The organism is Pedobacter terrae, assembly GCF_900100705.1.
In the GTDB taxonomy this organism is placed as follows: domain Bacteria; phylum Bacteroidota; class Bacteroidia; order Sphingobacteriales; family Sphingobacteriaceae; genus Pedobacter; species Pedobacter terrae.
Window position 1 is genome coordinate 1 of sequence record NZ_FNCH01000010.1, and the last position, 57,671, is coordinate 57,671.

At 40.1% G+C, this 57,671-nt stretch carries 46 protein-coding genes and 1 tRNA gene (1 of these 47 running past the window's edge); 20 read left to right on the forward strand and 27 right to left on the reverse strand.

All coding sequences use genetic code 11. The features are described from left to right. Positions 1-218: 218 nt before the first annotated feature. From BLR60_RS13575 to BLR60_RS13600, 6 genes are all read right to left on the reverse strand, one after another. On the reverse strand, positions 219-1,307 hold the full coding sequence (locus BLR60_RS13575; protein WP_090500721.1) for a PepSY-associated TM helix domain-containing protein: 1,089 nt from the start codon (positions 1,305-1,307) through the stop codon (positions 219-221). Positions 1,308-1,310: 3 nt separating this feature from the next. Next, entirely contained in the window at positions 1,311-3,662 is a 2,352-nt protein-coding gene (locus BLR60_RS13580) for a TonB-dependent receptor (RefSeq protein WP_090500723.1), read from the reverse strand. A 548-nt stretch (positions 3,663-4,210) separates the two neighbouring features. Then, a complete protein-coding gene (locus BLR60_RS13585; protein ID WP_090500725.1) occupies positions 4,211-5,314 on the reverse strand; it encodes a phosphotransferase enzyme family protein in 1,104 nt (367 codons plus the stop codon). A 78-nt stretch (positions 5,315-5,392) separates the two neighbouring features. Next, positions 5,393-6,745, reverse strand: coding sequence for a Gfo/Idh/MocA family protein (locus tag BLR60_RS13590; protein WP_090500727.1), 1,353 nt, complete (start codon positions 6,743-6,745; stop codon positions 5,393-5,395). Between the two features lie 432 nt (positions 6,746-7,177). Then, complete coding sequence (locus tag BLR60_RS13595; RefSeq protein ID WP_090500729.1) at positions 7,178-7,624, reverse strand: JAB domain-containing protein; 447 nt, start codon at positions 7,622-7,624, stop codon at positions 7,178-7,180. A 210-nt stretch (positions 7,625-7,834) separates the two neighbouring features. After that, complete coding sequence (locus tag BLR60_RS13600) at positions 7,835-8,419, reverse strand: hypothetical protein (RefSeq protein WP_090500731.1); 585 nt, start codon at positions 8,417-8,419, stop codon at positions 7,835-7,837. 625 nt (positions 8,420-9,044) lie between these two features. On the opposite strand from BLR60_RS13600, the gene BLR60_RS13605 reads away from it, so the two are divergent. Next, positions 9,045-10,979: an LTA synthase family protein gene (locus tag BLR60_RS13605; RefSeq protein ID WP_090500733.1), complete on the forward strand. Its 1,935-nt coding sequence runs from the start codon at positions 9,045-9,047 to the stop codon at positions 10,977-10,979. A 268-nt stretch (positions 10,980-11,247) separates the two neighbouring features. Further along, the gene (locus BLR60_RS13610; protein WP_090500735.1) at positions 11,248-12,519 is read left to right on the forward strand and encodes a glycoside hydrolase; all 1,272 of its coding nucleotides are present in this window, start codon (positions 11,248-11,250) and stop codon (positions 12,517-12,519) included. A gap of 274 nt (positions 12,520-12,793) precedes the next feature. On the opposite strand, the gene BLR60_RS13615 is transcribed toward BLR60_RS13610, so the two are convergent. The 7 genes from BLR60_RS13615 to BLR60_RS13645 form a co-directional block, all read right to left on the reverse strand. Continuing rightward, on the reverse strand, positions 12,794-13,288 hold the full coding sequence (locus tag BLR60_RS13615) for a DUF6691 family protein (RefSeq protein WP_090500738.1): 495 nt from the start codon (positions 13,286-13,288) through the stop codon (positions 12,794-12,796). A 9-nt stretch (positions 13,289-13,297) separates the two neighbouring features. Continuing rightward, positions 13,298-13,861, reverse strand: a complete 564-nt coding sequence (locus tag BLR60_RS13620; protein WP_090500740.1) for a YeeE/YedE family protein — start codon at positions 13,859-13,861, stop codon at positions 13,298-13,300. A gap of 79 nt (positions 13,862-13,940) precedes the next feature. Next, positions 13,941-15,326, reverse strand: coding sequence for an MBL fold metallo-hydrolase (locus BLR60_RS13625; protein ID WP_090500744.1), 1,386 nt, complete (start codon positions 15,324-15,326; stop codon positions 13,941-13,943). A 70-nt stretch (positions 15,327-15,396) separates the two neighbouring features. Further along, positions 15,397-16,194 (reverse strand): sulfite exporter TauE/SafE family protein, encoded by a 798-nt coding sequence (locus BLR60_RS13630; RefSeq protein ID WP_090500746.1) that lies wholly within the window; start codon positions 16,192-16,194, stop codon positions 15,397-15,399. Between the two features lie 60 nt (positions 16,195-16,254). Continuing rightward, positions 16,255-16,878, reverse strand: a complete 624-nt coding sequence (locus BLR60_RS13635; protein ID WP_090500748.1) for a Crp/Fnr family transcriptional regulator — start codon at positions 16,876-16,878, stop codon at positions 16,255-16,257. Positions 16,879-17,222: 344 nt separating this feature from the next. After that, positions 17,223-18,773, reverse strand: coding sequence for a SusD/RagB family nutrient-binding outer membrane lipoprotein (locus BLR60_RS13640; protein WP_090500750.1), 1,551 nt, complete (start codon positions 18,771-18,773; stop codon positions 17,223-17,225). Between the two features lie 13 nt (positions 18,774-18,786). Then, positions 18,787-21,957, reverse strand: a complete 3,171-nt coding sequence (locus BLR60_RS13645; protein WP_090500753.1) for a SusC/RagA family TonB-linked outer membrane protein — start codon at positions 21,955-21,957, stop codon at positions 18,787-18,789. Positions 21,958-22,516: 559 nt separating this feature from the next. Here BLR60_RS13645 and BLR60_RS13650 point away from each other — a divergent pair. The 6 genes from BLR60_RS13650 (at position 22,517) to BLR60_RS13675 (ending at position 29,711) form a co-directional block, all read left to right on the forward strand. Continuing rightward, positions 22,517-23,407 (forward strand): AraC family transcriptional regulator, encoded by an 891-nt coding sequence (locus BLR60_RS13650; RefSeq protein ID WP_090500755.1) that lies wholly within the window; start codon positions 22,517-22,519, stop codon positions 23,405-23,407. A gap of 1,091 nt (positions 23,408-24,498) precedes the next feature. After that, positions 24,499-25,335, forward strand: coding sequence for a fumarylacetoacetate hydrolase family protein (locus tag BLR60_RS13655; protein WP_090500759.1), 837 nt, complete (start codon positions 24,499-24,501; stop codon positions 25,333-25,335). A 127-nt stretch (positions 25,336-25,462) separates the two neighbouring features. Continuing rightward, positions 25,463-27,178, forward strand: a complete 1,716-nt coding sequence (locus BLR60_RS13660) for an IlvD/Edd family dehydratase (RefSeq protein WP_090500761.1) — start codon at positions 25,463-25,465, stop codon at positions 27,176-27,178. A 7-nt stretch (positions 27,179-27,185) separates the two neighbouring features. Then, positions 27,186-28,499 carry a gluconate:H+ symporter gene (locus tag BLR60_RS13665; RefSeq protein WP_090500763.1) on the forward strand — a complete coding sequence of 438 codons (1,314 nt, stop codon included), beginning with the start codon at positions 27,186-27,188 and terminating at the stop codon, positions 28,497-28,499. A 136-nt stretch (positions 28,500-28,635) separates the two neighbouring features. Continuing rightward, on the forward strand, positions 28,636-29,202 hold the full coding sequence (locus BLR60_RS13670; protein WP_090500765.1) for a Crp/Fnr family transcriptional regulator: 567 nt from the start codon (positions 28,636-28,638) through the stop codon (positions 29,200-29,202). 56 nt (positions 29,203-29,258) lie between these two features. Beyond that, entirely contained in the window at positions 29,259-29,711 is a 453-nt protein-coding gene (locus tag BLR60_RS13675) for a DoxX family protein (RefSeq protein ID WP_090500767.1), read from the forward strand. 173 nt (positions 29,712-29,884) lie between these two features. On the opposite strand, the gene BLR60_RS13680 is transcribed toward BLR60_RS13675, so the two are convergent. Both BLR60_RS13680 and BLR60_RS13685 read right to left on the reverse strand, forming a co-directional pair. Continuing rightward, positions 29,885-30,472: a hypothetical protein gene (locus BLR60_RS13680; RefSeq protein WP_090500768.1), complete on the reverse strand. Its 588-nt coding sequence runs from the start codon at positions 30,470-30,472 to the stop codon at positions 29,885-29,887. Positions 30,473-30,477: 5 nt separating this feature from the next. Further along, positions 30,478-31,389, reverse strand: coding sequence for a HEPN domain-containing protein (locus BLR60_RS13685; RefSeq protein ID WP_090500770.1), 912 nt, complete (start codon positions 31,387-31,389; stop codon positions 30,478-30,480). Positions 31,390-31,718: 329 nt separating this feature from the next. Between BLR60_RS13685 and BLR60_RS13690 the strand changes: the two genes are divergently transcribed. Next, positions 31,719-31,943, forward strand: a complete 225-nt coding sequence (locus BLR60_RS13690; protein ID WP_090500771.1) for a helix-turn-helix domain-containing protein — start codon at positions 31,719-31,721, stop codon at positions 31,941-31,943. A 149-nt stretch (positions 31,944-32,092) separates the two neighbouring features. Here the strand turns inward: BLR60_RS13690 and BLR60_RS13695 are convergent, their stop codons facing one another. The 3 genes from BLR60_RS13695 to arr all read right to left on the reverse strand — a co-directional run bounded on the left by BLR60_RS13695 (position 32,093) and on the right by arr (position 33,943). Beyond that, complete coding sequence (locus tag BLR60_RS13695) at positions 32,093-32,458, reverse strand: hypothetical protein (RefSeq protein ID WP_090500773.1); 366 nt, start codon at positions 32,456-32,458, stop codon at positions 32,093-32,095. Positions 32,459-32,819: 361 nt separating this feature from the next. Then, complete coding sequence (locus tag BLR60_RS13700) at positions 32,820-33,365, reverse strand: ORF6N domain-containing protein (protein WP_090500775.1); 546 nt, start codon at positions 33,363-33,365, stop codon at positions 32,820-32,822. 179 nt (positions 33,366-33,544) lie between these two features. Further along, positions 33,545-33,943, reverse strand: coding sequence for an NAD(+)--rifampin ADP-ribosyltransferase (arr, locus tag BLR60_RS25450; protein WP_394333571.1), 399 nt, complete (start codon positions 33,941-33,943; stop codon positions 33,545-33,547). Between the two features lie 530 nt (positions 33,944-34,473). On the opposite strand from arr, the gene BLR60_RS13710 reads away from it, so the two are divergent. From BLR60_RS13710 to BLR60_RS24680, 10 genes are all read left to right on the forward strand, one after another. Then, positions 34,474-34,881 (forward strand): nuclear transport factor 2 family protein, encoded by a 408-nt coding sequence (locus tag BLR60_RS13710; RefSeq protein WP_090500777.1) that lies wholly within the window; start codon positions 34,474-34,476, stop codon positions 34,879-34,881. Between the two features lie 71 nt (positions 34,882-34,952). Further along, positions 34,953-35,516 (forward strand): TetR/AcrR family transcriptional regulator, encoded by a 564-nt coding sequence (locus BLR60_RS13715; RefSeq protein WP_090500779.1) that lies wholly within the window; start codon positions 34,953-34,955, stop codon positions 35,514-35,516. Between the two features lie 17 nt (positions 35,517-35,533). Next, the gene (locus BLR60_RS13720; protein WP_090500781.1) at positions 35,534-36,196 is read left to right on the forward strand and encodes an NAD-dependent epimerase/dehydratase family protein; all 663 of its coding nucleotides are present in this window, start codon (positions 35,534-35,536) and stop codon (positions 36,194-36,196) included. A 409-nt stretch (positions 36,197-36,605) separates the two neighbouring features. Next, positions 36,606-37,706 (forward strand): serine hydrolase domain-containing protein, encoded by a 1,101-nt coding sequence (locus BLR60_RS13730; protein ID WP_090500989.1) that lies wholly within the window; start codon positions 36,606-36,608, stop codon positions 37,704-37,706. A 1,123-nt stretch (positions 37,707-38,829) separates the two neighbouring features. Next, complete coding sequence (locus tag BLR60_RS13745) at positions 38,830-40,221, forward strand: TolC family protein (protein ID WP_090500789.1); 1,392 nt, start codon at positions 38,830-38,832, stop codon at positions 40,219-40,221. A 7-nt stretch (positions 40,222-40,228) separates the two neighbouring features. Then, a complete protein-coding gene (locus tag BLR60_RS13750; RefSeq protein ID WP_090500792.1) occupies positions 40,229-43,450 on the forward strand; it encodes an efflux RND transporter permease subunit in 3,222 nt (1,073 codons plus the stop codon). A 14-nt stretch (positions 43,451-43,464) separates the two neighbouring features. Continuing rightward, complete coding sequence (locus tag BLR60_RS13755) at positions 43,465-44,544, forward strand: efflux RND transporter periplasmic adaptor subunit (protein WP_090500794.1); 1,080 nt, start codon at positions 43,465-43,467, stop codon at positions 44,542-44,544. Between the two features lie 69 nt (positions 44,545-44,613). Next, positions 44,614-44,844, forward strand: coding sequence for a hypothetical protein (locus tag BLR60_RS13760; protein ID WP_090500796.1), 231 nt, complete (start codon positions 44,614-44,616; stop codon positions 44,842-44,844). Further along, positions 44,841-45,404, forward strand: a complete 564-nt coding sequence (locus tag BLR60_RS13765) for a hypothetical protein (RefSeq protein ID WP_143009085.1) — start codon at positions 44,841-44,843, stop codon at positions 45,402-45,404. Before BLR60_RS13760 ends, BLR60_RS13765 begins: the two co-directional genes overlap by 4 nt. A 222-nt stretch (positions 45,405-45,626) precedes the next feature. Then, positions 45,627-45,824: a response regulator transcription factor gene (locus BLR60_RS24680; RefSeq protein WP_143009086.1), complete on the forward strand. Its 198-nt coding sequence runs from the start codon at positions 45,627-45,629 to the stop codon at positions 45,822-45,824. 182 nt (positions 45,825-46,006) lie between these two features. Here the strand turns inward: BLR60_RS24680 and BLR60_RS13775 are convergent, their stop codons facing one another. The 4 genes from BLR60_RS13775 to BLR60_RS13790 form a co-directional block, all read right to left on the reverse strand. Continuing rightward, positions 46,007-46,390 carry a YidH family protein gene (locus BLR60_RS13775; RefSeq protein ID WP_090500802.1) on the reverse strand — a complete coding sequence of 128 codons (384 nt, stop codon included), beginning with the start codon at positions 46,388-46,390 and terminating at the stop codon, positions 46,007-46,009. Between the two features lie 145 nt (positions 46,391-46,535). Next, positions 46,536-46,688, reverse strand: a complete 153-nt coding sequence (locus BLR60_RS24860) for a site-specific integrase (RefSeq protein ID WP_167354738.1) — start codon at positions 46,686-46,688, stop codon at positions 46,536-46,538. A 67-nt stretch (positions 46,689-46,755) separates the two neighbouring features. Then, the gene (locus tag BLR60_RS13780) at positions 46,756-47,028 is read right to left on the reverse strand and encodes a site-specific integrase (protein ID WP_090500805.1); all 273 of its coding nucleotides are present in this window, start codon (positions 47,026-47,028) and stop codon (positions 46,756-46,758) included. A gap of 374 nt (positions 47,029-47,402) precedes the next feature. Continuing rightward, a tRNA-Lys gene (locus tag BLR60_RS13790) sits at positions 47,403-47,475 on the reverse strand. A 402-nt stretch (positions 47,476-47,877) separates the two neighbouring features. On the opposite strand from BLR60_RS13790, the gene BLR60_RS13795 reads away from it, so the two are divergent. Next, entirely contained in the window at positions 47,878-48,492 is a 615-nt protein-coding gene (locus tag BLR60_RS13795; protein ID WP_090500809.1) for a Crp/Fnr family transcriptional regulator, read from the forward strand. A gap of 254 nt (positions 48,493-48,746) precedes the next feature. On the opposite strand, the gene BLR60_RS13800 is transcribed toward BLR60_RS13795, so the two are convergent. From BLR60_RS13800 to BLR60_RS13820, 5 genes are all read right to left on the reverse strand, one after another. Further along, positions 48,747-50,588: a glycoside hydrolase family 35 protein gene (locus tag BLR60_RS13800; protein ID WP_090500810.1), complete on the reverse strand. Its 1,842-nt coding sequence runs from the start codon at positions 50,586-50,588 to the stop codon at positions 48,747-48,749. Between the two features lie 129 nt (positions 50,589-50,717). Further along, positions 50,718-52,241: a glycoside hydrolase gene (locus BLR60_RS13805; RefSeq protein ID WP_090500812.1), complete on the reverse strand. Its 1,524-nt coding sequence runs from the start codon at positions 52,239-52,241 to the stop codon at positions 50,718-50,720. A 21-nt stretch (positions 52,242-52,262) separates the two neighbouring features. Further along, positions 52,263-53,963 (reverse strand): RagB/SusD family nutrient uptake outer membrane protein, encoded by a 1,701-nt coding sequence (locus BLR60_RS13810; RefSeq protein WP_090500814.1) that lies wholly within the window; start codon positions 53,961-53,963, stop codon positions 52,263-52,265. 5 nt (positions 53,964-53,968) lie between these two features. Further along, positions 53,969-57,151, reverse strand: a complete 3,183-nt coding sequence (locus BLR60_RS13815; protein ID WP_208600636.1) for a SusC/RagA family TonB-linked outer membrane protein — start codon at positions 57,149-57,151, stop codon at positions 53,969-53,971. Positions 57,152-57,377: 226 nt separating this feature from the next. Continuing rightward, positions 57,378-57,671, reverse strand: the 3' end of a protein-coding gene (locus BLR60_RS13820) for a two-component regulator propeller domain-containing protein (protein WP_090500816.1). The gene runs 3,834 nt beyond the window's last position; only the last 294 of its 4,128 coding nucleotides appear in the window; its start codon lies off the right edge, out of view; it ends in the stop codon at positions 57,378-57,380.

Consider the following 57,671-nt stretch of genomic DNA (forward strand, 5'->3'; position numbering starts at 1 on the left):
AACTTACAAAATATAATCCTTCTTTATTATAAAGTTTATATTTACGGCTAATTTCTTTAGGTTTTTCGCATTTAACATACCTGTTCTAGTAACTTTTTTGGTTTGTTTTTAGAAAATACGGAATGACTACATTGCACACGCGGCACGCGTGCGCTAGCAAGGAGTCAGATATCAGAAGTTTAAGATAAATTGATACTGAATCAGCAACGCAGATGTTGTTACTTCCTTCTGCTCTTTTTCCTTTTTTGCCACCAGATGATAAAACCTGTTATTGGCAAACTGGCTGCAACCAATGCCGCCAAAAGCGAAAGAATCTTATTCGGAAGACCAAAAAGCCTGCCCGTGTGCAGATCGTAATTGGTGGCCTCAATTAAATCTGCCCCATTATAATCTTTGTATAATTTGGCCCTGATCATTCTACCGGTAGCTTGCTCATAAAAAAAGGTATTTTGCTTGCGCGCCCAACGATAGGGATAAATCATCCTTAACCTTAATTCTCCTTTACCCCGAAGCGAAAAACTAGTGGAAATAGCGCCAGGATATTTGATTTTGGCTTCGGCATATATTTTATTGTATCGCACAGGTATAGGATCTATAGTTGTGGGGTTGGCCGAAATGATGGCTTTCCCCTGCCCCAGTTTAGTCCCGGTAAACAAGCTGGTTGCATTTTTTACTTCTTTAAAAGCAAAGTACAAACCACTTAAAGCGGTTATCAAGAGTATAAACGATGCATAAAACCCCAATACATTATGTAAATCATAATTCAGCCGTTTAAAAGATGCTTTTCTTTTAATGGTGAACGATTGTTTTAACAACCGCATTTGACCAGGAAACCAAAGGATCAGTCCGGTAATCAACATCAGCACAAAAATAACTACCGACCATTCTATAATGAACTTACCGGTGTTACCCAACAATAGCGAGGTGTGGATATGTTCTACAACCTGCAACCAGTCTTCGCCTCCTTTTTTTACCAGAGTAGCATCATAAGGATTGAAATAGTAAACCATCCCCTTTTTACTGGTCATTTCTACTGTTGCATTTGGCAAGGCATCTTCAATTCTGATCAACCTTAATTCATCTTTAGGTGAAAGTTTTTCGAATCCTGAAATCACTTTATCTAAACCTATAAAAGGCTTCTCTTGAAGCCTTACGTACCGAAAATCCTTTTGCGTAAAATCCCTGATCTCTTCTTCAAAGATATACAGCGCACCGGTAACACTGATAATAAATACCACCAGGCCAGTTGCCAGGCCGAGCCAGAGGTGAATGTTCCTGATGGTATTTTTAAATTTCTTGTTTTTCATTGCTTAAAAAGCATAACCCAGCGATAAATTAAATCTACGCCCGTTACCACGCACATAATTTACATTACTGCCATAAAACTGAGAAATAGCAGGATAATAAACTTTATTCAACAGGTTTTCTATACCTAACGATAGTTTTAACGGTTGCATAACCTGGTATACTGCTGCAACATTAAATAAGTTGAAAGCTTTTACCGGTCCCTCTCCAATTAAATACTTGCCGGCAGCGTTTGTTTTAAAACGGTCGCGGTTTCCTACCCGCATCCAGTTTACGTCCAAACTTAATTTTTTAATACCTGAATACTTTAAATAAACTGTAGTTTTTGATGGCGGGATACGCGTTGTATTTAAATACACATCTTTCTCCCCGTTAAAATTACCGTCGTTATCTACATCGCCTTTTCCTTCTACCTGTGCGTAGTTACCACCGATACTCAACTCCTTTAGTAACTGATAATCAGCCTGGATTTCAAATCCATATACGCGCTCAGGGATCCGTTGAGAAATATAGGTACCGTTTACCTCTAAAAGATTGGCGCCCAGTTTAGAAGTGCTGTAATAGTAAGCAGCGCTGAAATTAAGTTTATCTACACTGCTGCTAAAACCTGCTTCGTAATTGTTTACAATGATGGGTTTAGTTTCTAACTGAGATAAAGTATTACTTTTTGCGGCCCTTAATACCCTACCCAACTCAAATACCGAAAACGATTGTGCATAACTGATAAAAGGGTTAAAAAACCTGAATTTCGAGTAACGTGCACCGGCATTAAATACCAAAGCATTGTAATTTAACTTACCGCCCTGTACCGCTATACTTCCAGCACCGTTTGCACCGGTAGCCAGGGTATTAAAATCGTCTACATCAATGTTGATATTTTCTACCCTTAAACCTCCTTTTATGGTTAAGTCATTAATTAAAGTTGCTGAAGCCTGTAAATAAGGTGCAAAATTGACCATATTCATATCAGGCACCCATAACCGACCATCAGTTAAGCTTTGCGCAGTTTTATCGTTCATTAAATCCAAACCATAGTTTAATTGCATGGGTACCTGAGTCGTTAAATTAAATGGTGTATTCAGGTTTACCCTTGCCCCTTTTTTGGTTGAGGTAATAGCCGATTGGCCGCCGCCGAAAAATGATGCTGAGTTAGAATAAATGGTGTAAAAATCCTGGTAGTATACGTTGGCTGTTAAATCAGTTTTACCAAATATCTGTTGATTGGTGTACTGTAAATTGGCATTATGATTAAATCTTGTGCCTTCCTCTTCACCTAATCTTGTACCATAGATACCAATAGCAGGCGACTGACCGTAAACACCTTCTTTAGTAATATATTTTGACTGTTGTCTGGAGCTGAAATAATTATACATAAGCTGCAAACGTTGTTTAGGCGTAAAGTTATAGCCTAACTTCACAAAACCGTTATAAGATCTGGTTTCACCCAAACCATATTCTGGTGATAGAACCAAACCATCAGCATCGCGGAAAACACCGGTTTTTTCGAACATTCCACTCACCAGGTAATCAAATTTATTTGTTTTACCATAAAGCTGTTGCGAAAAACGGTAGCCAATGGTGCTATCGCCTTTCAAGTTTCCTGTAATACCAGCTTGAGAATAACCTCCAAATGATTTTTCCTGGTCGCCTTTTTTAGTAATATAGTTGATTAAACCACCTTCTGCACCATTACCATAAATGGCAGTGGCACCTTTAATCACTTCAACACGCTCAATAACGGAAGGATCTATACTGCGGATATCCCTTCCTCCTGCCCTTAACGGCGTAGATTGTGGAATACCATCAATTAAAACCAAAACGTTTCTACCACGCAAAGTCTGACCGGAGTTACCCGTTTGATTGGTTGAAAAACCTAATCCAGGCACGCTGTAAGAAAGGATATTAGCTAAATTCGGGCTAATGGTTGATTGTGTATTTAATTCTTTCGCGGTAAGCACCGTTACTGATGATGGCGTTTGCGATAATGATTCAGGTCTTCTGCTTGCCGAAACAATTACATCATTTAGTCCTTCGGCCTGTTCTTTTAAAACAAAAGTTACCGAAATGGTATCATTTGCTGTAACCGACACCATCTGTTCAAGCAGATCGTAACCCGTAATTGAAATTTTAATCTGCTGATTGCCGACAGGTACAGCATTTAATTTAAATGCCCCGGTTTTATCAGAAGTGGTTTTAAGGTTCTGTTTTTTAACCTGTATATTGGCGAAAGGTATACTGTTACCTAAGGAGTCTACAATTTTACCGTTAATGGTCCCTTTCTCTGCTTGTGCAAACAAGGTAATTGAAAGTAGCGTAATAATTGCTGTGGCAAAAAATCTTTGGTATAAATGTCTCATGCGAATCTGGAAATTTCGGCAAATCTAACATTATTTAGACTCGTTAAAAATAATAAATCAAAAAAGTTTTTGACTTGGAGTTTAGTGATGCACCTTTTTGAAGTAAATAAGGCGTAATGTTAACTTCATTGATGAACGATTGATTAAGCTTTAGTCCACGAATGAAATGTAATTACAATTTAAAGATTCTTCGTCGCAGTACCATTGAATGATCCACCAGTTCGGTCGTCATTCCCAACTTGATTGGGAATCTTAATGCACATTTTAAGATTCCCATCCGATAGCCATCGGATCAAGTTGGGAATGACGATTTCTTGATGGATATTACCTAATTAAATTTTATCTGTCAATCATATTGATTTTTATATCATAAATTATCCCTCAGGATGACAGCCTAGAAAGGCTATTTCATGAACATTTCAGTTTCACCAGTCAAACGTTTGCGTATGGTTAGAATAAAGAAAGATAAAAGCAGAAATAAAGTCGAAAGTCCGAAAGTCAGGAGTCCGAGGATTAGATGTCCAAACGCCAAGTCTTTTTAAAAAACTTCATTTTGAATATAGCGATCCAGGGATTTGATGCGCCTCTTTTTTATTTCGATCAATTTTCCTGATCATGCCTTCAAATTCAGATTGTTTGGCGATATACTTATTCAGCAAATCGATCTGATTTAATCCCCTCAACAGGTTGTGTTTAGGATAACTCGTTTTATAGTAAATGTCGCCATTTAAGAAATCGGTGATAAATCTTAAGGCCTGCATGTAAATCATAAATTTGCCTGAGTAGATAAAGAACTGCTTTTCGGCCGAAGTCAAAACCTGATCCATTTCTTCCATGTAGCCTGTATATATTTCAGCAAAAACGTCTGCTCTGATGGCAATTTTATTAAAATCCCTTTCTTCTTCATTGGCTTCGGAGAGATAGGTGCGCATCATATCACCCACATCGCTGATCAAGTATCCGGGCATTACCGTATCCAAATCGATTACGCATAAACCTATGCCAGTTTCTGCCTGCAACAAAACATTGCTTATTTTAGTATCATGATGCACCACCCGTAAATGAAGTGCACCATTACTTACCATTTGTGTATACTGCGCTTCTATATTATCATGCCTGATGATCTCCCCTATTGCAGATTTGGCTTCGTTAACCCTATCATTACTGGCTTGTGCTAATGCTTTTTTAAACTGCGCCATGCGTAAGGGCAGGTCATGAAAATCTTCGATGGTGGGTTTTAATTTTTGTACATCGAAGGCATAGAGCATCCTCGTAAACTGACCAAACTGTTTGGCAGCCTGGTAAGCCTGTTCTGGTTGTTGTACAAAATCGATGGAACAAGAATTTTCTACAAAGGGAAAAATCCTGTAAAAATGATCGTCGATAATGACAAAATCATCTCCACCCAAAGTGGTTATTGGTGCTACAAACAGATATTCAGGCGCGGTTTGATTTAGATATTCTTTTATTTCTCTGATATTTTGAGCAATATGCTGGGGCTGACGAAAAACTGCTGTATTTACCTCTTGCAAAATATAGATTGAACCTTCATGCCAAACTTTCCAGGTATGGTTAATTAAACCCGAACCGAAAGGTTCAATTTTAAATTTTTCTGCATGAAGCCCATAAGCGCCTAAAATTGCCTGAAACATAAAACGGTAATATAATGGATGAAAATTATTTTAGAATGAAAGTATGGGCTAAACTACAGGCCACAACCGCAACCAATATTAAAAACCGCTATCATCCAAAGCGAAAGTATTTTTACGTTCTTTCCATTTTCCTTTGGTAAAATCAGGAAATTTCTGTGGCATATTCCCCTCTTTTAACGATTTTGTAGAAAGTGGACTAATTACACTAATGGTTACCGAATCGTATACATCAATCGGTGTTTGTTTTTTCTGTTTTACGGCCTGGATAAATGCATTAAATACAAACCAGTCCATACCTCCATGACCTGCACCTACGGCCTCTGCTTCATATTTTTTCCAAAGCGGGTGATCATATTTGGCAAACCATTCCTGAGCAGGATCCCATACATCATCTTTTTTTGACTTGTGATCGATATAAACTGATTTATTTACATCCATCCAAATTCCTTTTGTGCCCTGCACCCTGAAACCGAGTGAATACGGACGTGGCAAATGCGTATCATGACTTAACAAAACGGTTTCACCATTTGCACAGTTGATCATAGTAGTGGTCACATCGCCATTTTTATAATTGATTTTGGCATTGGGGTGGCCAGGCGACATTTCTTTTACATAAGCAGCTAAACCTTTGGCTTTAGAACTGAACGATACCAGACTGGTAAAACGATTACCCCTATTGATATTGGCATATTGCATGATCGGACCTGCTCCATGCGTTGGATATAAATCGCCATCCTGATCGATGTTGAACTGTGTGCGCCATTGCGCCTCGCTCAAGGCTTTAGGGCCAAACTCTACGCCACCGCCATAATAATCTTTACCATTGTTAAACAGTACGTCTCTCAAGTTGTGCTGGTAACCACCCTCCAGGTGTAACAATTCGCCAAAAAGACCCTGCCTAACCATATTTAAAGCCGCCATTACATCTCTACGGTAACAAACATTCTCTAAAGTCATGTAAGGCATCCCTGTTTTTTCAGAGGTATTTACAATATCCCAATGATCTTTTACCGTTAAACCCGCAATTACTTCGCAGCCCACATATTTACCCGCTTTCATGGCGTCGATCGCCTGGTCGCGGTGAAACTGCCATGGGGTCGCAATAATTACGGCATCAATATCTTTACGGTCTAAAAGTTTTTGATAAGCGTCTAAGCCTCCGGTATATTCTGTTGCCGCAGGTCTGCCTTTTTTGGCTATAAAATTACGACAGATTTTAAGCGAGCTTTCCTGGGTATCGCAAATGGCAACAATTTCTATATCATCTCTTAAAGTACCTTCAGAAATATGGCTCATTCCGCGTGCGCCTACCCCGATATAACCTAATCTTACTTTTCCACTGTCTGATGATGCAAATAAACTTCCGGTTGGCAAAATGGTTAAGCCAGCAGCCGTAAATGCGCCATTTTTAATAAATTCTCTACGTTCCATTTGGTGTTTTTATTGATGGTTTAGGTGATTTGTACTTAAAAGTAAAACAAGCGATTGAGCATTACAAGATAAATAACAGCGCAAACGTTTGACTAATTTTTAATTACTACAATTGATTAGCAAAACCATCTGTTAAGGATTCATGTACAAAGTAAATGGCTATTATCTAAATAAACCTGTCTGTTTAGAAACCGCTTCTTGATCTGATAAAATAAAAAATAATTTATACTGTTAAGAAGCTAAAAATAAATTCAACGGTCTTTCTGGGAATGAATATTATTGTATGCTTAATTATTATTGTACCAATCATTAAATTAATTATTGATTACATAAAAATCGAAAATCATGATACATTTTTTTTTTAAGATCATTCTTAGAATATGATCGATAAGAATAAACAGGTTACTTTAAATGAAGCAACCTGTTTATATTTTAATCCTTATAACTTTCGCGTAAACTCAAATAAGATTGCGGGCTACAAATCATATAATCAATAATTTCGATCTTAAGTTCTTCGCAGGTATTGAAACAACTTTTTAAAAAACGCTCATCAAGCTCGTTCGCGTCAACACGGATAATATCGCAATAATTTAAAATCAGTATCCCATAAGCATTGCAGGCTATAGCTAAACCTCCAATTTGCTTTACATAACTAGGGTTTTGCTTTTGCTTGGTGAGTTCGTACCACGAAAAAACCTGATGATTTTCGTTTACAAACATAATATACCATTCTACCTTATCTTTAGACAATGGCCTGCTCCGCAATTGCTTTAAAAGGTTAAAAGAGGTTTCGGCCTTACTCACATCTAAGGGCCGGTTAAGTGCTTCGTAACTGAACTTCAATTCAGCTAAAGCAATTTGATTTTTCGTTGGTTGCATTTTGAAAAAAAATTAAATAAACGCCCAGGTCACTGCAACCAACGTCGGAAAACCGAAGTGATGCTAGACTTTCACCAGTATGCCTGGGCTTATAATAAATAATTAAAATTGCTGGATTTCTCCAACGTTGGTTGCACTATAAAGATAAGAAAATATTTGAAGAAACTAATAATACACAACAAATACTAGGCTAAGCTGAACTAAAAATATTTAATCAAGTTTCTTAAGCAACCTTCTTTTTGTTCTTTTAAATGCAGTGCCATCCCAGCTAGCGTCGAAGCCTTCCCAGAAAATTCTGATTTCGGTGTATGCATTAATCGTTATCACAAAAGTTAAATCATCGTATGAGAAATATATATTGTTTGAATTCGCATTGTTCTCTAAATACTTAGATTTATCTTTGATCACACTTTCTATTTTATTCATCAATTCAATAGCTTTTGATGCCGGCAAATCCTTAAAGGCATAAGCTTGATAAATTACTCCGGCATCATTCCATCTGCTTCCAAAAAAACCAAGAATCAGCCCTTCCTTTTTCAATTCCTTGCAGTTGTATACAAGGGATGTGACCTCTCCTGAACTTGTTGCCGCTAATGGGTCCATTTCAAATTCGATTACAGAGTTTGTTTTTCCAAATACATTTTTAACAGCGTAGTCCTTTGCCCTATACAGGGCAATATCTTTACTGAACTCCTTTGCTAAAAAATAAGATGCTACAGTTGGCCCACTAGCGACTTGCGAGTGAGTTTTTGTAAAAAAAAGGACGAAAGCAATAACTAAGAGATTTCTTTTCATGATGAGAGCTGTTTTGATAAATATTTTTTCCAAATATACTTCTTGGATCACAATTATATTAAACTAATAACCTGAGTTCGATTATTAATATTGCCTCTCGGTAGCTTATACCATCATTTTTGATTAATCGGCCGTCACCCTGAATTCATTTCAGGGTCTTTCCTGCTAAAAAGATGCTGAAACAAGTTCAGCATGACGAATCGGTCAGGGATGGGGGCGTTGACAAGACAGTATTTTAATTAAATAATTATCGAGTTCAGGTTAATAATTAAAGTTCTCATGTAATTGTATTTTGTAACCAGAAAAGCAAACCAATCAACAGAAGAGCAGAAATCAATTCCTATAATAATCAATGACTTTATTTACTAAACCCTTCCATCCTATCTTTTAGCGACTGCAATTGTTCATAAGTAGCATTTTGCAAGAATAATATAGATTCTTACTTTTTGAGGGCGAGATATCATTACAAGCCTCGTAAAGTCTAAATCGGTAGTAATTAAGTACAATATTTATCATACCTTTAAATCCTAACCAAACTTCAGGATTTCTTCAGAATTGAAACCTACCTTCGCCAACTACTTAACACCCGGCCAGTAAAATTCAAATTTTGGATCCATCATCAACTATGAGCATTAAAGAAAAAACCAATCAATTACTACATCACAGGTTCGGACCAGTTTTTTTAGTTACTGTGCTATTGTGCAGTATTTCACTGCTCACCAGAGTGGCGCTACTACTTTATAGTGCATCTGCGGTTGATTGGTCGGTTTTGAATCTCCTCAAAATTCTGTTTATTGGCTTATTTTATGACCTTGCAGCGGCATCTTTTGCTGTAATCCCGATTGTTATTTACTTATGGCTGCTTCCTTCTAAATGGTATGCCAGCAAATTTAACAGGGTATTGTTACTCATTTATTTTTTCTTCGTCGTTTTTACGCTTATTTTCAATGCTGTTTCAGAATGGTTCTTTTGGGAAGAATTTTCGGTCCGTTACAACTTTATAGCGGTCGATTACCTGGTTTACACCACAGAAGTTATCGGAAATATCCGCCAATCTTACCCGATAAACAGCATTATGGTAGGCTTGGTTATGGTAACATCATTAGTTGTTTATGGGTTAAGAAAACCGATTACCCTTTCTACCAACAATGCAACAGGTTTTGGTAAACGGACAAAAACTGCAGTGATTCTGTTGTGCCTGCCCGTACTTACCTATTTCGGTGTAAGCCATAAATTAAAATATCTAAGCAAAAACCAATATGTAAACGAGCTTTCGGGCAATGGCATGTACGATTTTGGATTTGCTTTTTGGAATAACCAACTAGACTATAATACTTTCTACAAAACATTGCCGATTAAAAAAGCAGAGGCCATTCTCAGCAATTTGCTTCAACAAGATACAACCGTTAAAGGAGCATTTACAAATACGTCCAGAAACATGAGTAGCACAGGCATCGAAAACAAAATGAATGTGGTACTGATTAGTGTAGAAAGTTTAAGCGCTGAATTTTTAGGCTCATTTGGCAATACCCAGCATATTACGCCACAACTCGATTCCCTGACCAAAGAAGGTTTGCTCTTTAATAATCTATATGCATCCGGAACGCGTACCGTTCGTGGTTTAGAGGCCCTTTCGCTGTGTATTCCACCTACCCCAGGCCAATCCATTGTAAAACGGCCTGATAATAAAAACCTGTTTACTTTAGGCAGCATCTTTCGTTCTAAAGGCTACAACAGCAGGTTTATTTATGGTGGTTATGGCTATTTTGATAACATGAACGAATTCTTTTCTAATAACGGCTATCAGGTAACGGATAGAAGTGCGCTTCAGGATGCTGAAATCCACTACTCGAATATCTGGGGTGTTGCTGATGAAGACTTATTTACACTTTCACTGCGCGAACTGGATAAGGATTATCAAAATAAAAAACCTTTTTTCGCACAGATTATGACGGTTTCGAACCACCGCCCTTACACTTATCCTGAAGGCAGAATTGATATTCCCTCGCATACCGGTAGAGAGGGTGCGGTAAAATATACCGATTATGCTATTGGTAAGTTTATAAGGGAAGCAAAACAAAAACCCTGGTTTTCAAATACCTTATTTGTTATCGTTGCCGATCATTGTGCATCAAGCGCGGGTAAAGTAGAATTACCGGTTGATAAATACCATATTCCAATGATTTTTTATAGCCCGGGGCACATTACGCCAGGCAAATTCGAAAAACTCACTGCGCAGATTGATATTGGTCCGACCATTTTGGGTTACCTGAATTTCAGTTATAACAGTAAGTTTTTTGGTCAGGATGTATTTAAAATGAAGGATAGTGATGAGAGGGCTTTCATTAGCACTTACCAAAGTTTGGGCTATATTAAAAATAAAACCCTGGTTATCCTAAATCCGCATAAAAAAGTAGCTACATACAAGCCCGATTTCACCAACGGTGGTGCTGTAGCCGTACCGGCAAACCAGAAATTAATTGATGAAGCGATATCCAACTATCAAATGGCATCGTACCTCTACCAAAATGGTTTGTATGGCTTTAAGTCTAAAAAGTAACCCTAATAATTTTAACCAATAGCATAATATTAGCTGCAGCCTGTTTAATAAAACCAACTAACTGCAGCTTTTATCAGGCCTCTGCTCTTCATTTTTTTGCCAATCCGGCGATATAGCGATACATGCCACGATAGTTTTCTACAAAACAGCAATGGCGTGTCTGGCACTGCTTTCTTCAACATCTCTTCCTGAAAAAAAACTATTTGACGCATTTAAAACTTGTCAGATTAGTTAAAATTGATCATTAAACATCTAACCGAATTTAATTATGAAAAAAACATTATTATGCGCGCTCGCATCAGCGCTATTGTTTGCGGGCTGTTCTAAAAACGAGATCATCAGCCCGGATCCAACATTAACTCAGCAAGCATTGGCCGTTATGAAAACTGACTCATTGGGCGGGGCCGCAGCTGCTTTGGCCGTTCAGGGCATCGCACAAATTGATGCTTCAACTGTTCAACAAACGATCAAGGGTTTTGGCGGCGCCAATATCGTTGCCTGGACCGGCGACCTGACAAGCACCCAAAGAAATACCGCGTTCTCACCCACAAATGGCATCGGCCTTAGTATCGTCCGGGTTAGAGTTCCTAATTCCAGTTCAGAATTTGCCGCTGAGAAAGCGACCATAGATGCCTGCAAGTCGTTCGGTGGCTCAGCAATTGCCTCCGCCTGGTCTGCACCGGCATCAATGAAGACTAACGGAAGTATTGTAGGCGGCAAAATAAAAACAGCATCTTACGCAAATTATGCGGCACATTTAAGTGCATTTAACACCGCAGTCGGCGGACTTGCTGCAATTAGTCCGACAAATGAACCAGATTATAAAGTTAATTATGAATCTATGGAACTCACCGCTCCGGAAGTAGCAGACTTTGTTGCTGCCCAGGGCAGCAATTGTGGTGCCCCGATTATGGCACCTGAACCTTTCCAGATGAATCAAACCTACATCAACACTTACCTAAGCAATGCGACAGCAAAATCTAAAACCAGCTTCGTTTGCGGACATATATATGGTAAGACCCCTTACAATTTGGGTAACATTGGTAAACCCGTATGGATGACAGAGCATTACACAAATTCAAATATCAGTGGAGACGACTGGTCAAATGCCATGACTGCTGCCAAAGAAATACACGACTGTATGAATTCCGGATGGAGTGCCTATGTATGGTGGTACATCAGAAGAAGTTACGGCCCAATCAGTGAAAGCGGCAATATTCAAAAAATTGGCTACATCATGGCGCACTACGCCAGGTATGTCCGTCCAGGATACACTAAAATCAGCTGTACATCAAACCCAAGTACAGGTGTTTATGTTACTGCTTATAAAAGTGGTACAAAACTAGTACTGGTTATTGTAAACCAAAATCCATCAACCACCTTTCAAAATTTCAGTTATTCAGGAATAACAGTGAGCGGGTTTAACCGCTATTTCACAACCAGCGCGACCAATCTGAGCTCAAATAACTTCGCTGTATCAGGCGGTAGTTTTGGCATAAACCTGGCCGCATCCAGCGTTACCACGCTCGTCTCTTATTAAAGTATACCGGTATTGTTGTGATAGCCTTGATGGATGCAGACAGCAGAATTTCATCCCCAAACAAGTGAATTAAAAATGGCCTGTTCGATTTTTTCGGACAGGCTTCTTTCCGTTCATATCCATAACTATTCAAAAATAATAGCAGAGCAGCCATATAACACGTTGTAATTGCGAGGGCTTGGGATTTATCCTAAAAGAGATCTACATCAATAAGAATTGAAAGATTCGGCAATGACGTGAATCAATAACAACTATTTCTTATCACACCGGTAAATCAATGCGGCAACCTGTCTCTGATCAGTCCATAAACCCAGGTACCTGCAATAGCGCTTAAAAGCGTAACAGCAATAACCGTTGCACCGGTACCAATCTGTGCAAAAAGTGGCCCCGGACAGGCTCCGGTAATTGCCCAACCCAGTCCGAATAGCAAGCCGCCATAGATCTGGCCTTGATTGAAAGTCTTCGGATGAAATTCGATACGCTCGCCATAAATGGTCTTAATATTGAATTTTTTGATCAACCAAACAGAGATCATTCCTACCAATACCGCACTTCCAATAATGCCATACATGTGAAACGACTGCAGGCGAAACATCTCCTGGATCCGGAACCAGCTTACCACTTCTGATTTAACGAAGACAATACCAAATAATATACCCACAACCATGTATTTGATGTTATGATACCATTTGTGCGTTAATTCACTGTTATTTACGCACACCGCATCCAAAGTACGGGTTTCAAAATCGGTGTTTTTATGTTGTAACATGATAATTTTTTAGAGGGATAAAATGTGAGGCAAAATTAAATTAGCCATAATGAAACCGCCAATCATAAAACAAATAGTGGATATTAATGATGGCCATTGCAAATTAGACAGGCCCATAATAGCATGCCCACTGGTACAGCCACCAGCATACCGGGTGCCAAAACCCACTAAAAATCCACCAACTACCATAAGCAGAAAACCTTTCAACGTAAGTAATGCTGGCCAATTCATAATTTCCTGTGGTATTAAGTTATCGTAATTGGTAATGCCATAACCTGCTAATTCGGTTGCTAACTTTGGATTAACTTCAATAGGATTTGGATTGGAGAGCAGGGCAATTGCGATGGCGCCACCAACCAAAATTCCGAATACAAAAAACAAATTCCAGGCTTCTTTCTTCCAGTCGTATTTAAAAAAAGGGATGTTTGCAGGTAGGCAGGCCGCACAGATATGTCTTAAGGAAGAGCTGATGCCAAACGACTTGTTTCCAAGTATCAGCAATGCTGGTACGGTTAACCCGATTAGCGGACCGGCTATGTACCAGGGCCAGGGCTGTTTTATAAATTCTATCATTTTTTGCAATTGTTAATTATTAACCTGAATTCGATAATTATTTGTTAAAAATAGTGCTTTAAAAGCGATTGATTTCGATCTATTCTTCACCCTCAGCAGCCAGCCATTCTTTCATACCTCCAGAAAAATTCTTCACGTTTTTGAAACCGTTTTTTGCAAGTATAGAATAAGCTATTGCTGAACGGTCTCCCGCCTGGCAGTGAATAATTACCTGTTTATCTTTACTGATTTTATCCAGATGATCGGGAAGGGTTCCCACAAAAACATGGTCTGCCCCTTCTATGTGTCCTGCTTCATATTCGGTTACCCCACGTACATCTATAAGCTGAACATTTTCATTATTGAGGTGTGTTTTAAACTCATCAACTACAATAACATCAGCCTTTTGCAGTTCTATACCCAAATCATTCACATCCGAAATATACCCATAAATATTATCCAGACCAATACGCATTAATTTTCGGGTTAGGTCTTCTATTTGGTGATCATCACAAACCAACATAAACTGTTCCTGATAATTGAGTAACCACCCTGTCCAGGTTGAAAAAGAATTATTGCCTTGGATGTTCAGACTACCGGGAATAAATCCTCTGGCAAAATCTACTTTATCTCTCGTATCTATGATTTTTAAGCCATTGGTATAGGCATTTAAAAACTGTGCTCCTGATAGTTTTTGATGTTTGGGTACCGCTACCAATAAGGGACGATTGACCCTATTTAGATGTTTCATCATCGCAAAATATTTAGGTGGTTCAGGCTGATCCGCTAAAAGGAGGTCGGTAAATTCTTGTTCATTATCATCATGCTGAAATGCCCAGTTGCGGATTTTTTCATAACCTACGGTTGAACTATGTACTGCTCCCAAAGCTTTTCCACAGGCTGAACCTGCGCCATGACCCGACCAAACCTGAAGATATTCGGGCAAAGCGGCAAACTTTTTCAACGATTGGTACATTTGCTTAGCGCCTGTTTCTTTTGTACCGATTAGCCCTGCTGCTTTTTCCAGTAAATCAGGGCGACCAACATCACCTACAAATACAAAATCACCTGTTAATACCATCGCGGGTTTGCCTGTTGCCGGATGATCTGTGAGCAAAAAACTGATGCTTTCTGGCGTATGGCCGGGTGTATGCATAACCTCTAGAGTCAGGTTCCCTACCCTGATCAAATCGCCATCGCTCAGCCCATTATGCGGAAACTGATATTGCCAGTCTTCGCCTCCCTCATCAGAAAGATAAATTGTTGCCCCTGTAGCGGCACTCAACTCTCTTGAGCCACAAAGAAAATCTGCATGTATATGGGTTTCGGCAATATGTGTGATACGCAGATTATTTTGCGTTGCAATTTCCAGATACACATCAATATCTCTTTTAGCATCTATCACAATGGCTTCGCCGGTAGCCTGGCAACCTATTACGTAACTGCCCTGTGCTAAACTTTTATCATATACGTGTTGAAAAAACATAGTGCTTATTTTTTAATGATTAATATTCTGTTACTTAATTTATCTTATTGATTTTTTATCCGGATACCAATTATTTCAATACTGTTTCTTTAATTATGATGTAAATCCCCATTACCAGCACAAACCAACCGAAAGCGGGTTTGAGTTTTTTACCATCAATTTTTGCAGATAAAAAACTGCCGATCAGAATTCCTATAATGGCAATAAAAGTTACCGTTAACAAGAAATGCCAATGAATAGCCGTATGATCAATTGAAAATAAAAAACCGAGTAAAGAATTTGTGGAAATGATCAATAGTGAAGTTCCAATAGCTACTTTCATGGGAAGTTTCAATAAATTGGCCAGTACAGGAATGATCAAAAAGCCACCGCCTGCCCCGATAAATCCTGTAATTGTTCCTATAAAAACGCCTATCGCAAAAACTAAAGGATAATTAAATTTTTGTTTTTGTAGTGTGTCATTGCTGGCTTGTTTATCTTTCTTGATCATGCTGTATGAAGCAAAAACCATCAGCACGGCAAAAATCAACATCAAAAAAACACTTTTGGTAAGGGTAAAATTTCCGGCACTGAAAATTTCGCCAGGCATAACTGGCATGATATAGGCCCTTGTAAGAAAAACAGAAATGATAGATGGAACACCAAACACCGCCGCCATCTTGATGTTGACTAACCCCTGTTTAAAATAGGAAAAGGAGCCAATTACGCTTGTTGCGCCTACAATAAAAAGGGAATAAGTGGTGGCTAATGTAGTATCAATGCTAAACAAATAAACTAGAACAGGAACGGTAAGAATACTCCCGCCACCACCGATCAGGCCTAAAGAGATACCGATAAAAATTGAAGCGATGTAACCTGCTATGTCCATTGTTTTTAAAATTGATACAACAAAGGTGCATCAACTTAAAAACAAGTACAGCTACTTTAGTTACACAAGGAATATTTTATTTCTGCCAAGTTGAACCATGCCTTCTTCTTCCAATTGTTTCAATAGTCTGGAAACCACTACCCGAGCCGTTCCAAGTTCATTGGCCAGTTGCTCGTGGGTGATTTGAATGGTTTTTGATAGGGTTAACTCAGATTTCTTTTTGAGCAAATTCAATAAGCGCTCGTCTACTTTTTTAAAGGAAATGGCATTCACAATTTCCAACAATTCTTCAAAACGTTTGTGATATAAACGAAAAATATAATCCAGCCACTGCGGATACTCTTTAATGAACAGGGAGACTTTGTCAATCGGCAAAAAAAGAATTTCAGCGTATTCTTCTACCTCTGCCTTTACTTTGCTTGTTTCATTGTGCAGTCCACCCAAAAACGACATGATGCAGCTTTCGCCTGCTTTGATGTAATACAACAAAATTTCCCTGCCATCTTCTTCTGTCCTCATTACTTTCATGGTTCCTTTGGTCACAATTGGAATAGAACGGATATGGGCATTATCATTTACAATAATGCTTCCTGCCTGGTAGGTTTTGAGTATGCTATATTGATATAGTTTTTCAACCAATTCTGGCGAAGACTTAAATTCTGTTATTTGTTGTAAACCATCCATTTTTCAAAAATACGCTTTTGCTTCGTAGCCTCATTGTCATATTGTAAACAGCAAATTATTGCCATCGCTGTAAGCTTAGCTATTTTTCATACTATTTAAAAGTATTTCTTAATTTCCTGTTGTAAAATTGGCCATATACGCATATAGCCTATATAGAAACCATTTATCATTTAAAGAAATGTAACTTAAGCCACAAGCTAAAATTAAATAGGCAACCGACAACCTCAGTTATGCCTTCATTATTTGATCAGGTATCACCACCTCCAACAAAAAAATCGATCCTGTAAAACTTATTTACAGGATCGATTTTGAATTTAGCTTAAAAAGGTAACCCGTTAAGCAGTCTATTTATCCCAAAAAACACGAGTATCCATATTATCTGGCCCGCCATTGTCTGCAACGGCAGCCTGGTAATTGGTTAAATTTGCAGAAAGCTCAAGCGTTGGGTAAACAAACCGCCGGACAAAACCGCCGGTTATGCTTTGTCCCGGGATGGTATTGGGCGATAAGGCCGGAAAACCGCTTCTCCTGAAGTTGGCAAATGCCTCGGTACCATTGCCCCAGGAAGCCACCCAATATTGTGTATTAATAAGATTGAGTGCATTTGCCGAATTATAAGCGTTAACCGGATTATTAATAAATGCATTTTGCGTAGCCAAAGGAATGATGGCTGCCGGGTTATAGGTTGTCCATTGGTCCATTGCCGCACGTATACCATTGGCATAATACACATCTGCTGTACTGCCGCCGGTTATCCAGCCTCTAAAAGCGGCCTCTGCCAAAAGGAATTGCGTTTGAGCGTGAGTGATAAAAAATTGCGGAGCGGTTAAACTACCGAAAATACTATAATTAACCTGCGAATAATTAAAGCCTGAGCCGTTAGCACCTCTAAATCCCGGAGCAGTTGGTAAAGTAGCACTGCTATAGCCTACAGGAAGTCCGAACTGGTTTGCAGATATGGTATCTGGTACGGATGTAGGCGCAGCTAAGGGGTTTGCATATTTACCGGATATAAACTTCAATCGTGGATCACCACTATTTTTGAGCTGATCTACAAAGGGAGCGGCTAAATAATAAGTATTCGCTATTGCTGTAATCGTCTGGCTCACGGGATTCACGTAAGTGGTATTGTATTTCAGGAAACAGTTGTCGGCATTTGAAGTCATAACGCCTCCAGCAACGGCCGCTTGCACAATAGTTTGCGCTTTTGCCGGATCTATTTTACTATACCTCATGCCCAAACGAAGTAACAAAGAGTAACCCAGTTTTTTCCATTGGGCAATATTCCCGCCGTAAAATACATCAGCTTTTACGATATCTTTTGCTGGATCGAGCGCTGCTGTAGCCTCCGTAACTTCTTTAATCAGGTCGGTGTAAATCACTGCCTGGTTATCGTATTTAGGCGTAAGTATATTTGATAAATAGGCTTGTCCGGCTTCAGTATAAGGCACGTTTCCGTAAGAGTCTACCAACATCATAAATTGATAAGCTTTCCAGATTCTGGCTTCGTTATATAAATTTGTTCTTGCCGGATTGCCTTTGATTTGGCTTAATATCTGCACCAATAATTGAACAGGGCCTGAAGAACTTGTTGCGCCAGTATTTGTTCCCGTATACTCAGCATTCCATTTTGACGAAGTATAAGTTTGATTCAGCTGATTAAAATTAAATGCCGAGGTAACTCCCGAAAACGGATTTACAAATTGCTGTACAATGGTTGGCTCAGTTTCCATCGTAGCGCCGTGTGTTCCAAATTGTGCACTCGTAAATAAGAATGCTGCGTCGAGCTCTGTTGGATTATTTGGATTAATATTCAGTTTATCAAAGCCTTTATTGCAACTGGAAATGATTAAAGCACAGGTGACGATGGCTATAATTCTAATTAAATTTTTCATATTGTATATAGCGTTAGAATTTGATGTTTAAGTTAAATCCGTATGTACGTGTTGTGGGTAGCGATGCCTGCTCGTAGCCGGTTAGGTTATCGCCGCTTGAGGCTATTGCTTCGGGATCAATATTTGGCGTATATTTCTTGATGATTAATACATTACGACATACGGCAGATAGTACTAAGCTTTTCACATATTTTTTATTGATAAATTTAGACAAGTCGTATCCCAACGAAAGGTTTCTTAACTTCACAAAGCTCGAGCTGTAAATAAAGGGATCCAGGATATTTGTTGAACGATAATTTGCGTAAAAATCTTCTGCGTTTACAGCGGTGGTGTTTGGTAATCCGTCAGTAGCATTTACGCCAGGAAAAATAACGCCACCTTCACGTCCAGGTAATGATTCTTTTGATAAACCTTCTCTTAACAAGTTTAAACTTGTGCTCGAGAGCACTTTACCACCTGCTTTATAATCAATATGGGCAATAAAGGTAAAGCCTTTGTAATTCAATGTATTCAACCACCCTCCTGTTGCTGTAGGAAGGCCACTACCAAAATTAACTGGTTTATCACTTGCTACGGGTTTGCCTCCCGATAATACAATGTTTCCGGAAGCATCACGCTTGTAAGTTGAACCTACAATTTGGTTAAGGGGTAAGCCTACCATGTGAACAATAGACCCAAAAAACTCAGGACTTCCTACTACCAATTGCGATTGGTTGTTCGCTAATGATAATACTTTTGAAGAGTTGAAAGCAGAGTTAAAAGCCGTTTTCCAGGTAAAGTTTTTGTTTTGGATAGGTATTAATTCCAGGTTAAATTCTAATCCTTTATTGGCCAAACCACCTAAATTAACAAGCGTTGTGGCATATCCGGTTGCTGCAGACAGGCTTATCGGAACGGCTTGATTAGTCGTTTTTTTATCGTAAGCAGCTACGTCCAGGTTTACCCTGTTGTTGAACATGCGTAACTCGATACCAATTTCTTTTTCATTTACACCAAAAGGCTTAATTTGGGTATTTGGCGAAGCTGTTCCGTTTATACTGCCTAAGGGAAGCCCGTTGAATGAATTCTGAGCAAGCAAAAATGTTAATGCATTGTAGGCACCAACGCCCTGGGCGCTTCCCGTTTCTGCAATAGCAACTCTCAACTTTCCAAAATTTAACCATGTTGTTTTTGGAAGTAACTCTGAAAAAACGAAACTTCCGCTAATGGAAGGGTAAAAATAATGATCTATATCTCTGGCGAGTACAGAATACCAGTCTGTACGGCCGGTAACATTCAGGTATAATAAATCTTTGTAGGAAAATTCTGCAGTACCATACAATGAATTTACGGTTTGTTTAGTGAGGTTATAACTCGAATTTGCCGTCACACCATTTCCAATTGTATATAGATCTCTGATGTAAAAGTTGGTTACTGCCTCGTTAAATGTCGACGTAATTAAAGGAAAGTTATTACCACCTACCGTTGCATTAAATGAAAAATCTTTCCACTTATGCCCTCCACCCAGCAGGAAGTCAAAATTATTTTGGCGTGTGTTTGATGTACTTATCCCGTAACTACCGTTGTATAGCCCTGTTGGTGCTGCAGATACAGCCAGCGTACCCGTTGGCGTGTTAGATTCATAGGTTGTTTGCAAAAGATCCATATTGGCCCTGCCCTGCAAATACAACCAATCGAAAAACTGGTAACGCACCACAGCAGTACCCAACAAATGATCTTTGGTTTGTCTTTGAAATTGGTTGGCCAGGATCCAGTATGGGTTGGTAATGGTAGCAAACCTCGACGTAGGGGTTTCATTTCCATTGGCATCTATGGCGCCGGCCTTCAGTACATCGAAAGAGATGGAGTTGGCCAACCTGTAAATTGATGTTGGAATTGAATTGCCCTGTACACCTACAAGTGGCGGATTGTTATTAAACTGGTGATCGTAGTTCACATAAAACTGTGCAGATAATTTTTCAGTAAGTTTATAATTAATACCCACGTTAAAAATCTTCTTGTGAAAATCGTTGTTTGGCACGATACCCTGAGCATCCTGATTAGCAAGCGATACGCGGAAACTTCCTTTATCATTACCACCAGAAATGGCCACGGTATTACTCCATGATGGTGCAAGTCTAAAAAAAGTTTTTATCCGGTCTTTAACAGGCGCATACGGACGCTGAACGCCGTCGAACTGATAGGTTGGTACATTATCAAATGGCACACCAAAACTCCAGGCACCAGAACTTTGCGCCGTGCCTTGTGATGAAGGACGAATGTTATTCTCCCCTTGCCCGTATTCGTATTGAAAATCTGTAAAATCCAGTGCCTGGTTTATGGTAAAGTTAGAATTAAACTCAATCCCTATTCCGGTATTTGTGGATCCCGATTTTGTGGTGATAATAATCGCGCCGTTAACCGCACGCGAACCATACAAGGCTGCAGCAGTAGATCCTTTGAGCACAGTCATCGATTCGATATCATCCTGATTGATCCCTTGTAAATTATCGCCCTGATCTACATTTTGTGTGTAACCATTACTGCTGCTTGCACCCTGCGACATGGGCAAACCATTGATTACAATGAGCGGCGAATTATCTGCAGTGAAAGACGATTGGCCACGCAAACGGATCTTGGTGCTTCCGCCTGGCCCGGCAGCGGGTGGCGATACGTCCAATCCGGCCACCTGGCCTTCAAGCGCATTGGCCAGGTTAGTGGTGCGGTTGGTTTGTAAGGCCTGTACATCGGCTTTCTGAGCGGCATAACCTAAGCTTTTCGCTTCCCGCTTGATACCGAGGGCAGTTACAATCACCTCATTTAAAGCATTGGTAACCGCCACCATTGAAACATTAACAACGGTTTTTGCATTTACCGTTATTTCTACTGGCTTATAACCCACAGATGTGAACACCAATACGGCATTGTTATTGACCACATTTATAGTATAACCGCCCGATGAATTGGTCACAACAGCATTCCGCGTTCCCTTTTCAGCAACGCTAACACCGGGTAAACCAACGCCATTTTCATCGGTAACTTTACCTGTAATTCCGATATAAGCAACGTTTAACGTTTTGTCTGTTACCGTTTTACTAAAAACCGCGGTGCTTAACCCACCAGCTGATGCCATTATGGGCTCGAAAAGCAGGAATAACGTTAACACGGTATAGACAAATACCAGTGGAAGTAATTTTTTTTTCATAATTTATAGTTTGGTTAGAATTGGTTTTTTAATAAGCAGCTTATCTATCGCCGAAAACATTATATCATCAGTGCAGAACACAAGCAGTATGAGCAAGGGGCCGAGGTTGGGACTTTAAGTAAATCTATCTCATATAAAATATTGGTTAGTTAATAATCGCTGTTTAGATAATTTGAGGCTAATATGATTAGGAAAATATCTTGTTTGAAGAAATAGTAGTAAGCGTATAAGCATTACATTCTTTTATATTTGGTTGTGAAACAGTTCTGTTACTGAAGCAAATAAAGAGAACTTTAATGAAAAGCAATTTCAGTATTACCGCAAAAAATTGTAACATATTAACATAGATACTTCTTTTCGGTATTGGTTGCCGCCTGATAAAACATCATAAATCTATCTGTTTATCAATTGCTTACGAGATTATTTTGATATAAAACCAATCTGATGCCCAAATAATAGGACCTGGCGTTGTTAATATAACCAACTAATAATAGCTTTTAGATGTGCTTTATATTGCACATAATTTTTAATTTCATGTTATAGATAACCAATTATAAACATGAAGGCTACATTAAAAAAGACTACTCCAAACCCGGAGCATTCTTTTAATATCCATAAAGATATCGGACATGCGATATTAAGCGCCTGGCATTATCATCCCGAGTGCGAACTGTTAGTGGTTAAAAGAACCTACGGCACCTGCCTCATCGGCGATTACGTTGGTCCTTTTAAAAATGGTGATGTATTTTTATTTGGATCAAACCTGCCGCATACTTTCCGGTGCGAACAGGAATATCTGGAAAAGGATACCGATAAAATTGGAGAAACCATCGTGGTTCTTTTTCAAAACAATATCTGGGGCGATACATTTTTGAGTCTTCCTGAAATTAGTCCGATTGTTAAACTGCTAAACACCAGCAAACTGGGTTTGCGTTTAAGCGGCGTAACCAAACGAAAAGTTGGCAAAATAGCAGAGGAAATGCTTAACGAATCGCCTGCCCGTAAATTGATCAGTTTATTGTCTGCTTTAGAAATCATAGCGGCTACGAAAGAATATGAAATCATATCATCCAATGGTTTTAACCTGGAAGTAAACAGCATCGACCAAAGCCGCATTAATACCATTTTTGAATATACTTTTAATAATTACCACCAAAAGGTAGCATTAGAAGATGTAGCGGCACTAATTAACATGGGAAAACACTCTTTTTGCCGATACTTTAAATCCAAAACCAAAAAAACATATATCCAGTTTTTAATGGAAGTAAGAATTGGAAATGCCTGCAGATTATTGGTGGAAGAAGAATTTAACATGACTGAGGTGGGTTATGCCTGTGGTTACAACAATATCTCTCACTTTTACCATCAGTTTAAAGCACTTACCAAAAAAAATCCAATGGATTACCGGTCAAATTATATTAAAACGGAAGAGAAGAAATTTGCTGAGTAGCCTCAGTTAGATTTTAATATTCATTTAAGCGATTTAATATTGCCGTCTGCGCTCATTGTGTTACACATCTAAATTAATTAGTATTTGTTTTAGCAAACATACCTGGGCAATCGTCATGCTGAATTTATTTCAGCATCTTTCCTGCAATAACAAACTTTGATCTTGAAACTATAGTTTGGAGATAAATGTTTATTTTTTTCCGCTCTATGCCGCGGCGGCATGGTAGTTTTTCGCAGAGGCAGTTGTTTTTCATTTGTGCTCAAGAATGCTACGCATTTTGGAGCGCCAAAGTACCCAAAGCGCTCTATCATCCGATAGCTATCGGATCCATCAATGGGCCATTTACACCATCCTATACACATCAAAAAAACAGCGGCACTCGTTTTGTGTTCAATACTTCTTTAAAACTTTAGATGATCATTGATGAACACAAAACCACTGCGTTTTAGGTTTGGCAATGCCATTTGCCTCATTCTGCACCTGTTTTTTTGATTTTTCCGGCCCTTGGGATTGACGGTGTTCTTCGGTTAAAACAATGTGTTATTTGAGGAAGCTGGCAAAACGCCTAAAAACTTAACCTCGAAAGATGTGCCAACAAGATAAGCCTAAGCGGGAAAGACGACAGCTTAAGCTCACGCTCGTTTCCAAACGAGCGTTGAATAATAATGTGTTTTAAACACAAAATGATAAAATCGTTAACTACTTCCGCACTCGTTAAAAACGAGCGCATGCCTAAACATTATGTTTGCCACGGAAGCACGGAAAATTTTAATTTCCTCCGTGACTTATGTGTTTCCGTGGCTAATTAATTTTTTCACCAATTTTAAAAGCAATTTAACTGTTAACGTAACTGCAAATCGTTTAGTTTAAGGCGAATTAACGGCCAAAAATTAGTTTTAATTATGGCTAATCTCTAACCAATTAAACCATACAAACCCCTAATTTCACTATCGCCGCATTTTATTGTATTATATTAACATTATGCCGTAAATATGCTTTAAAAGCACTTATTTGCTTTAGCGTTTACCGCCTGGATACGTAAATCAAGTTTAATCTAATTTTCTATCCAAAAACTTAACCAAATCATTATTATGAGAATCTATAATACCTTAAGCGGGATTATTATCAACCACAATAATCAATATTTTTTAAGCGAAGAAAAAAACTGGGATACATTTGTTAACAGGAGTAACCTATTTAATGTAGTGAATAACGAGTTGCAAAATCTCCAACCTAACGAAGATTTACAAGCGCTTACCCATTCTGCTATTTTAACCCCCATCGGTAGCCAGGAAGTATGGGCATCGGGTGTAACTTATTTCCGGAGCCGGGAAGCCAGGATAGAAGAATCGAAAGATGCGAAAGGTGGCGATTTTTATGCCCGGGTATATGATGCAGACCGGCCCGAACTTTTTTTTAAATCACCAGCTTACCGCACAGTCGGCCCCGGAGAAAAGATCCGCATCAGGGCGGATTCTAAATGGAATGTACCTGAACCCGAACTGACCTTGTTTATTTGCTCAGCAGGCAGTATAGAAGGATATACGATAGGTAATGATGTATCATCAAGAGCTATTGAGGGCGAAAACCCGCTTTACCTACCACAGGCAAAATCATACAATGGCGCTACCGCTTTAGGTCCTTGCCTCTTGGTGGCAGAAAAACCGATAGATCCGGACGCCCATATCGGTATCGAAATATCCAGAGATGATACTGTTATCTTTAAAGAGGAAATATCCATTAATCAGATGAAACGCAAGCACACCGAATTGGTAGATTACCTGTTTCGTGAACTGGATTTCCCGCATGGAACTTATTTAATGACCGGTACCGGAATCATCCCTGCAGATGATTTTACGCTACAAAGCGGAGATACGGTAAAAATCACCATTTCGGAGATTGGCTCCCTGATCAATGTAGTTGCCTGATAATATGGACAAACAAATGTTAGGCTCCTCACCCCTCCCAGCGCGAGCGAGACCATTGGATTAATCCGTCCGCTAGCCAAAAAACTAAATAAAGAATTAAAAATAATACCACTAGTATATTCTGGATATGACACCATATAGAAGTTCAACCTGGTTTGGAAAAAAAGATAAAATGGGCCTCATCTACCGCAGCTGGATGAAAAACCAGGGCATGCCCGAAGATATGTTCGACGGCAGGCCGGTTATAGGCATCTGTAACACCTGGTCTGAACTGACGCCCTGTAATGCCCACCTGCGCGATATTGCCGAAAGTGTTCGTCGCGGGGTATTGGAGGCTGGTGGCTTTCCGTTGGAATTCCCCATCATGTCGTTAGGTGAAACGCTCTTAAAACCCACCGCGATGTTGTTCCGCAACCTGGCCAGTATGGATGCTGAGGAATCAATAAGAGGCAACCCTATTGATGGTGTAGTATTGCTTACGGGCTGCGATAAAACCACCCCTTCTACCCTAATGGGCGCAGCCAGTGTAGATCTGCCAACCATTGTAGTGCCTGGCGGCCCCATGTTAAACGGAAAATACCATGGCCAGGACATTGGCTCCGGAACCAGTGTATGGAAACTGACAGAAGACTTAAAAAGAGGCGAAATTACTTATGATGAATATGCAGAAGTAGAAAGTTGCATGTCGCGTAGTCCGGGCCATTGCATGACGATGGGGACGGCCTCGACTATGGCCTGCATGGTAGAAGCGCTGGGCATGAGCCTTACCGGTGGTGCATCAATCCCTGCAGTTGATTCCCGGCGCAAGCGGCTTGCCCAGCTATCGGGAAGGAGAATAGTTGAAATGGTTAAAGAGGATTTGAAAATGTCTAAAATACTCACCCGCGATGCTTTTGAAAATGCCATTAAGGTAAATGCAGCCGTGGGCGGTTCCTCCAACTTTATTATCCACCTCACCGCTATTGCCGGGCGTATGGGGGTAGCACTCAATTTAGACGATTTTGATGATATTGGCAGCAAAATGCCGCTTCTCGTGAATCTGATGCCATCAGGAAAATTTTTGATGGAGGATTTTTACTATGCCGGGGGTATACCTGCTGTTTTAAAACAAATGCAATCGGTGTTAAAAATGGATACCCTAACCGTAAGTGGTAAAACGCACGCAGAAAATATTGGTAATGGAGGCATCAACTACAATAAAGAAGTGATTTATGAATTTGAGCAGCCTATTATTCCCGAAGCCGGAATCACCGTATTGAAAGGTAACCTTGCCATCAACGGAGCCGTAATCAAGCCATCTGCAGCAACGCCAGCATTAATGCAACACCGGGGCCGGGCCGTCGTGTTTAAAGATATTGAAGATTACCATGCAAGAGTAGACGACCCTGATCTGGATATCGACGAAACCTGTGTAATGGTTTTGCAAACCGTTGGTCCGGTTGGCTATCCTGGTATGCCCGAGGTAGGCAACATGACCCTACCCAAAAAGCTGCTCGACAAGGGCATCACCGATATGGTCAGGATCTCAGACGGTAGGATGAGTGGTACCGCTTATGGCACAGTTGTACTGCACGTATCGCCAGAGTCGGCCATTGGTGGCAATTTAGCCTTGGTAGAAAATGGTGATATCATAGAACTGGATGTAGCCAACAAACGGATCCACCTGGAAGTAAGTGATGACGAATTGGCCATCAGGCGGAGCAATTGGGTACAGCCTCCTCTCCTTGCCACACGTGGCTATGCAAACTTATACATCAAGCATGTGCAGCAGGCAGATAAAGGTGCTGATTTAGACTTTTTAGTAGGCGGATCAGGTTCTACCGTAACCAGAGATTCCCATTAACAGCAACATGGACGTACTAATTCTTTTGGGCTGTATCGTGATGCTGGTACTATTAATTGCCTGGGCAAAGGTGAATACTTTCCTGGCATTTTTAATCGTATCGGTAACGGCCGCTTTATTGTTAGGTATGCCCGCCACGCATATTCCGCAAACAGTTAATAAAGGATTGGGAGACACCTTAGGATCGCTGGCCATCATCATTGTTTTGGGCGCTATGCTCGGCAAACTCGTTGCTTTTAGTGGTGCCGCGCAAAAAATAGCCTCGGTATTAAAAAACACATTCGGTTATAGATACATCACCTGGGCCATGTCGTTAACCGGTTTTATAGTAGGCATCCCCTTATTTTACAATGTTGGCTTTGTATTGCTCATACCCATTATTTTTTCGGTAGCCTATAACTACAGGTTACCACTCGTATATGTAGGTTTGCCTATGCTGGCTTCGCTATCTGTGATGCATGGTTTTTTACCACCACATCCATCGCCCATGGCTTTGGTAACCCAGTTTCATGCAGATCTGGTGAAGACCTTTATTTATGGTTTAATCGTGGCTGTACCGGCTATCGTTATTGCAGGACCTATTTTCGCAAAAGCATTGATCAAAATGCAATCTAAGCCAACGGTTACGCTACAGGCCAATGACTTGCCCGATCATGAATTGCCTGGGATTGCCAATAGTATAATCTCCGCGTTGTTACCGGTACTGATCATTTTAGGCACCACCCTGATCAGCAGACTATGTAGCGGCCACGTGGCTATTGTAAATTTTGCCAGGTTTATTGGTGATCCAACCATGGCCATGATATTAACCATTTGTATTGCCACCTACACCCTCGGGACGAGGTTAGGTAAAAAGCTAACCGACATTATGGTTATTTATGTTGACGCAGCAAAAGATATCGCCATGATCCTCTTCATCATCGGTAGCGCAGGGATTTTGAAACAGGTTTTTGTAGAAACTGGTGTAAGCAACAGCCTTGCAGCCATTTTGCAAGGGTTAACGCTACCGCCTTTGTTACTGGCCTGGTTAATCACCGCGGTGTTGAGGCTTTGCCTGGGTTCGGCTACCGTAGCTGGCCTCACCGCTGCTGGTATCGTTTTTCCGCTTATTGGGCCTCATGGTGCCGACCCCAATTTAATGGTACTCGCCGTTGGATCAGGAAGCCTGTTTTGTTCTCACGTAAATGACTCTTCTTTTTGGCTCTTCAAAGAATATTTGGGATTATCCATCAAACAAACATTTTTATCCTGGTCGCTGATGGAAACACTGGTTTCCGTTATCGGACTTATTGGGATATTGATTTTGGATCAGGTAAAGTGAAATTTGGGGATTGAGGGGTGTATACATTATGATTGAGTTATTTTGGATATGATTGTAATTTTATAGCTTAGGCCTTTATCAGGTTGTTTTTGTAACCAGCCGTTGAGGATTGCATGAATAACCATTTTTTGTCTGTATGGAACATATTAAAAAACAACTTGAAGAAATTTATCCATTGAGTGATCAGGACTGGCAATCCTTTTATGCCAAATTAACAAAACAGGAATTTTCGAAAGGTAGTCTAATCTTAAAAGAAGGGCAACAAGAAAATTATCTTTCGTTTATTGACCGGGGCATGATTCGTTTTTACATCCCAGGAATTGATAATGATTTGACCTTTGGTTTCAGTTTTGAAGGCGAGTTTACAAGTGGATATGATTCCTTTCTAACGAGAACAGGTTCTCTATATGCAATTGAAGCGCTAACAAATACAACACTATGGCGCATTACCTATGATGATTTGCAGACCATTTATAACACCACGAGCATGGGCAATGTAATTGGTAGATTTTTCAGCGAGCGATTATTTTTATTAAAATTTAAACGGGAATTATCGTTGCTACGTGATACTGCAGAACAGCGATATATGAAATTGTTCGAAGAGCGTCCGAACCTAATCCAATATATACCATTAAAATATATTTGTTCTTACATCGGAATTACTCCACAGGCATTGAGCAGGATACGAAAGCGTATTTCTTAACCTGGGTTCATTGTTTCGTTTTTGTTCTGCTTGCATCTTTGTAGAAAAAAAAGAAAATGAAACCATTACTTGTTCTTCTTATCGTATTTATTATATCAATTATTATTAATAAAGTTGCTTTTGGAAATTACAACTTCGCTTTATCAGGAAGAATTTCCTTATCAGCAATGCTGATTTTTACAGCAGTTGGTCATTTCGCATTCAATAAAGGGATGACTTTAATGATACCTGATTTTATACCTTTTAAAGCTGCTCTTATTTATCTGACAGGAGTTATAGAAATCTTGTTTGCTATGGCACTTTTCTTTCCAGCCTATCGGATACCAGCTGGTTGGTTGATTATTGTTTTTTTATTATTGTTACTGCCCTTCAATATCTATGCCTCTATAAAGCATATCGATTATCAGAAAGCAACATTCGATGGCAGTGGAATAGGCTATCTTTGGTTTAGGATACCGTTACAAATCGTATTTATTTTATGGACTTATTTTTCCACTATAAAACATTGAGCCACGTACTGGCAATGCTTGGTCTTTATTAAACAACTTTTAAGTCGCTTATTTTTATATAATTCCGCTGGGATTGGCTTAGTCTTTCTTCGCCCGAACGCAGTTCCTGGTCTTTTCCGCATCGAACCAACACGCATAACATGTTGATATTTTGAACTATATAATGTACAATTTTAATCACCATCCTTTACCCGCTCCCTGATCAGCCACGTAGCCTCGAACAGTTTAACCAATTGCTCGTAAACGGTAATGACTTCAAATTTAGAAAGTCTTTCTTCCATGAAGGAGGTGTTAAGCGCATCATGAAGCCAGGTGTGCAGGATTTTTTTGTACCCATCCGGTTGATAGATGCTGAACATTTTCTTTAGTACAGATGAAGGCTTTACGATCTCGCGAATGCTAAGGTTTTGAGGATAGTTCCGTAGCTTCTTCTTTTCCGTTTTGATGTAGCATTTTGCGGGTTCCCTTTCCTGTTTGTGATCGAAGTCAAGCCGGCCAAGCTTTCGGCCTTTTAAGAGCCACGCGGCTTCGATCAGCTTTATGGTTAGTTCGTAATTGTAAACAAGGAAGGCTGGGCTACACCTTTTTGGTTCTTCAGATTCAAACGCAACATCGTTTCGCCAGCGTTTTAGCATCTTCAAATGATTGGGCAGCCATGCGTGACTGAAAAACTCGTGTACCACTTTTATCGGATCCACTGTTTCATCATGGTTAAGATAAACGATCCTATTAGCTGAGGTATTTTTTGTTTGCTTCTTCATCGCCTTTACCTATTGATCTGTAATATTTTTTCGATCTGTACCTGATCGGTGTTTTTTAAGGCTGCATCATCTGATGCCGATTTAGCCAGCAGTGCTATTTTTTCGTTGCACATCGTATTGGCCAGCAAAATAAAAGAAGCAACCCGTTGATAAAGAGATTCCGCATCGTGCCTGGAAACTCTAAAATCATCTTTATAGCGTGAGCCGGAATAACTTTTAGCCATGATATCAAATAGCTTTTCATCTTCGGGAGTAGACAGGAAAAGTTGAAAAGGCTTTTCAGAAAAGCAGGTACACAAACGGAGCAGGCGGTAAAGGTTATGGAACTCCGAACGGTAAGCAATATGAACCCTCAATAGGCAGATGCAAGTTTGTTCTACAGCCTGATGAAGCATAAAGGCACAAATCCCAAACTGTTCCTTCTCCAGGCATTCGGATGCGCACATCAGAAATCCATCAGCCAGCGGTATACGGTGTTCGTAATGTTTGAGTGCCTTGATTGCACCTTTTGTGGGAATAAATGCAGCTATTGGATCGTGGTCTAACAATCCATCCTTACTATAGAGCAGTTTTCCATAGGTAAGCACGCTGATAAAAAAGCGGCTGTTTTGCTGTACCGCTTCCACAACCGATTGCCTGCTATGACCGATTAGGGTTATCGTTCCATGCTGATAATAGGTGTTGGCAAAATCCTGCATTTCGTAATCTATTCGGGTTGCCGTTTCGGTAATTACCAACAGGCAATAATCACATTTAAAATGATTTTGATTATCGGTAAAACAGCCTTGTGAATGATGCGTATAACTATTCTGCAAAAAGCTGAAGATCTGTAACGGTTCGAACTTTTGGGCAAGCCGCTGGATAAACGCCCTGAAATGGACAGCCTGTTCGGCTTCTGCTGATAATTTTGGTTCCATATTGATCTCATTTAAATTTCTTTTAAATGAGTCTTAGGATTAACAGAATCATAAATGTGGGATCTGCCAACCATGGTTACATAAAAGTTTCTGAAGCCTTACGTCAACATGGATTTACAGCAGATCCCACATCTATGCGGATATACAAATATAGCACATCCAGCCATAGATATGGTATTTTTCTGCTGTCTTGCGTTGACGGCTTCAGATTTTGTAACCGCAAGACTCTTATAATTACTATTATTATTTCGACACTAATATAAACAAAAAACAATTACCACGCTATAGCACGGCAAATATTTTTTATTTATTGCTTACTTAGCCATCAAATGGCGCAACTTACCGAAATAGAACAATATGTTATTGATAAAGTCAAGGAGAAAAGAATTCAAGCTGGATTAACGCAAGCTGTACTGTCGGTAGCCATGGATCTAAATCCTAAGTTTGTGGGTAATGTCGAACGTTCTAAGACTGATGATAAATATAACATCAATCACCTAAAAAAGATTGCAGAAATTTTGGGCTGTTCAATAAGGGAATTCTTTCCAGAGTAAATCCCCCTCTGTTCGTAGAGTTAAGCATAGCGTCTCTACGGATATAGAGAACTTATAAACTCAAATAAAATCGAGTCATGGACTCTTTTCTATTTACTAAGCCATAGAACCCTGCGAAACTCTTAGGACAGGTATTGAACATCACTTTATCAAAAAATTACTTTGCCCTTTGAGTAACCATAAGTAGACTCTATTTTCAAAACAACTTCTTCGCCTGTAGCATATTCATAACAGTACTTTGTTTCTATGTAGATGTTTTTACCATCAATTTTATAAAGGTCTTTGCCTTTTTTTGTTAGAGAGACCACATATTTTCCAACATCTAATTTGATAGGAGTTAACAATACACTCACTTCTTTCACGCCGTCTTCGGTGAGGGCTTTTGTATTAGCATTTAAGTCGGTAGATTGATATAAATCTGCAATGTCATACTCTGATGTTTTTGATATATTAAAGGATGCTAGCATTATAATTCCAATTATGCCTAAGGAGATTGTTGAGATGGTTCGTTTCATACAGGTTAATTTTAGATTACTTAAAGTCGAAATGTAAGAAATTCTTTTGAATGATAATAGAGTATTAATCATGATGCATGGTACCGTCTACTTTAAACAAAAAAATATAGATTTCTTTACTTCCCCTCTCTCCGTAGTCTATAATATAAATAAAAGAGTCATATTTTTAATATCAGCACTTATATGACTAATAAAATAGATTTCAAAGTTGAGCAAAGCTAATTCAAATTTCGTAAACGAAGAACTGGAGAACCATACAGATGTTGTTAGAGAAAGGATATTTCAAATGATCTCTTAAAATCTTATACATAAAATTGGCATTTTAGAACCAATTTTGGACCTTAAAACTTAACGTAAATACTTAAAGATCATCGGGTTTATATCCAATCCGTTTTCTGGGAGGATTAGGGTGCTCCTGTTTTTCAAGGAGTACATCAAGATAACGAAATACGATTTCCATATTTTTATCCTGATTGTCGAGCTTGTTCTTGATCTTTTCAATCTCCAAACGGATTTCCATGTTATCCATAAACATATGACGGATACGGGTGAATATGCGCATGATCTGAATGTTAACCGCTATCGCCCTGTCGCTATTAAGTATGCCTGAAAGCATAGCTACACCTTGTTCGGTAAATACTTTGGGGGCTTTTCGTGTTCCGCCCCAACTTGATGTTCCATTTTGGAACATCAAGTTTTTAAATTCTTCATCGGTTAATTGAAACATAAAGTCTTCATCTGGGAAGCGCTTTAGGTTTCTGCTGACCGCTTTATTAAGATTACGGGTTTGTACCTCATATAGTTCAGCAAGATCGCTGTCAATCATCACTTTCATACCTCTGATATGATAGATTTTATTCATTACGATCTCATCAGGGACTAACAATCCATTAGTTTCTCCACTCATATCTTTTGATTTTTATGGTAAATAATAAACTCAATATTCTTGTGGATGACTAACTTAAATTTATGTCTAATATCAAATAATTGCTAATTTATTTTTCAACAAGATCATATCTTTGCTCACCCTGATATCCAAAATCTTCTTTCAATGCTAGGTAGTCTGATGCTCGAGTGCCCGGGTCATCAATTGATAATTTCTCCTTTATTATTGGCTAACTTCTCCCGCCATTGCTGTATTTGTTCAGGTGTTTGTTTTAACCAATCTGTTACCTCACCAGTAATTTTCAGGGGCGCCTGGGTACGGTAAGAACGCGTTAAATTACCGGGAAACTTTTTGTTGGTCACATTCGGATCATCCTCAAAACTGCCTGTGGGTTCAACGATGTAAACCCGTTCAGCACCTTCGCCACGAGCCAGCGCAGCAGCAAGTCCGGCGCCGTTAACCAATGCCGTAAAGTAAATGTGATTCATCACCAGTTCTGACTGATAGTTGGAAGTGCGGCCTGCGGTCAACAAATCACCAACTTGTAAATCGGCTCTTGTTCCATGATAAAAAGGTCCTTTATCAATGGGTTGGCTTATGGAGGCTAAAGCTAAACCATCATACCTTTCTGCCTTTTCTATATCGCCGAGGAGTTTATAATTTTCAGCAATGGCCGAATATAAGTTCGTTATAAACGAACCTTTTGTTGATTCATTATCAGACTCAAGAGCATGTCCCAATGCAGTTTCATACCATTTAATTTTATCAGGAATAGCTGTTTGCTGCCTCGCGATGTACCAGGCTGAAATAGACTTTTCAAAATCGTCTGCTGCTTCATTCCAGGCCTGAAGAAACGTTTCAGCAGCTTCATCCACATGGCCTGTTTCATTCAGGTGCATGCCTTTCATTAACAATTTGATGACCGGATTATTGGGATTGAACTCCATTTTTAAAATTTTTTTCATAAAAATAACGTAAAAAACCCGATTACGATGCCCACTCCTGTTTTGTAGGGCATAATCACAGGGAAATCGCTTTCGGTTTTATTAGTAAACCATATAGAGATTTTGTCGGCAAATAAATTATTGTACATTTGTATTGACTGACTAAACAGTCACTAAAATAAAATATGATAACAAAGGAAATAGCAGAAAAATATTTCAATGCAATGGTTGCTGCAAACTTCGATGAAATGAATAATTTAAAAACGCCTCAGTGTGTTTATTGGCTAAGTGGTGAGGGATCGTGGCCATTCGGAGGTTTACAATCAATGGAAAATCAGGCGAAGTTATGGAGCATCGTAGCAGAACGATTCCCTGAGGGAATGAAAATGACACTCCAATCTATTACGGCAGACGAAGAGCGGGCAGCGCTTCATGTTCATATCCGTGGAAAGCGAAAGGATGGCCGTATTTACGAAAACGATGTGATGTTGCTTTTAACGTTTAAGGAAGGCTTAATCAGCGGGCTTTACGAATATTTGGATACCATTATGGTCAATGAATTATTCTGTGGCCCGATGGATGATGTAAATTAATTAGTCAGTAACACCAGGAATGTGATCGGGTATATGATACGCTCCGATTGCTTTCCAAAAATTACCTTAGCATGGATAAAAGAGAAAAACTACTCCAAACCGCATTGGAATTATTTGTATCACAAGGATTTAATGATACACCAACAAGTAAAATTGCAAAAGAGGCAGGCATCGCCACCGGGACTTTGTTTTATTTTTTCCCGACTAAAGATGAGCTCATCATTTCACTTTATTTAAAATTAAAAGGGCAGGCGGCAGAAAGTATAAGTGTTGCACTGGCAGAAGTTAAATCAACAGAGGAAGTCATCAAAACTTACTATGAAGAATCGCTGAAATGGTCGCTTCGTAATCCAAACGAATTTTCATTTCTTGCGCAGTTCTCCAATTCGCCCTATCTGAAAAGAATTGGTGCTGATGAAATTTCGGCGCAGACAGCCCCTGTATTACAACTTTTGGCTGAGGCTATTGAGGAGCAACAAGTGGTTGATATGGATGTGAAATTATTATATGCTTTGATCAGTAACCAGGTATTTGGTGTAAACCAATACTTGTCTTCAAATAAATTCACCAAAAAAGAACAACAAAACATCATTGCAGATACATTCCTGCTATTTTGGAAAATGATTGAACGCTGATAAGCAAGGTAATAGAAATGAAAATAATAGTAACAGGCGCCACAGGAATGATTGGCGAAGGCGTTTTGATGGCCACTCTCGAGAATCCAAATATTACCGCGGTATTGATGGTAAATAGAAGGGCTTCTCCATTAAAGCACCCTAAACTTGCTGAACTGATTGTAAAAGATTTTACAAATCTAAGTGCACATAGCACTCTACTGACTGGCTACGATGGCTGTTTTTACTGTGCAGGAATAAGTTCTTTTGGTATGGGTGAACAGCAATACAACCACATCACTTTTTATACCACAATCGTGTTTGCAAAGGAACTTGCGCGTCTTAATCCAGATATGGTTTTCTTCTACTTATCTGGAGTTTATGCAGATAGTTCGGAAAATGGAAAAATAATGTGGGCGAGAATAAAAGGCAAAACAGAAAATGCATTAAATGAGCTGAGTTTTAAAGCCGTTTACAGCTTCAGGCCAGGTTTTATTATGCCGTTGAAAGCACAAAAAAACGTCAGGTTGATTTATAAGGGACTGAGGTTAATCTACCCTTTTGTTTTTCCAAATAAAACCTTAACCTATGAAGAAATCTTAACTGCATTAATTCGAATATTGATAGTTGGATACGACAAAAATATTTTAGAAATAAAAGATTTGAAATTAGTCGCGAAGCAGGTTGAGATGGATGACTAAAATTTGCGGTGATCAAAGTTGTTTGCAGGTACCGAAAAATAAGTTGATATGCATTGTCTGAACCTTCCAGAATTGAGGCCAGGCCTCCCCTTCTTTTTGAACCAAAAAGGCATAAAATTAAAATAGGCTGTATTAAAAAGATTTACGCTGGCTTACTAAAAAAAATATTTTGGGACCTCGTCATTCCCAATTTAATTGGGAATCCTAATGCTATTGCAAAGTGCATTAGATTAGCTTCGCTCAGCACTTTGTGGTTCCCGCCTGCGCGGGTATGAAACAAAGTTATCATGCCCACTATTTGATGAGAAGTGCTTTTTATCAAAATTTGTATATTTACTAAACTAAAAAACGTCAAATCCCGCCATTCAGCAATAACTGCCCCGTTATGGGCAATTTTAAAGAAGATGCTATGAGAAGAACATTTTTACTGATCACCATTGGGCTGTTGTTATCCAATCTCACATTTGGTCAATCCGTACGATATAAGCAGCTTGACAGCTTATTCAACACTCTTTTTGAGCAGAAAATGTTCAATGGAAATGTGCTGATTGCAGATAAAGGGAAAATCCTATTTGAAAAGAGTTATGGCTTTGCTAACGAGAAAACCGGGCAAAAAATCAATAACCAAACCATATTTGAGCTGGCATCTGTTTCCAAACAATTTACGGCCATGGGAATTGTTTTATTGGAAAAACGCGGAAAACTTAACTATGATGATAAAATTTCCAAATATGTCCCCGAATTGGGTTTCTACGGAAATATCAGCATCAGAAACTTACTTAATCATACTGGCGGGCTTCCTGACTATATGGAGATTTTTGAAGAAAAATGGGACAAAACAAAAATTGCTACCAATCAGGATATTGTAAATATCTTCGCTAAATACAGACCAAAAGTTATTTTTCAACCAGGCGAAAAATACGAGTACAGCGATACAGGTTACACTTTATTAGCTTTGATAATAGAAAGAGTATCAAAGACGACCTTTGGAAAATTTTTAAGTGAAAACATTTTTCAACCATTAAAAATGAAAAATACGTTTATCTACAGGAGCAGGTTTGAACCAAAGGAAATAAAGAATTATGCGCTTGGCTATGTTACAGATAGTTTAGGTCGCCAAGTGCTACCCGATAGTTTTGGAAAAAAATTTTATACTTATTATCTGGATGGAATTGTGGGCGACGGGACAGTAAATTCTACCACGGCGGATCTATTAAAATGGGACAGCGCACTTTATGGCGATCAGTTCATATCTTCAAAAGATAAAGAACTGATATTTAATGCTGTAAAAACAAAGGATGGAAAAGAAACTCATTATGGATTTGGGTGGTTTGTAGGGAATTCGAAAAAGTATGGCAAAATCGTGTATCATTCTGGTGGCTGGCCAGGATATTCCACGTATATAGAAAGGCATTTGGACAATGATAAAACGATCATCATCTTACAAAACCGTTCAGAAGCCAAAATAAATTCATTTTTGCAAAAAGTAAGAGCAATATTGTATAATTAAAGAGAATGTAAGCTTCTTAAAGGGAGCCCCGGATCGTTGATTTAGCTAAATTTTAGGCCGGCATTGGCTCAGGCGCTTTAGGCCCGGACGCCTGGCCCGAGCCTTCCAGAATCGAGCCCCGCCTACCCTTCTTTTCGAACCACAGCAATGATAAAAACACAAAAGCCTCACATTTCTGTGAGGCTTTTGTGATCTCGCTGGGATTTGCACCTAATGCAAAAATCATCGTTTGCAACATTTTAGAGTGGTTTTGAAATTCGAACTCCCCGAATGACGCACCTTTTATTTAATAGAAAATAGCTGCAAATGCTATGTCTAAATATACTTGTTTTATGTGAATTTCAAAAAAAATAGATCAATTTTAAATGGTAATTCTATTTTTGAAATACCTTTTTCTAAGGCAAAAAGCAAGGTTGACCAGTGCTATGAGGGCAGGGTATCATATTAGAAAAGTAGCCCCCTAAGGGATAATTTTGTCGAATCTCTAGAAAGCTGCCATTGGAATAGTTAGGAAGTACCCTATTTCTGATTAACAACGGTTTTGTTACATTTTATTCTCTTGCTTTTTTATATTTATCCGGAATTTAGCACCAATATATTTAGGTTGTTAAAATTGAAGGATGTGAAAATTAAGCAGATGCCCAATTGCTCTATAATCGGAGTTGTTTTACTGTACCTGATTATATCTTTGGGCAACATCTTTTTTTTATCCAACCTTTCGCTTTTGGAGTCCTCCCGCGGAATAAAATCAGCTGGGCAGTGCAACAGCGGCTTTTCTCCGTTTGGAAAGGATTCAAAAATTACCAGACAGTTTAAGTGCATTCTTGATGAACGGAAAAAAACCGTGCTTCCCGTTCTGGAGGCTATTATTATCAGGATCATTTTGCTTTTTGGACTTGGGCTTTTAGCCACAAACCTTAACAGGTATTTTCTTGAAATCAGATACAGGATTGCCGGATCAGTCCCAATTTATATTTCCAACCAGGTCTTTCGGATCTGAGATTTATCTCCATTTTTTTATTGACAAGTCCTTCATATGATGAGGTGACGACGGACGGTTAATTACCTGGTTTCCTGTCACTAAATCCGTCAAATCTTTTTCCTTAAATTTTAATTTAAAGACATGATCCGTATTAAACAGATTTTCTGTTTGTTCCCACTTTTATATATGGGGCTGGAAAGCCATGCCCAAACTTCCCCAAAACCCATCGGGATCGTCGATCTGATCGATCACGTGACCGCTTTTTCACCCTCACTGGCCGCTGATTCAGCAGCAGTTGACATACGTGCTGCTCAGTTAAGAGAGACCGCGGCGAATGCCCTTCCTAACCTGAAACTTAACTATCAGGCAGATCTGGGCTCCAACAATAATGTTGCAGGGCCCTATATGGCCTTTGGTATCGTTCCTTCCAATTCCAGGGGTGTTAGGACCGAAAGCACTACCAAAGCTGCACTTATTAATCTTGGCATTGTTTCCCTAGATTGGGAAGTTTATAACTTTGGTGCCTATAAGGCCCAGAATGCGGTAGCCAAGTCAGAACTCCTCGCTGAGCATTCCAGGTTTGTCCAGCGCCGCTACCAGACCAAAGCTATTGCCATTGATGATTACCTTAGCCTTTTGAAGCTTCAGGATATGTTATCTATTCAGCAGCAGAACATCAGGCGCAATGAGCAGATTAACCGTTCGATTCTTTCCCTTGCCAGAAGCGGTGTCCGTCCAGGCGTGGATACCAGCATCGCAGGTGCTGAACTTTCCAAATCAAGGCTGAACTATATCGAAATGGACAATACCTATAAACAGGTTCAGCTCGATATTGCAGCAATCAGCGGGCTAAGCCCACAAAGAATTGTCGCCGACAGTACGATCCTCGACCGGCTAAAATCGCTTGAAGTAAACCTATCTGTAAACCTGACCGACAGTTCAAACCATCCGCTGCTTGATTTTTACAAAAGTAATTACCTCAGCAGTATACAGAAGGAAAACCTGGTTAGAAAAGCCTATAATCCGAAGGTGAGCCTTCAAGCTGCGGCCTGGTCAAGGGGCTCGAGCATTGATGCCAATGACAACTTCAACAGTCTCTCTAGTGGACTGGAGTGGCAACGTGAAAATTACCTCGTGGGCGTGGGTATCAGCTATAACCTGTTTGACCTGCGTAGGCGCCAGTTGAAGCTCAGGACCCAAAAGGCCAGCAGTAATTTTTACTTAAAGGAACTGGAGCAGGAGCGGCTAATGTTATCAAATGCCGCCCTTCAGGCAAACTTAGAGATCGGTACCGCTCATAAAAGACTGGATGAAATACCCAATCAGTTAAAGGCAGCGGCTGCAGGATATCGCCAAAAGCTTTCTCTTTACAAGAACGGACTGACCGATATCATTGAGCTCAATGCAGCCCTGACCATACTTTACCGCGCAGAAACTGATTTTGTGAATGCTAAGTACCTGTATATCCGGGCGCTTTTTCAAAAGGCTATTGCCACCAATCAAGTAGATTCCCTGTTAAACGCATTAAAATAATAAAGATATGTCAATGGTTACCTCGGCCCTGAAAAAGCCGATTACAACAGTAGTGATCATAGCGAGTTTACTGCTCTTTGCAGTGCTCAGTGCGCTGAAGATCCCAATAGATATTTTTCCCCAGCTTAATTCTCCAACTATATATGTTATCGAATCCTACGGGGGCATGTCCCCCCAACAGATGGAGGGTTTTTTCTCTACCCGTCTGCAGGATCAATTCCTTTATGTTAATGGTGTCAAGAATATTACCGCCAAGAACATTCAGGGTTTGACGATGCTCAAGCTGAGTTTTTATGAAAGTACAAATATGGCCGAAGCCTCAGCCCAGGTCGCCCTTCAGGTCAACCGGGCTATGAAGTTCTTTCCACCCGGAGCACTACCTCCGCAAGTAGTCCGCTTTGATGCCTCCTCACTTCCCGTAGGCCAGCTTGTGCTCTCAGCCAAATCCAGGAGCCTGAAGGAAATCTATGATATGGCGGCAACGCGTATCCGGCCCATGTTTTCCTCGGTTGCCGGACTTTCGGCACCACCGCCGTTCGGGGCCAATTCACGCTCCATCACCATCAGCGTAGATCCAAGCAAGCTCAGGAGCTACAACCTGACCCCTGACGAGGTGGTAGGAGCTTTATCCAAGTTCAATGTGATGTCGCCTTCGGGAAACCTAAGGTTGGATAATACCATGATGGTGACCTCAATGAACTCGCTGGTTAAGACCGTGGATGAATTCAACAACATCCCCATAGCCACAAAAAACGGCATTTCGATATTGGTCAGGGATGTGGCAAGAGTTGCCGATGCAGCAGATGTTACAGTGGACTATGCACTGATCAACGGAAAACGGTCGGTTTATATACCTGTAGTAAAAACCGCAGACGCATCGACCTGGTCGGTGGTTAAATCCTTAAAGGCCAAAATCCCGGAAATGCAGAGCCTCTTGCCGGACGATGTCCACATCTCATATGAATTTGACCAGTCTGTAGCGGTTATCAACTCGGTGAAAAGCCTGATCACTGAAGGTGGTCTGGGTGCACTTCTGACCGGCCTCATGGTATTGCTGTTCCTGCGTGACCTGCGCAGCAGCCTGATCGTAGTAATCACCATCCCGGTATCGATTTTAATTGGCGTGCTTTTACTTGGCATGTTCGGTCAGACAATCAATATTATGACCCTCAGCGGTCTTGCGCTTGCGATCGGGATCCTGGTCGATCAGGCAACAGTGACGATAGAAAATATCCATCAGCACCTGGAAATGGGCAAGCCCAAACGTGAGGCCATCTACGATGCCTGTGAGGAAATTGCTTTCCCGCTGCTCCTTATCCTGCTGTGTATCCTTGCCGTTTTTGCGCCATCCTTTATGATGAATGGGATACCAAAGGCGATGTTCCTGCCGCTATCCCTTTCAATTGGCTTTACCATGATTGTCTCTTTCATCGTAGCCCAGACATTGGTCCCAATTCTATCCAACTGGATGATCAAGGAAGAACGTTACCAGCACTATGATCATGCCAAGATCCATGCCCATGCTGGGGAGGCACTTGGCTCGCGGGAGGCAGAACAGGTTGAAAAGCACCTGGAAAACGAAAAGGACGAGCCGGAGAAAAACGATTTCTTTGAACGGGTAAAGGTGAGATTTATGGCGATCATCCAGCGGTGGATGCCGATGAAAAAAGGCATTGTCGGAATTTATTTATTTTTGGTTATTGTCCTTGCTGGACTGGGCTTTGTTTTTATTGGAAAGGATATGATGCCAAAGCTCAATAACGGGCAGTTCCAGATCCGCATCAAAGCGCCTGATGGTACCAGGTTAGAACGTACCGAAGAGAAGTTTAAGCAGGTACTCTCCATTATCAATCAAACGGTGGATAACCATGTGGCGGTCAGTTCGGGATATGTGGGGCTTATCCCAAGCAGTTACGGAACCAGTAACTTGTATATATTCAATACCGGAACCCATGAAGCCGTGCTGCAGGTGAACCTCGATGAAGATTACAAGGTGAATATGGATGAGCTCAAAGATGCCCTGAGAAAGAATATAGCATATAAACTTCCTGATCTGCGCATTACTTTTGAGCCGATAGACATGACCGAGAAGATCATGAGCCAAGGTGCTGCCACGCCGATCGAGATCAGGGTGGCGGGAAAAGATATGGACCAGATCGAATCCTACTCTAATAAGGTGTTAGCAAAACTTAAAGAAATAGATTACCTCCGTGATATCCAGATTGCTCAGCCCCTGCATATCCCCGTGGTATCCATTACCCTTGACAGGCTAAAAGCAGCGCAGTTTGGGCTAAACGTCGTGGATATCGCTAGGTCTGTTACCGCAAGTACCTCTTCTAGCCGTTTTACTGAAAAGAACCAGTGGCTTGATGAAAAAACTGCCTATACCTATCAGGTACAGGTGCAGGTTCCCGAATATGTAATGAATACGATGGATGAGCTCAAGGAAATTCCTTTGGTCAAAGGGCAGAGCAGTCCGGTACTTGGCGATATTGCAACATTCAATACCAGTTATCATCCCGGAGAATATGACCGCTCAGGACCCAGACGCTTTCTGACCGTGAGTGCCAACATTAATAAAAAGGACCTTGGAACGGCGACGGCTGATGTAGAAAAGGCATTAAAGTCGGTAGGTACTCCTCCAAAGGGACTGACAGCGGAAGTGAAAGGTATGTCGAGCCTATTGACCGAGACACTATCTTCACTCCAGGGTGGACTTGCCTTTGCGATATTGGTGATATTCCTTCTGCTTGCAGCCAATTACCAATCTTTTAAGCTTTCGCTGACGGTGCTTTCGACCGTTCCGGCTGTAATTCTTGGGTCGCTTACCGCATTATTGCTTACAGGTTCTACGCTTAACCTGCAGAGTTATATGGGAATGATCATGTCCACCGGGGTATCAGTGGCAAATGCGATATTGATCGTGACAAACGCCGAAAAACTCAGGCTGGAATACAAGGATTCTACCCGGGCGGCAGTGGTGAGTGCGGGGATCCGTTTAAGACCGATCCTGATGACCAGTTTTGCGATGATCGCGGGGATGATCCCAATGGCCTCAGGGCTGGGCGAATCCGGGGAACAGACCGCACCGCTCGGAAGGGCCGTTATCGGGGGGCTATTCTTTTCTACCCTTGCAGCGCTCTTCATTCTTCCGCAGGTTTTCGCCTGGGTACAGAAGAAAAGCAGTCTGAAAGAACCCAACCTAATGCCTAGAAAAACAAGAATTTAAATAAGATAAACAACATGAAAACCAGATTCATTCCAATTATAATTTTGATTAGTACCCTGGCAGCTTGCAGCGGAAACCAGGAGCCCGTGGACATCAGTCCCGCAAAAAACGGCAAGGAAGCCAAATATGAAACCGCCAAGGTTGAAGAGCAGGCCCTTTCCAGTTATACCCGTATTCCGGGAATGCTCAAGCCTTTCAATCAGGTAAACATTTTTCCGAAAGCCAACGGGTTTGTGAAGGCCATATTGGTCGACTTAGGGTCGAAGGTGACCAAAGGCCAGCTGCTTATGACCCTGGAAGCGCCAGAACTCGAATCGCAATTACAATCTGCAAATTCCCGCTACCTGCAGGCACGTGAGACTGCATCAGCAAGCAGTGAGAAATACAGGCGGTTAAAAGAAGCCGCAAAGGAGGAAGGTTCGGTATCGCCTTTAGAACTTGACAATGCGCTTTCCAGGATGAGAGGCGATAAGGCCATTGCCGAGGCCGAACGGTCAAACGTTGCTTCTGTACGCACCATGCAGGATTACTTAAAAGTATATGCGCCTTTTGATGGGGTGATCGTGGACAGAAATGTTTCGCCGGGAGCACTGGTATCAGCAGGGAAATCTTCAGATCTGCCCATGCTGGTATTGCAGGACCTGACCCACATGAGGCTTGAGGTATCCATTCCAGAAGATTATGTGGACAAGGTGGACCTAAGCCAGATGGTCAAGTTCCGCTTCAATGCACTGCCGGGAGAACAGCACCAGGCAAAGATCAGCCGATCTGCAAATTCCCTTGGCAATATGCGCCAGGAAGTTGTGGAGGTTGACGTGGACAATAAAGACAACCGTTTAAAGGCCGGAATGTATGCAGAGGTTGAAATTCCGCTTAAATCCGGTGCCACCTCGCTTCTTGTGCCAAATTCGGCTATTGTCCGGTCTACAGAGCGGAAATATGTAGTGGAGGTGGAAAACGGTAAAGCCCTGCTCGTTGACATCAAGGAAGGGATGAAGGGAACGGACATGACCGAGATTTTCGGTGCAATCAAAGCAGGGGCAGAGATTGTCTCGCCTGCGAACGATGAGATCAAAAGCGGTCAAGCGCTTTAATACTTTGCCAGGCGGAGCGCAATCCGCCTGGCAAATCTTTTTATTAGTCAGATAAGAAAAAAGGAAAATATGAAAAATTTAGAATTCAACCATGAGTTTGAAATGGATGGTATGCACGTTTGTATAGATATACCGAAGAAAAAATGCAACCAGATCTACATTGAGGGAGAACTCCTTGGGACGGTTTGGGAATGCAGAAAACAGGGAGCTACGTCCTTCATCTCCAGGGATTTTAAACTTGCTCCATATCTGGAGCGCATAATAAACGAGTTGAACCTTTTTACCAGGGTTTCCTTATGAGTACTTCGGGCAAATGGACATCGAAGTTTTGTTTGATAGCGGTCTTTTTACTAGTGGCCGCAATGGTACAGGCGCAGGGTAACGCTGCCTTCTCTAAAATATCCATGGGTTTTGTCATGGGCTTTCCAACAGGAAAAACAGCCAAGGTGTATGTCAATGGTTACGGTGCTTCGGTTAAGGCGGAATATAATATTGCAAGCGCTATTAATCTTACTGGTTCTGCCGGTTATATGGTTTTTCGTTATAGGGATGATGTCAAAAAACGCCTTGATTATAACGGAGAGGAGACCCGTGCAAATGGTGTACTACCCATAAAACTGGGGGCTAAATATTATTTCGCAGGGATTTACTATGCCGCAATTGAGGTGGGCACTGCCAATACCCTAGGGGATAGGATCAGTTCATCCTTTTCCTACGGCCCGACCCTTGGCGTTTATCTGCCTTTTTCGAAAAGTTATGGAGCAGATCTTGGTCTGCGTTATGAAGGATGGAAAGGTAGCGGTGGGCAGGTTTCTTTTTTTGGCCTGCGTCTGGCTTTTGCAATAGGTAAAAACAGATGATCTGGAAACTTAATTCAATTTAAATTATTATGGTAAAAGTGAAAGAAAACAGGTGCATTGATGAGTCGGTCGGAAAAATTATTTTGAAAAACCCTTGGTTGGGCGGAGATATGGCATCTGCAGACCTGGAATCAAGGCAAAGATTTCTAAAAAGGCTTTTGGAATGCCTAAATGAACAAACGGGATTTTCTAAAAAGAAATGAATTACTATAAACACCGCAGATGAGAAAAAAGGTTGTATTGCTGGAAGATAATGAGAGTATCAGGGACATGCTGAAATTCCTGCTTGAAGATGAAAATTTTCAGGTCATGGAATATGCATCAATAGCGTCATTTATGGCCGCAGCTGCCAATAGCCCGACGGATCTTTTTTTATTGGATGTTATTGGGGGACGGAAACGGTTTAGAGCTATGCAATAAGTTGAAGTCAGACGAAAAAACTTGGCATATACCTGTTATCATGATGAGTGCCCATGAGGATATTTATATGATGAAGAAAATGTGTGCTGCCGATGATTTTGTTTCAAAGCCTTCAATATCTTTGAACTAATATTAAAAATCAGGAGCCTGCTTAAAGAAAGGGAATGATGAGCAGGCTATTACTATGCAATTGCTTTTATTAAATAGACGAGCAGGGCTATGCTTGAGACAAATATCAATACCGTCATTACTTTTATAAATAATGTTGAGTGATAGTAATGCCCACTATTCAGTTGTGCCTTCGTTTTTAAGTAACGGACAAAGGAGAATATGATGGTTAACGTCCCAAGCGCGACCAGTAATATGCCAATCCGTTGGGAATTACCAGTCTGGTGCACAGAAGCCTTTGTACCTAGTGCAAGTGCAATCTGTCTGATAAAAAGTGAAAACTTAACCACTACAAAACCAAAGCCCATTACGGCAATACTTGTCCTGATCCAGGCCAGGAAAGTTCGCTCATTGGCCAGATGGTCTCCAGGCGTACCCGCGTTATGTATATCCTTCATTATTTTGTGTTTGTAACTGAACACCCATTTATCAAAAATGGTTTTCTTTCTATGGTTTAATAACCCACATCGACCTCTTGATTTGCCTTTCCATTATCCTGATTAGATCAACGTTAAGCTGATTTATGTTGGTCTGAGAAAATGCTCAGTAATTGTGTCCAAGCATTTTAGATACACTTTCGATAGTTACACCGTTCAATAAAGTTTCCGTAGTCCCAAAAGTCCGTTTGGCTATCTTGTTGCCCAATGTTTTATTTACCCCTGAAAGTGCCGCAATTTCAACCAAGTATTCGTTCATTTTCTGATTGCTAGAGATTGGTAACGCCCTGTTGTTATGGAGGCAATAAGGGTGATCTTTATATTTATCAAGGATACTGGCCGCTATTGGAAGCAAGGGTATTGCTACTCGTGTATCTGTTTTTTCGGTAGGTAAATATCCACCTTTCACCATCAACCCCAATACTTAAGTCGGCTAGTTTAAGTTTTTGAACATCCGCATAGGAAAGTCTGGTATAGCAACTGAAAAGAAAAAAGTCCCGTACCTGCGATAACCTGTCAGTAGTAAACTGTTTTTGGGTAATCTTCTGCAATTCGTCAGCGGTTAAAAACTCCCTGTGAACAGGCTTGGATTTTAGCATATGGCCAAAGAAGGGGTCGGTACTGATCCATTTATATTTCCGGCAGATGCTTACGATCTTTTTGAGATTTTTAATATGCTTGTTTGCGGTATTGGTATCGTTTTCCTTCACCGTATGCAGGTAGAAGTCAAAACCATCAATAAACTCGTGAAAAATAGCTTTGCAGTTTCATTCATACAAGATGTTTATCTATTAAACTAGTTGAATATCAATTTTTTAACACGAATTAGGGGAGTTTGATATTATAAGAACGACGCTCCGAATTACGCAAATTTTATATGCGATTTCGTGCATATTTTGGTATAACCCCTAAAAGCAAAACCCTGCAATCATTTGATTTGCAGGGTTTTATTTCTCTTTGATATTGTTTCTTGTGATCCCGCTGGGATTCGAACCCAGGACCACTACATTAAAAGTGTAATGCTCTACCAGCTGAGCTACGGAATCATTTTGTCCCTTTCGAGGCTGCGAAGTTAGGAATTAAATTCAATCTTGCAAAAGGTAAATGCAAAATATTTAATAGAAAGTTAACATGAACATCATAAAATGAGGTTAAATATTTAGAAATCATTTGATTAAACATCAACAAAAAAAATCAATCTATTTCATTTTTAGAAGGTGGTTTAACCAGAAATCAATAAAATTATTTAAGAAAAATATTTTCTTAGCCTAAACACCATAATTACCTATAAAACCAGCTTAAAGTTAGGCCATCCCCCCCTATTCATTATTATATATTTTTTATAAATTTGTAGTGGTCGGCAACATTCCTATGGGTGTAAATAAAATATGGGATTTTTTTATTTTCGTACTTATTTTCACTTTTAAATACAAACCCGCTTTTTTCTAATGAATATTGAAAATATTTATGGCGAAGATAAATGGGCTGCGCTTGGTGGTTTTTCTCCACTTATTTCAGTCTTTCGGTCTTACCATGCGCTTACTCCAGAAATGGAAGATATCATTAACCGCGACACATTCCCAGTTCGTTTTGCTAAAAACAAACATATTGCATCGCCATTAAAACGCAATCGTTACATTTTTCTGATTTTAGAAGGCGCCGTACATGGCTACCTTAAAATGGGAAATAAAAAAATTACCACCTGGATTGCTGCAGAAAATGAATTGGCCGGAACCATCAGGAATTTATGGGAGAATGAAAGCTCTGATGAATATGTTGAAACGATAGATCCTGTATTTGCAATTGCCATTCCACATGAAATGACGAAACAGCTTTACAATAATTTCCAAATAGCCAACTATATCGGCAGAAAAATGACCGAAAGTTATTTTCAGGGGGCATCTGAAAGGGCCTTTATCTGCAGGCTTCCTACCGCATTAAAACGTTACCAAAGGTTTTTGGTCACCTATCCGCACCTGATTAACCGTGTGCCATTGAAGTATGTAGCTTCGTTTGTAGGTATGAGATTAGAAACATTAAGCAGAATCAGGAACAAATCTTAACTGGATGAGCCGGAAAAAATTTAAACTGCCATTCTAAACGCAGTGAAGAATCTATCAATTGAAAGATCCTTGGTACCTAACATTGGGAGAATCCACTTACAAAATCTACTAGTCCGCGGGATATTACCTGATAAACTTATCTGTCAATCATATTGATTTTTTTGCAATAAAGTTTTCCTCAGGATAACTTCCAAAAAAAGCCATTACGCTTTCATTTTACGTAATGGCTTTTATTATCCTGAAAAGACGAGATACTATTTACTTTTCAACTCATTTAAAATCGGCTTAGCTAAGCTATTTAATGTATTTTGCTTTGGTTTAAGCATTTCAAAAACTGCAATTTCATTCTTTCCTTTTTTCAGCCACTCTGCCGGCAGATATATGGTTTGCTGTGGCCCAATACCCCAGTATTTACCTAAATTATGTCCGTTAACCCAAACCAGTCCCTTGCCCCATTGGCGCATATCTAAATACGTATCGGCAACCTTTGTTAAATTAAACGAACCCGATTTAAGTACCGCTGCAGATTGGCTGTTTACTTTAGCCGGTAGTTTTTGGGTATCTATTTTATCAAATGGTAACGGGTACATTTTCCACGATTTAATTTCCTGACCATTAAAAGTTACATTTTTGGTAATCCCCTTGTTGTTTTTAAGCAGATAAGGGCCAAAGTTGATCCTCCCCAGGTTTTCTACCAAAATATCCAGTTGTACATTGCCTGCAGGCAGATTAACTGCTAAACTATCCTGATCAAGTCTTCTGTCTAAAACACCAACGAGTTTTTTATTGATATATACCAATCCGTAATCGCGGAGTTCGTTGATTTTAATTACACCTTTACGTCCGCCTTTTATGGTACTGCTGTACAACACAAAACCATAAGGCTGGTTAAGGGCTTCGAAAGTTAACGGATGTTCGCTTAATTTTGGCTTTCCGATCAGGCTAAAGATGTTTGTAGATTTGGTTAAGGTTATGGCAGGCAATGCTGCTGAAGGCTTAGCAACAGGTACATCAGGAAGAACCTGGCTGGCAGGCAAATTCTTTTTAATCGCCTCGCGGAAAAGCATAAACTTCGGTGTGGCATTACCTGCCTCATCTAAAGGTGCATCGTAATCATAACTGCTCGTCTGTGGTTCGTAAGCAGTAGAATCGTTATAGTTTGCACCATTCATAAAACCCCGGGTGGTACCGCCGTGAAACATATACATGTTGATGGAAATGCCTCCTTTAAGTGCAGTATCTAGTTTATTGGCATATGTTTTTGGATCTACCTCATGATGTTTCGTTCCCCACCAATCGAACCAGGCCGGATACCATTCTGGCACAAAGTAAGGACCTTTACCATTGTTATATTTGTTGATCAGTGCTTTGATCTGAGTTGGATTATCAATTCCGTTAACGCCTGGAAGCAAACCTGCCAGGTGTCCACCTTCTAACGCGGGAACCGGATCGCAGGTAGAAAGTACACCATCAAACCCGGCATCTTTAAACAGCTGTTCATTAATTTTCAGGTATTCTTTGTCATTTCCATAAGAACCATATTCATTTTCTACCTGCACCATTAAAATGTTGCCACCATGGTTGATCTGCAATGGAGCTAAACGTTTACCAATCTCTGTAATATATTCCTTATACTCTTTTAAATATTGTGCTTCTTTACTTCTTACCTGTAAACCTTTAATGTTCTGCAACCAAAACGGATAACCGCCAAATTCCCATTCTGCACATACATACGGACTAGGGCGAAGCAATACCCACAAACCTTCTTCTTTTGCAATACGAACAAATTCGGCAATGTCATTATTACCAGAAAAATCGAACTGATCTTTCTGCGGCTCGTGCACATTCCAAAACACATAGGTACCAATGGTATTTAAGCCCATCGCTTTAGCCATTTTCATTCTATCGCGCCAGGCCGCTCTCGGTATGCGGGGATAATGCATTTCTCCGGAAATGATCTGAAAGGGTTTGTTATCGAGCAGAAAAACAGCGTCTGCCAGTTTAAAAGTATGCTTAACTTGTGCAAATGCACCAAAGCTGGCAAAACAAGTAATTAAAATTACTTTAATCCATACGTGTTTTAAGGTAGGTTTCATTAAAAGAGGTATTATTATTTAAAAATCAAAAGCATAGTTTTTCCATATCATCTTACCAAATGCTTTACAGCACAAATTAAATGTTATGAACTTAAAAAATGAGGAACGTGATCATTTCAAATTAATCCGTTAATTACTGATGACAGTGGTAACAGATTTAGCAGGAATACGTACATGTTTGGTATCCCGATATTGTTTGTAGGGCGATAAACTATATTGATCTGATGTAACGTAGGTTTGTATAAAACTTTGATTATTTCCCTTTACCTGCATGTTGAGATCAAGATCGTTTTCGGTAGGATTAACCACTACGGTTACGATTTTTCTATTTTGCTGAAAGGATGATACATCAACCTGAGGTACATCTGTACCCAGGGTTTTAACCTGAAGCCGCTTACTGCCAGGGTTAACAAAACGGCTATAGTTACCCAGGGCCCACAACAGTTTACTATCATAAACCTGTCCATCTGTTTTATTTTTGTCGATATACACCAAACCGTCCTTATAATCACCTGCTGATACGGCCAGCCACCACTGCCAAGAGGTAGCGTTGGATATCACCAGATCATGATGGATCAACCTGGCAATAAAAAGGGCAGTTACCATGCCCAGATCGCGTTTTTCGCCTTTAAGCACTTCATCACCCAGCACACAATATTCAGACATCCAGTATCTTAAACCTCTTATTTGCGCTACGGCTTCAGCTGTTTTTTTACGGACCGAAATAAATTTTTCTACCGGACTGGTGGTAAAATAACTATGGCCGGAAATAGATTGGTCTATATTAGAAAGGTTGCCGACATAATTGGGCGATGACGAATTAAAGAACTGTTGTACCTGGTTTCCCTTAGTAGGGTTTCCTTTATCGTATAAATAATCGAGCTGACCAGCCTCTCCTATCTGTATTTTGGTTTTTAGCCGGTTTTTAACCAAAGCTTCATTCACACCTTTATAAAGTTGAGCAAGTTCGGTATTGTTGTACGGACAGCCTTCCTGATTGTGCTCATTCCATTTCCACTGTGGCTCGTTTGCCGGGCTAAGGTAATTTAATTCTATTCCGGTTGTTTTTTTTATTCCTTTAATGGTATTAGCCAGATCATCGGCAAATTGAGGAAGTTTATCAAAATTCAGGTTACAATTGCCATCTGTAGAATAGGCTTTTCCGTTTTTGGTAAATAGTACATGCGGACTATTTACGAAACCGATAAACTGTTTTACACCACGGTTTTGGGCTGCTTTTAAAAACCAGGTTTGTCCGGGCATGGCGTTCCAGTCATAAGTGCCATCTGGCTGCAAAAAAGCGTATTGACGACGCCATTCGTCGCCAATATCGCTTGCCTTACCTTGGGCGGCACTACCGCCACCAATGCTAAAACGCCACATGTTAAGCCCAATGCCCAAGGGTTGCCCCGTTTTTGTAGTTTGGGTACTAAACAGTAAATCGGCCATCCTATCCCTTTTTTCTGCCGGCCAAAGGCCAGCAAACTGACAAGTCCAGGCATCAGAAGCACCAAAGCCTTCTATGGTCTGGAATGTGATGGCAGGATCTATTTCTACTTTTAAAACAGTTTCCTGTGCAAGCGTTGTTCCTGCAGATAAAAACAATGCCAGACAGATAAAAAAACGGTTGAGATGTGGGAATGACTTTAACATGCAAACAATTATTTCTATTGATTAATAACCAGGGTTTTGCTGCAATTTACCACCTGATGCTAAAATTTCGGCTCTAGGTATAGGTAACCAGTAATGTTTGGTTTCAAACTTACGTCCGTCTAAAGCCACTTTAGGCGTATAAGTAAAACCTGTAGCTGTCTTCGTAATAATCATTCCGCCAGCAGGTTTGTTTTCGGTTACGTCTGCAATTTTCCATCTTCTCACATCATAATAACGATGTTCCTCAAAAGCAAGTTCTACCCGACGTTCATAGCGAACGGCATCGCGCATTTGTGTCTGCGTAAGACCTACAGCCAATTCTGGCATATTAACACCCGGCCTTGCCCTTACCATATTGATGGCTTGTCTGGCCGACATTGTAGATCCGGCTGGAACAGCGTCAGGTCCGTAAGCTTCGTTAGCCGCTTCAGCATAGTTAAGCAAAATTTCTGCATATCTAAAATAAATCCATGGCTGGAAACCTGCGTTGCCCCAAGGGTTTTGCAATGGATAGGCATCATTCATATATTTTTTAAGGTAATAGCCGGTTTTACTGGTATTCCAGTTATCATTTCCATCTTTACTGTCTTTTCCTCCCGGAACAAAAGTTTCAATATTACGCTCGCGGTATGCTGCGCCATTATATAAAATGGTTGCTGCAAAACGTGGATCACGACCTTTGTAAGGCTCATTGCTATCATAACCAGAAGTAGGATCGGTAATCGGTTTACCATTGGCCATTTCATAATCATCAACCAGGTTCTGCATTGGTAAATTGCCTCCCCAGCCGCCATAACCGTTTGGTCCGTTGGCAATTTCTAAATGAGTATGGTTGGCATTTTTGGTAAACAACCTTGCAAAAATAACTTCATTGCTTTGGTCAGTTAAAAACAAGTTTGCGTATCCACCGGTATAAATTCCATATTTATTCAAAGAAATAACGTCCTGAGCTGCCGAAACAGCTGCCTGCCAGGTCCCTGCATTATATAACGGACTTGCAGCATACAACAATAAACGAGATTTAAGTGCAAGTGCTGCGCCTTTAGTGGCCCTGCCAGCTAACCAGCTGCCACTATTATCCAAAGGTAAATCTGCAGCAGCCTGATCTAGCTGAGCAGCTACATAATCTATAGATTCTTTAATCGAAGCACGCTGAAACAATGCCGGATCTTGTAGATTGTCCGAAAGTTCGGTGATCTTATCGCCCATTAAAACGATACCGCCATAGTTTCTGATTAAATCCTGATAACGAAAAGCCCTGATAAATTTAATTTCGGCTACCAATTGTTTTTTATGTGTTGCACTCATTGCAATTTTGGACAGTACTGATAGTGCATAATTACATTCTCTAATACCGCGATAACTCCTACCCCAATATACACCAGCACTTCCTAAATTTTCAGGTGCCAACTGTCCTCTCTGGATCAACCAGGTTGCATCATCATTATTATAAACAGATTCGTCGGTAAAAGAACTCCACATACTATATTCAAAACCTCTGCCGAAACCTGGCACAGATCCGTCACCTTCTTTATCCTGCAAACGTGTACCCAGGTATCGGTTGGTTATATAAGCCTCTAATGCTGTTGTATCACTTTCAATGGTAGCAGGCAAAAGAATATCGGTTGGTTCTACGTTTAAAATTTCTTTTTTACAGCCCACCATAGTCCCTGAGATAAGGGACAGGCCTAAAAGTGTTATATATATTGATTTGTTTTTCATGATGATTAAAATTTAATGTTGGCACCCAGGTTAATAATGCGTTGTTGTGGATAAAACTGTCCGCTACCGCTGTTTCCTTCTGGATCGTAATCTTTAACTTTAGAAATGGTAAATAGGTTAAAGGCACTGGCATAAACCCTTACTCCAGAAACATTGATGCGATCTAAGAAACTGGCTTTGATGTTATAGGCAAGTTCTACGTTTTTAAGCCTTAAAAATGAGGCATCATTTAACCAGAAAGTATTATTAAACTGCCCACCGCTAATGGCATTAGAAGAGCGGTCGGTTACCCTAGGGTAAGTTCCGTTCGGGTTTGCTGCACTAAACCTGTTATCTGCCCAACTGCTGTAAAAGTTACCCACACTACCCGCTTCTGGTAAAACATACTGGCTTACCTGTGTTTGTCCAGCCAATAAGATTGATAAATCAAAGTTTTTATAAGAAGCACCAAGCGTAAATCCATAAGTAATTTGAGGCGTATTGCTATATGGCGTTCTGGTTTGGTCATCGGCATTTATTACTCCATCATTATTGTAATCCAGGTATTTAAGATCGCCTATTTTAGCCCCACTAACATGCGGATAAGCGTCTAACTCCTGTTGCGTTCTAAATATACCTATGGCATTGTAAAGCAGACTAGTATTTAGTGGCCCACCTGTTTGGCGCTGATAATCTAGCGTGCCACTGGCTTCATCAATAAAGATTACTTTACTTTTAGCATAAGTAATGTTGCCCGATGCATTCCATTTAAAGTTTTCGCCGTTGTGGTTGTAACCTAAAGTAGCTTCGAAACCTGTATTATTTACTTTACCGATATTTTCTGAAGGTACTAATGGCGTATAGTTGGCGCTGTTATCATTAAATGGATTTACGATACCTGAAGAACCTGGCAATGATGCATTACGTGTGGTTAAGATATCAGATCTTTTTTGTTGGAAATAAATGGCCTCAATACTAAAGTTTTTAAACACCGTCGCATTAATACCAATATCAAGCTTTTTAGCTACCTCCCAGGTAATGTTTGGATTTGCCAATTTAACCAGGTTAACGCCTGGTTGTATGGTTGATGATGTGGCGCCCGGACTTTGAGCTACAAATCCATTTCCAACCAATACATAATTATCAAAATACTGGAAACCTTTCACATTATCGTTACCCAATGCACCGTATGAGGCCCTGATTTTTAGATTATCAACAAATTTAACATTATCGCTGAACCATTTTTCTTTTGACATCACCCATCCCACAGATGCAGAAGGAAAATAACCATATCGTTTACCATCCGGGAATATAGATGATCCATCAATACGTAATTGTCCTTCAAACAGGTATTTATCGTCATAACTATAAGCTAAACGGCTAATTACACTCTTGCGGTTATAGTTTGTGCTGTAACCAGAGTTTAGATAATCGGTAGCAGCAGCTCCACCCTGCGAAAGTTCGGGCAAATTGGTAGACAGGAAGTTAAAACGTTGTGCATCGAAATATTCTAAAAGGTTTTCGCTTTGCTCATATCCCACAAATGCATTGATATCGTGCAGATTAAAACGACGTGCATAGTTCAACTTAATATTTGAAGTAAGCAACGACTCATTTTTTTGGCTCTCAGTCAGGGTAGCTCTTTGGTTATTACCGCCTGTAATTACACTGTTATAAGTTTTAGAGGTAGCATCGTATTGGTACAACAGATAGGGTTTGTTGAAACTTTTGGTAAATACATTAGATTTATCAGCCGAGAAGAAACCATCAACAGAAAGGCCTTCTACACCTGGAACAATAAAAGTAGCTCTTAAAATACCATTTAAAACCTGTGTTGGCGATTTACTGGTTCCACCAATATCGGTAACCTGCACCGCAGGATTTGAATTTTCTATACCTGTTGTAGGTAAACCGTTTGGATAATAAGCAGCTACAATAGGTTTTGCCCTGTAAATAGATCTAAAAATATCGCCGGCTGCAACCTGAGGATACACGCGATTTTCTTGTCTGCCCGACACCGATAAACCAACTTTAAGGTATTTAGAAACGTTCGCATCTACATTAGTACGGAAATTGTATTGGTTGAATTTGGTTGCACCATTTTTATACAAGCCATCTTGTGAAACCGTTCCTAACGACATGTAATACTTCACATCCTGACCACCACCATTAATAGAAAGACTATGCTGACTCTGTAAAGCTGTTTTTTCTAATGTTTGATCGATCCAATTGGTATTAGGGTATAATAAAGGATCAGAACCGTTACGGAATTTTTCGATCTGATCTGCCGTGTAAGCCTGATTAAGTCCGCCTGAAGGGTTAGAATCGAAGTTGATCTCGTTCATAATTTGCGCATAAGTTGCAGCATCTGCCATTTTAGGCAATCTGGTTGGCGAGCTAAAACCCTGGTTGAAACTATAATTAATAGTTGGTTTGCCTGTTTTACCCTTTTTTGTAGTGACTAAAATTACCCCGTTAGCTGCTCTGTTACCATAAATAGCGGCAGAGGCATCTTTTAATACAGAAACACTTTCAATATCATTGGGATCTAAACGCTCCAGTCCACCAATTTGTCCGGGAATTCCATCTACAACGATTAACACGTTATTGCTTCCCGTAGTAGCTAAGCCCCTAATGGTGATGTTCGAACCATCAAAACCAGGCTCGCCACCTCTATTATTAATTACTACGCCAGAAAAACGTCCAGCTAATGAGTTGGATAAGTTAGGTTGAGGGCTTTTTACAAGATCCGCCCCTTTTACCTGCGATATTGATCCGGTAAGGGTTGCTTTCTTCTGGGTTCCATAACCCACCACAACCAACTCGTTCAGTGTTTTGGTATCGGAAACAAGTTGCACATTAATGGTTGTTCTATTGCCAACGGTCTGTTCCTGACTGTTGTAGCCGACGTAAGAAAAAACAAGTACGTCTGTTGTGGCTGCCACACTAATGCTAAATTTGCCTTTCGCGTCGGTTTGAACTGCTTTTTCGGTCCCTTTAATTTTAACCGCTACTCCCGGAAATGGCGCTCCGTCACTTGTAACAGTACCCGTTACCACAATTTCGCGCGCCACTTTCATTTTTTCTGTCCATACAGAAAAAGAAGAAGCGGTTACAGGTAAACTAATTGATAAGATAATTAGAAAAGCCAATGCTTTAATTTTAAAGAATTTTAAAGGTGAAAATTCCTTCAGATTTTTTTTTCTCATTTTGGTTTGCACATTAATATTTGGTTAGCAGATCAGATCTATAATTTAGATAACAGATTTGTTATTAGATTTTATAGTTATAGAACCGCTTAGTAGGCGGCTAAAGTAGTGCTAACCAGCCATATTAAAAGGGTACAAACAATCCAAATTTAAGGGGTAAACAGACCGGATTACGGCCCAAATGAGGTTTTAAGGCATATTTTGGAAAACCGATAAACGAGCAGGGTTATGGTTTGCCTTTTTTGCCTGCTGAATTTATTTGGATATGATTGGAAAACGGTTTCCTGAATTTTTTAATGTACTGTGATGGATTTATATTAAACAATTTATAAAACTGCTCTCTAAAATATTTGGGATCGGTAATGCCTACCAGGTAAGATGTTTCCTGAATGGTTTTATCTGTACTGATAAAAATTTCGGCCGCTTTCCTTAACCTGATGAAACGGATAAACCCATTGGCAGACTGACCTGAAATGGATTTTATTTTACGGTATAAATTAGATCGCGACATCCCCAATAC

Coding starts and splice junctions, on each gene's coding strand:
- BLR60_RS13575 (WP_090500721.1), bottom strand. CDS start 1,307: ATGAAAAACAAGAAATTTAAAAATACCATCAGGAACATTCACCTCTGG.
- BLR60_RS13580 (WP_090500723.1), bottom strand. CDS start 3,662: ATGAGACATTTATACCAAAGATTTTTTGCCACAGCAATTATTACGCTA.
- BLR60_RS13585 (WP_090500725.1), bottom strand. CDS start 5,314: ATGTTTCAGGCAATTTTAGGCGCTTATGGGCTTCATGCAGAAAAATTT.
- BLR60_RS13590 (WP_090500727.1), bottom strand. CDS start 6,745: ATGGAACGTAGAGAATTTATTAAAAATGGCGCATTTACGGCTGCTGGC.
- BLR60_RS13595 (WP_090500729.1), bottom strand. CDS start 7,624: ATGCAACCAACGAAAAATCAAATTGCTTTAGCTGAATTGAAGTTCAGT.
- BLR60_RS13600 (WP_090500731.1), bottom strand. CDS start 8,419: ATGAAAAGAAATCTCTTAGTTATTGCTTTCGTCCTTTTTTTTACAAAA.
- BLR60_RS13605 (WP_090500733.1), top strand. CDS start 9,045: ATGAGCATTAAAGAAAAAACCAATCAATTACTACATCACAGGTTCGGA.
- BLR60_RS13610 (WP_090500735.1), top strand. CDS start 11,248: ATGAAAAAAACATTATTATGCGCGCTCGCATCAGCGCTATTGTTTGCG.
- BLR60_RS13615 (WP_090500738.1), bottom strand. CDS start 13,288: ATGTTACAACATAAAAACACCGATTTTGAAACCCGTACTTTGGATGCG.
- BLR60_RS13620 (WP_090500740.1), bottom strand. CDS start 13,861: ATGATAGAATTTATAAAACAGCCCTGGCCCTGGTACATAGCCGGTCCG.
- BLR60_RS13625 (WP_090500744.1), bottom strand. CDS start 15,326: ATGTTTTTTCAACACGTATATGATAAAAGTTTAGCACAGGGCAGTTAC.
- BLR60_RS13630 (WP_090500746.1), bottom strand. CDS start 16,194: ATGGACATAGCAGGTTACATCGCTTCAATTTTTATCGGTATCTCTTTA.
- BLR60_RS13635 (WP_090500748.1), bottom strand. CDS start 16,878: ATGGATGGTTTACAACAAATAACAGAATTTAAGTCTTCGCCAGAATTG.
- BLR60_RS13640 (WP_090500750.1), bottom strand. CDS start 18,773: ATGAAAAATTTAATTAGAATTATAGCCATCGTCACCTGTGCTTTAATC.
- BLR60_RS13645 (WP_090500753.1), bottom strand. CDS start 21,957: ATGAAAAAAAAATTACTTCCACTGGTATTTGTCTATACCGTGTTAACG.
- BLR60_RS13650 (WP_090500755.1), top strand. CDS start 22,517: ATGAAGGCTACATTAAAAAAGACTACTCCAAACCCGGAGCATTCTTTT.
- BLR60_RS13655 (WP_090500759.1), top strand. CDS start 24,499: ATGAGAATCTATAATACCTTAAGCGGGATTATTATCAACCACAATAAT.
- BLR60_RS13660 (WP_090500761.1), top strand. CDS start 25,463: ATGACACCATATAGAAGTTCAACCTGGTTTGGAAAAAAAGATAAAATG.
- BLR60_RS13665 (WP_090500763.1), top strand. CDS start 27,186: ATGGACGTACTAATTCTTTTGGGCTGTATCGTGATGCTGGTACTATTA.
- BLR60_RS13670 (WP_090500765.1), top strand. CDS start 28,636: ATGGAACATATTAAAAAACAACTTGAAGAAATTTATCCATTGAGTGAT.
- BLR60_RS13675 (WP_090500767.1), top strand. CDS start 29,259: ATGAAACCATTACTTGTTCTTCTTATCGTATTTATTATATCAATTATT.
- BLR60_RS13680 (WP_090500768.1), bottom strand. CDS start 30,472: ATGAAGAAGCAAACAAAAAATACCTCAGCTAATAGGATCGTTTATCTT.
- BLR60_RS13685 (WP_090500770.1), bottom strand. CDS start 31,389: ATGGAACCAAAATTATCAGCAGAAGCCGAACAGGCTGTCCATTTCAGG.
- BLR60_RS13690 (WP_090500771.1), top strand. CDS start 31,719: ATGGCGCAACTTACCGAAATAGAACAATATGTTATTGATAAAGTCAAG.
- BLR60_RS13695 (WP_090500773.1), bottom strand. CDS start 32,458: ATGAAACGAACCATCTCAACAATCTCCTTAGGCATAATTGGAATTATA.
- BLR60_RS13700 (WP_090500775.1), bottom strand. CDS start 33,365: ATGAGTGGAGAAACTAATGGATTGTTAGTCCCTGATGAGATCGTAATG.
- BLR60_RS13710 (WP_090500777.1), top strand. CDS start 34,474: ATGATAACAAAGGAAATAGCAGAAAAATATTTCAATGCAATGGTTGCT.
- BLR60_RS13715 (WP_090500779.1), top strand. CDS start 34,953: ATGGATAAAAGAGAAAAACTACTCCAAACCGCATTGGAATTATTTGTA.
- BLR60_RS13720 (WP_090500781.1), top strand. CDS start 35,534: ATGAAAATAATAGTAACAGGCGCCACAGGAATGATTGGCGAAGGCGTT.
- BLR60_RS13730 (WP_090500989.1), top strand. CDS start 36,606: ATGAGAAGAACATTTTTACTGATCACCATTGGGCTGTTGTTATCCAAT.
- BLR60_RS13745 (WP_090500789.1), top strand. CDS start 38,830: ATGATCCGTATTAAACAGATTTTCTGTTTGTTCCCACTTTTATATATG.
- BLR60_RS13750 (WP_090500792.1), top strand. CDS start 40,229: ATGTCAATGGTTACCTCGGCCCTGAAAAAGCCGATTACAACAGTAGTG.
- BLR60_RS13755 (WP_090500794.1), top strand. CDS start 43,465: ATGAAAACCAGATTCATTCCAATTATAATTTTGATTAGTACCCTGGCA.
- BLR60_RS13760 (WP_090500796.1), top strand. CDS start 44,614: ATGAAAAATTTAGAATTCAACCATGAGTTTGAAATGGATGGTATGCAC.
- BLR60_RS13765 (WP_143009085.1), top strand. CDS start 44,841: ATGAGTACTTCGGGCAAATGGACATCGAAGTTTTGTTTGATAGCGGTC.
- BLR60_RS24680 (WP_143009086.1), top strand. CDS start 45,627: ATGAGAAAAAAGGTTGTATTGCTGGAAGATAATGAGAGTATCAGGGAC.
- BLR60_RS13775 (WP_090500802.1), bottom strand. CDS start 46,390: ATGAAGGATATACATAACGCGGGTACGCCTGGAGACCATCTGGCCAAT.
- BLR60_RS24860 (WP_167354738.1), bottom strand. CDS start 46,688: ATGAACGAATACTTGGTTGAAATTGCGGCACTTTCAGGGGTAAATAAA.
- BLR60_RS13780 (WP_090500805.1), bottom strand. CDS start 47,028: ATGCTAAAATCCAAGCCTGTTCACAGGGAGTTTTTAACCGCTGACGAA.
- BLR60_RS13795 (WP_090500809.1), top strand. CDS start 47,878: ATGAATATTGAAAATATTTATGGCGAAGATAAATGGGCTGCGCTTGGT.
- BLR60_RS13800 (WP_090500810.1), bottom strand. CDS start 50,588: ATGAAACCTACCTTAAAACACGTATGGATTAAAGTAATTTTAATTACT.
- BLR60_RS13805 (WP_090500812.1), bottom strand. CDS start 52,241: ATGTTAAAGTCATTCCCACATCTCAACCGTTTTTTTATCTGTCTGGCA.
- BLR60_RS13810 (WP_090500814.1), bottom strand. CDS start 53,963: ATGAAAAACAAATCAATATATATAACACTTTTAGGCCTGTCCCTTATC.
- BLR60_RS13815 (WP_208600636.1), bottom strand. CDS start 57,151: ATGAGAAAAAAAAATCTGAAGGAATTTTCACCTTTAAAATTCTTTAAA.